Source organism: Natrarchaeobius oligotrophus (assembly GCF_003841465.1).
Taxonomy (GTDB): domain Archaea; phylum Halobacteriota; class Halobacteria; order Halobacteriales; family Natrialbaceae; genus Natrarchaeobius; species Natrarchaeobius oligotrophus.
The window spans coordinates 1-56,657 of record NZ_REFZ01000018.1 but is presented as its reverse complement, the minus strand read 5'-3'; the positions used below and the strand labels follow the sequence as shown (position 1 = coordinate 56,657).

Annotated in this window: 55 protein-coding genes and 1 pseudogene (1 of these 56 running past the window's edge); 31 read left to right on the top strand and 25 right to left on the bottom strand. The window is 64.8% G+C overall.

The genetic code is table 11. The annotated features are described in order from the left end of the window. Together EA472_RS18505 and EA472_RS18500 are read left to right on the top strand one after the other, a co-directional pair. Nucleotides 1–1,472 carry the 3' portion of a transposase gene (locus EA472_RS18505; RefSeq protein WP_124192993.1) on the top strand. 139 nt of this gene lie to the left of the window's left edge, so 1,472 of the gene's 1,611 nt are visible here — the last part of the coding sequence; its start codon lies off the left edge, out of view; its stop codon occupies nt 1,470–1,472. A gap of 338 nt (nt 1,473–1,810) precedes the next feature. Further along, nucleotides 1,811–2,713, top strand: coding sequence for a DnaJ domain-containing protein (locus EA472_RS18500; RefSeq protein WP_124192992.1), 903 nt, complete (start codon nt 1,811–1,813; stop codon nt 2,711–2,713). Here EA472_RS18500 and menD read toward each other — a convergent pair whose 3' ends face one another. Genes menD through EA472_RS18485 form a run of 3 tightly spaced genes read right to left on the bottom strand, consistent with a single transcriptional unit; the run spans nt 2,714 to nt 6,500 of the window. Next, a complete protein-coding gene (gene menD, locus EA472_RS18495) occupies nt 2,714–4,516 on the bottom strand; it encodes a 2-succinyl-5-enolpyruvyl-6-hydroxy-3-cyclohexene-1-carboxylic-acid synthase (RefSeq protein WP_124192991.1) in 1,803 nt (600 codons plus the stop codon). It abuts the gene before it with no gap. Continuing rightward, nucleotides 4,513–5,871: an isochorismate synthase gene (locus EA472_RS18490; RefSeq protein ID WP_124192990.1), complete on the bottom strand. Its 1,359-nt coding sequence runs from the start codon at nt 5,869–5,871 to the stop codon at nt 4,513–4,515. The genes menD and EA472_RS18490 overlap by 4 nt, the downstream gene beginning before the upstream one ends. A gap of 32 nt (nt 5,872–5,903) precedes the next feature. Beyond that, entirely contained in the window at nt 5,904–6,500 is a 597-nt protein-coding gene (locus EA472_RS18485; protein ID WP_124192989.1) for a sulfite oxidase-like oxidoreductase, read from the bottom strand. Nucleotides 6,501–6,837: 337 nt separating this feature from the next. Between EA472_RS18485 and EA472_RS18480 the strand changes: the two genes are divergently transcribed. Both EA472_RS18480 and EA472_RS18475 read left to right on the top strand, forming a co-directional pair. After that, nucleotides 6,838–7,137: a hypothetical protein gene (locus EA472_RS18480; RefSeq protein WP_124192988.1), complete on the top strand. Its 300-nt coding sequence runs from the start codon at nt 6,838–6,840 to the stop codon at nt 7,135–7,137. A gap of 505 nt (nt 7,138–7,642) precedes the next feature. Continuing rightward, the gene (locus EA472_RS18475; protein WP_124192987.1) at nt 7,643–7,870 is read left to right on the top strand and encodes a ribbon-helix-helix domain-containing protein; all 228 of its coding nucleotides are present in this window, start codon (nt 7,643–7,645) and stop codon (nt 7,868–7,870) included. Nucleotides 7,871–7,905: 35 nt separating this feature from the next. Here EA472_RS18475 and EA472_RS18470 read toward each other — a convergent pair whose 3' ends face one another. Continuing rightward, entirely contained in the window at nt 7,906–8,094 is a 189-nt protein-coding gene (locus EA472_RS18470; protein ID WP_124192986.1) for a DUF7550 family protein, read from the bottom strand. A 211-nt stretch (nt 8,095–8,305) separates the two neighbouring features. On the opposite strand from EA472_RS18470, the gene EA472_RS18465 reads away from it, so the two are divergent. The 5 genes from EA472_RS18465 (at nt 8,306) to EA472_RS18445 (ending at nt 12,891) form a co-directional block, all read left to right on the top strand. Then, entirely contained in the window at nt 8,306–9,010 is a 705-nt protein-coding gene (locus EA472_RS18465; RefSeq protein ID WP_124192985.1) for a hypothetical protein, read from the top strand. Beyond that, on the top strand, nt 9,007–10,356 hold the full coding sequence (locus tag EA472_RS18460; protein WP_124192984.1) for a hypothetical protein: 1,350 nt from the start codon (nt 9,007–9,009) through the stop codon (nt 10,354–10,356). Before EA472_RS18465 ends, EA472_RS18460 begins: the two co-directional genes overlap by 4 nt. 203 nt (nt 10,357–10,559) lie before the next feature. Then, nucleotides 10,560–11,378, top strand: coding sequence for an imidazole glycerol phosphate synthase subunit HisF (gene hisF, locus EA472_RS18455; RefSeq protein WP_124192983.1), 819 nt, complete (start codon nt 10,560–10,562; stop codon nt 11,376–11,378). Between the two features lie 93 nt (nt 11,379–11,471). Further along, entirely contained in the window at nt 11,472–12,308 is an 837-nt protein-coding gene (locus EA472_RS18450; RefSeq protein WP_124192982.1) for a hypothetical protein, read from the top strand. A 109-nt stretch (nt 12,309–12,417) separates the two neighbouring features. Next, entirely contained in the window at nt 12,418–12,891 is a 474-nt protein-coding gene (locus EA472_RS18445) for a cupin domain-containing protein (RefSeq protein WP_124192981.1), read from the top strand. Here the strand turns inward: EA472_RS18445 and EA472_RS18440 are convergent. Continuing rightward, entirely contained in the window at nt 12,888–13,172 is a 285-nt protein-coding gene (locus EA472_RS18440; protein ID WP_124192980.1) for a DNA-directed RNA polymerase subunit L, read from the bottom strand. The genes EA472_RS18445 and EA472_RS18440 overlap by 4 nt on opposite strands. 234 nt (nt 13,173–13,406) lie before the next feature. On the opposite strand from EA472_RS18440, the gene EA472_RS18435 reads away from it, so the two are divergent. The 4 genes from EA472_RS18435 to EA472_RS18420 all read left to right on the top strand — a co-directional run bounded on the left by EA472_RS18435 (nt 13,407) and on the right by EA472_RS18420 (nt 18,882). Next, on the top strand, nt 13,407–15,203 hold the full coding sequence (locus tag EA472_RS18435; RefSeq protein WP_124192994.1) for a rhomboid family intramembrane serine protease: 1,797 nt from the start codon (nt 13,407–13,409) through the stop codon (nt 15,201–15,203). Between the two features lie 436 nt (nt 15,204–15,639). Continuing rightward, a complete protein-coding gene (locus EA472_RS18430) occupies nt 15,640–16,404 on the top strand; it encodes an ABC transporter ATP-binding protein (RefSeq protein ID WP_124192979.1) in 765 nt (254 codons plus the stop codon). After that, nucleotides 16,394–17,656: an ABC transporter permease gene (locus EA472_RS18425; protein ID WP_124192978.1), complete on the top strand. Its 1,263-nt coding sequence runs from the start codon at nt 16,394–16,396 to the stop codon at nt 17,654–17,656. Before EA472_RS18430 ends, EA472_RS18425 begins: the two co-directional genes overlap by 11 nt. Further along, nucleotides 17,653–18,882: an ABC transporter permease gene (locus EA472_RS18420; protein WP_124192977.1), complete on the top strand. Its 1,230-nt coding sequence runs from the start codon at nt 17,653–17,655 to the stop codon at nt 18,880–18,882. The genes EA472_RS18425 and EA472_RS18420 overlap by 4 nt, the downstream gene beginning before the upstream one ends. Before the next feature lie 196 nt (nt 18,883–19,078). Here the strand turns inward: EA472_RS18420 and EA472_RS18415 are convergent, their stop codons facing one another. Further along, nucleotides 19,079–19,717, bottom strand: coding sequence for an METTL5 family protein (locus EA472_RS18415; RefSeq protein WP_124192976.1), 639 nt, complete (start codon nt 19,715–19,717; stop codon nt 19,079–19,081). A gap of 8 nt (nt 19,718–19,725) precedes the next feature. Then, nucleotides 19,726–20,127: a hypothetical protein gene (locus tag EA472_RS18410; protein WP_124192975.1), complete on the bottom strand. Its 402-nt coding sequence runs from the start codon at nt 20,125–20,127 to the stop codon at nt 19,726–19,728. A gap of 162 nt (nt 20,128–20,289) precedes the next feature. Here EA472_RS18410 and EA472_RS18405 point away from each other — a divergent pair, with 162 nt between their 5' ends. Continuing rightward, nucleotides 20,290–20,460: a zf-TFIIB domain-containing protein gene (locus tag EA472_RS18405; RefSeq protein WP_124192974.1), complete on the top strand. Its 171-nt coding sequence runs from the start codon at nt 20,290–20,292 to the stop codon at nt 20,458–20,460. Between the two features lie 318 nt (nt 20,461–20,778). Here the strand turns inward: EA472_RS18405 and EA472_RS18400 are convergent, their stop codons facing one another. Both EA472_RS18400 and EA472_RS18395 read right to left on the bottom strand, forming a co-directional pair. Continuing rightward, nucleotides 20,779–21,807, bottom strand: a complete 1,029-nt coding sequence (locus EA472_RS18400; protein WP_124192973.1) for a hypothetical protein — start codon at nt 21,805–21,807, stop codon at nt 20,779–20,781. A gap of 97 nt (nt 21,808–21,904) precedes the next feature. Then, entirely contained in the window at nt 21,905–22,807 is a 903-nt protein-coding gene (locus EA472_RS18395) for a DUF7139 domain-containing protein (RefSeq protein ID WP_124192972.1), read from the bottom strand. Nucleotides 22,808–23,015: 208 nt separating this feature from the next. Between EA472_RS18395 and dph2 the strand changes: the two genes are divergently transcribed. The 5 genes from dph2 to EA472_RS18370 all read left to right on the top strand — a co-directional run bounded on the left by dph2 (nt 23,016) and on the right by EA472_RS18370 (nt 29,105). Continuing rightward, the gene (dph2, locus tag EA472_RS18390) at nt 23,016–24,065 is read left to right on the top strand and encodes a diphthamide biosynthesis enzyme Dph2 (protein WP_124192971.1); all 1,050 of its coding nucleotides are present in this window, start codon (nt 23,016–23,018) and stop codon (nt 24,063–24,065) included. A gap of 345 nt (nt 24,066–24,410) precedes the next feature. Next, on the top strand, nt 24,411–25,124 hold the full coding sequence (locus EA472_RS18385; RefSeq protein WP_124192970.1) for a DUF7344 domain-containing protein: 714 nt from the start codon (nt 24,411–24,413) through the stop codon (nt 25,122–25,124). 206 nt (nt 25,125–25,330) lie between these two features. After that, entirely contained in the window at nt 25,331–26,173 is an 843-nt protein-coding gene (locus EA472_RS18380; protein WP_124192969.1) for an MBL fold metallo-hydrolase, read from the top strand. A gap of 79 nt (nt 26,174–26,252) precedes the next feature. Further along, on the top strand, nt 26,253–28,124 hold the full coding sequence (locus EA472_RS18375; protein WP_124192968.1) for an AAA family ATPase: 1,872 nt from the start codon (nt 26,253–26,255) through the stop codon (nt 28,122–28,124). Between the two features lie 54 nt (nt 28,125–28,178). Beyond that, complete coding sequence (locus tag EA472_RS18370; protein WP_124192967.1) at nt 28,179–29,105, top strand: hypothetical protein; 927 nt, start codon at nt 28,179–28,181, stop codon at nt 29,103–29,105. A 267-nt stretch (nt 29,106–29,372) separates the two neighbouring features. Here the strand turns inward: EA472_RS18370 and EA472_RS18365 are convergent, their stop codons facing one another. From EA472_RS18365 to EA472_RS18330, 8 genes are all read right to left on the bottom strand, one after another. Beyond that, nucleotides 29,373–30,410, bottom strand: coding sequence for a tyrosine-type recombinase/integrase (locus EA472_RS18365; protein ID WP_124192966.1), 1,038 nt, complete (start codon nt 30,408–30,410; stop codon nt 29,373–29,375). Continuing rightward, complete coding sequence (locus EA472_RS18360) at nt 30,400–30,810, bottom strand: DUF5805 domain-containing protein (RefSeq protein ID WP_124192965.1); 411 nt, start codon at nt 30,808–30,810, stop codon at nt 30,400–30,402. The genes EA472_RS18365 and EA472_RS18360 overlap by 11 nt, the downstream gene beginning before the upstream one ends. Nucleotides 30,811–31,497: 687 nt before the next feature. Continuing rightward, nucleotides 31,498–31,974: a DUF4395 domain-containing protein gene (locus EA472_RS18355; RefSeq protein WP_124192964.1), complete on the bottom strand. Its 477-nt coding sequence runs from the start codon at nt 31,972–31,974 to the stop codon at nt 31,498–31,500. A 98-nt stretch (nt 31,975–32,072) separates the two neighbouring features. Next, on the bottom strand, nt 32,073–32,306 hold the full coding sequence (locus tag EA472_RS18350; protein ID WP_124192963.1) for a transcriptional regulator: 234 nt from the start codon (nt 32,304–32,306) through the stop codon (nt 32,073–32,075). Between the two features lie 165 nt (nt 32,307–32,471). After that, nucleotides 32,472–33,887: a class II fumarate hydratase gene (locus EA472_RS18345; protein ID WP_124192962.1), complete on the bottom strand. Its 1,416-nt coding sequence runs from the start codon at nt 33,885–33,887 to the stop codon at nt 32,472–32,474. An 83-nt stretch (nt 33,888–33,970) separates the two neighbouring features. Continuing rightward, complete coding sequence (locus EA472_RS18340) at nt 33,971–35,641, bottom strand: PH domain-containing protein (RefSeq protein WP_124192961.1); 1,671 nt, start codon at nt 35,639–35,641, stop codon at nt 33,971–33,973. 1 nt (nt 35,642) lies between these two features. After that, nucleotides 35,643–36,104: a PH domain-containing protein gene (locus EA472_RS18335; protein ID WP_124192960.1), complete on the bottom strand. Its 462-nt coding sequence runs from the start codon at nt 36,102–36,104 to the stop codon at nt 35,643–35,645. A gap of 200 nt (nt 36,105–36,304) precedes the next feature. Continuing rightward, the gene (locus EA472_RS18330; protein ID WP_124192959.1) at nt 36,305–36,553 is read right to left on the bottom strand and encodes a BolA family protein; all 249 of its coding nucleotides are present in this window, start codon (nt 36,551–36,553) and stop codon (nt 36,305–36,307) included. 119 nt (nt 36,554–36,672) lie between these two features. Between EA472_RS18330 and EA472_RS18325 the strand changes: the two genes are divergently transcribed. The 4 genes from EA472_RS18325 (at nt 36,673) to EA472_RS18310 (ending at nt 40,743) form a co-directional block, all read left to right on the top strand. Then, the gene (locus EA472_RS18325) at nt 36,673–37,179 is read left to right on the top strand and encodes a DUF7523 family protein (RefSeq protein ID WP_207891186.1); all 507 of its coding nucleotides are present in this window, start codon (nt 36,673–36,675) and stop codon (nt 37,177–37,179) included. Between the two features lie 68 nt (nt 37,180–37,247). Beyond that, entirely contained in the window at nt 37,248–38,765 is a 1,518-nt protein-coding gene (gene cysS, locus EA472_RS18320) for a cysteine--tRNA ligase (RefSeq protein ID WP_124192957.1), read from the top strand. 106 nt (nt 38,766–38,871) lie between these two features. After that, the gene (locus tag EA472_RS18315) at nt 38,872–39,978 is read left to right on the top strand and encodes an ATP-binding protein (RefSeq protein WP_124192956.1); all 1,107 of its coding nucleotides are present in this window, start codon (nt 38,872–38,874) and stop codon (nt 39,976–39,978) included. A gap of 279 nt (nt 39,979–40,257) precedes the next feature. After that, the gene (locus tag EA472_RS18310) at nt 40,258–40,743 is read left to right on the top strand and encodes a pyridoxamine 5'-phosphate oxidase family protein (protein ID WP_124192955.1); all 486 of its coding nucleotides are present in this window, start codon (nt 40,258–40,260) and stop codon (nt 40,741–40,743) included. A gap of 97 nt (nt 40,744–40,840) precedes the next feature. Here the strand turns inward: EA472_RS18310 and EA472_RS18305 are convergent, their stop codons facing one another. The 4 genes from EA472_RS18305 to EA472_RS18290 all read right to left on the bottom strand — a co-directional run bounded on the left by EA472_RS18305 (nt 40,841) and on the right by EA472_RS18290 (nt 43,834). After that, nucleotides 40,841–41,995 (bottom strand): presenilin family intramembrane aspartyl protease PSH, encoded by a 1,155-nt coding sequence (locus EA472_RS18305; protein WP_124192954.1) that lies wholly within the window; start codon nt 41,993–41,995, stop codon nt 40,841–40,843. 87 nt (nt 41,996–42,082) lie between these two features. Next, nucleotides 42,083–42,337, bottom strand: coding sequence for an H/ACA ribonucleoprotein complex subunit GAR1 (locus EA472_RS18300; RefSeq protein ID WP_124192953.1), 255 nt, complete (start codon nt 42,335–42,337; stop codon nt 42,083–42,085). Further along, complete coding sequence (srp19, locus tag EA472_RS18295) at nt 42,337–42,618, bottom strand: signal recognition particle subunit SRP19 (protein WP_124192952.1); 282 nt, start codon at nt 42,616–42,618, stop codon at nt 42,337–42,339. The genes EA472_RS18300 and srp19 overlap by 1 nt, the downstream gene beginning before the upstream one ends. A 52-nt stretch (nt 42,619–42,670) precedes the next feature. Beyond that, nucleotides 42,671–43,834, bottom strand: a complete 1,164-nt coding sequence (locus tag EA472_RS18290; protein ID WP_124192951.1) for a PGF-CTERM-anchored ABC transporter substrate-binding protein — start codon at nt 43,832–43,834, stop codon at nt 42,671–42,673. 59 nt (nt 43,835–43,893) lie between these two features. Between EA472_RS18290 and btuC the strand changes: the two genes are divergently transcribed. The 5 genes from btuC to EA472_RS18265 all read left to right on the top strand — a co-directional run bounded on the left by btuC (nt 43,894) and on the right by EA472_RS18265 (nt 50,707). Further along, nucleotides 43,894–44,994 carry a vitamin B12 ABC transporter permease BtuC gene (btuC, locus tag EA472_RS18285; RefSeq protein ID WP_124192950.1) on the top strand — a complete coding sequence of 367 codons (1,101 nt, stop codon included), beginning with the start codon at nt 43,894–43,896 and terminating at the stop codon, nt 44,992–44,994. Further along, nucleotides 44,991–46,334, top strand: a complete 1,344-nt coding sequence (locus EA472_RS18280) for a heme ABC transporter ATP-binding protein (RefSeq protein WP_124192949.1) — start codon at nt 44,991–44,993, stop codon at nt 46,332–46,334. The genes btuC and EA472_RS18280 overlap by 4 nt, the downstream gene beginning before the upstream one ends. A 204-nt stretch (nt 46,335–46,538) precedes the next feature. Continuing rightward, nucleotides 46,539–48,413, top strand: coding sequence for a Glu-tRNA(Gln) amidotransferase subunit GatE (gene gatE, locus EA472_RS18275; protein ID WP_124192948.1), 1,875 nt, complete (start codon nt 46,539–46,541; stop codon nt 48,411–48,413). A 172-nt stretch (nt 48,414–48,585) separates the two neighbouring features. Further along, on the top strand, nt 48,586–49,233 hold the full coding sequence (locus EA472_RS18270) for an HTH domain-containing protein (protein WP_124192947.1): 648 nt from the start codon (nt 48,586–48,588) through the stop codon (nt 49,231–49,233). Between the two features lie 202 nt (nt 49,234–49,435). Continuing rightward, nucleotides 49,436–50,707, top strand: coding sequence for a HEAT repeat domain-containing protein (locus EA472_RS18265; protein ID WP_124192946.1), 1,272 nt, complete (start codon nt 49,436–49,438; stop codon nt 50,705–50,707). Between the two features lie 222 nt (nt 50,708–50,929). On the opposite strand, the gene EA472_RS23080 is transcribed toward EA472_RS18265, so the two are convergent. After that, entirely contained in the window at nt 50,930–51,301 is a 372-nt protein-coding gene (locus tag EA472_RS23080) for a hypothetical protein (protein WP_243637898.1), read from the bottom strand. On the opposite strand from EA472_RS23080, the gene EA472_RS23075 reads away from it, so the two are divergent. After that, nucleotides 51,242–51,781: a DUF7504 family protein gene (locus EA472_RS23075; protein WP_449289234.1), complete on the top strand. Its 540-nt coding sequence runs from the start codon at nt 51,242–51,244 to the stop codon at nt 51,779–51,781. The two genes, EA472_RS23080 and EA472_RS23075, sit on opposite strands and share 60 nt — an antisense overlap. Before the next feature lie 20 nt (nt 51,782–51,801). Here EA472_RS23075 and EA472_RS22635 read toward each other — a convergent pair whose 3' ends face one another. Beyond that, entirely contained in the window at nt 51,802–51,957 is a 156-nt protein-coding gene (locus EA472_RS22635) for a hypothetical protein (protein ID WP_165874940.1), read from the bottom strand. Then, the gene (locus tag EA472_RS18255) at nt 51,932–52,780 is read right to left on the bottom strand and encodes an RNA methyltransferase (RefSeq protein WP_124192944.1); all 849 of its coding nucleotides are present in this window, start codon (nt 52,778–52,780) and stop codon (nt 51,932–51,934) included. The genes EA472_RS22635 and EA472_RS18255 overlap by 26 nt, the downstream gene beginning before the upstream one ends. Before the next feature lie 983 nt (nt 52,781–53,763). Here EA472_RS18255 and EA472_RS18250 point away from each other — a divergent pair. Together EA472_RS18250 and folP are read left to right on the top strand one after the other, a co-directional pair. Beyond that, nucleotides 53,764–55,005: a Cdc6/Cdc18 family protein gene (locus EA472_RS18250; protein ID WP_124192943.1), complete on the top strand. Its 1,242-nt coding sequence runs from the start codon at nt 53,764–53,766 to the stop codon at nt 55,003–55,005. A gap of 199 nt (nt 55,006–55,204) precedes the next feature. Continuing rightward, nucleotides 55,205–56,398 carry a dihydropteroate synthase gene (gene folP / locus EA472_RS18245; RefSeq protein WP_124192942.1) on the top strand — a complete coding sequence of 398 codons (1,194 nt, stop codon included), beginning with the start codon at nt 55,205–55,207 and terminating at the stop codon, nt 56,396–56,398. Between the two features lie 146 nt (nt 56,399–56,544). Here folP and EA472_RS18240 read toward each other — a convergent pair. Continuing rightward, nucleotides 56,545–56,657, bottom strand: a pseudogene (locus EA472_RS18240) (IS5/IS1182 family transposase); the annotation flags it as partial.

Here is a 56,657-nt window from a genome sequence, read left to right as displayed (position 1 = left end):
AGTACCTCGACGATGGGTATCCAGAATGGCACCCCGCTCCGCATTCGTTTCTCGGGATGCTACGACTCCTCGTCTATCGGGAAATTACAGGCGACAGCTATCGAGCGCTCACCCGGCATCAAGAACTGGCCGAGCCGTTCGGACTGAATCACGTTCCTGACCAATCCGTGCTCTCGCGTACGTGGCGTAACCGGTTCGATGACGACGTCCGTGAGTTCATTCGTGTTGCAGCACACTTCGTCGTCAAGCAGGTCCACGACCGCGAGTTCGCAGCTGTTACTGTCCGGCCCAAAGCGGAGGTTGTCGACGAAGAGAAACGTTCTAACGAGGGCGACGAAGTGACAGGTCAAGAGTTCACTGACGAGCAAATCTACCGGACAACCAGACTCGCTCGGGATCACGGCTTTGACGGGTTCGATTCCGGTCGTGCCGGGAACGCCACCTACGATGATACGCAGTTCTTTGAGTTGCAGACGTTCATGGGGATGGTCGGCTGTGGGACACCACAGGGTGCAACCCGGTTCCGGTATCGACACGGGACGGACGGCAGTCCACATGGGGATACGCATCTCAGAGCAGTCAAACAATTCGAGCCAGACTCTCTGATAGATGGATTTGACGTGGCAACCGACCGGCTGCTCTCGATTATCGAATCAAAGGCGACGTTCCGTCGACCGGTGACAGCCGCGATCGATATCACGACTGTCCCGTACTACGGCGATGTCGAGGGGATGCCTATGGTCAGCGGACTCAGTCAAGACGACCGAGCGTTCAAATTCGCCACGCTCTCGATTGTTGGGCTGAACATTCCACTCATTCTAGCTGTGGAACCTGTCCGGGAGAGCTCAGCATGGGACGAGAATCCATCGAACCAGATTCACCGCGTCGTCCGCCGGCTCGTGACACGAGCGAAAGAACACGTCCCAATTGAGACGGTACTCTGTGATCGAGAATTCGATGCCAAGCGAGTCTACCAGACACTCTCAAATCTCGGAGTGAATTACCTCGTCCCGAAACGAATCAACAGCACTGAGCAGGAGATTATTGAGACGATAGAGGCTGACAGACAGGCTGTCGCGGTGGAATCGGCGTCTGTTCACGTTGAGGCAGGAAGCCACTCGATGCAGTTCCTGTACGTACCATCAACGAAAGGTGATGGGACAACCGTCTTCGCGACGAATCTCAGAGTTGGCCCGAACGAAGCTGAGACGTTCTGTCGGCGCTACAGCAGCCGCTGGCAGATCGAAAACGAGTACAAGAGCATCAAGGGCGACTTCTTGGCGAAGACCTCCTCAAAGGACTACCGTGTACGGCTGTTCTATTTCGTATTTGCCGTGCTATTGTACAATATCTGGCGGCTCACCGATTTCCTTCTGAAAGCCGGTGTCGACGATGAGATGGAATACGCGCCGGTTTTGACGGCTGGCGAATGTATCGAGTTGGTTTGTTCAGCACTGATTCCGCCAGACTAACGCTCTTCACCGATTTGGACTGCCCGTGATGAGTGGCGACGCTCTGTGAGATCTCGAATAGTGAGCTGCTTTGGTGTATCTGACGAGCTTGAACCGAGAGATACGACTGATTCCTTCGCACAGAGCCCATTTGGGCTACAGCTATCACGAAAGCTACGCAGAAAATGGCCCATCCTCCGAAACTGTGGCTGCGTCAGACACCACGTTCGATATATCGAAATAGCGTGTACGAGTCGGAAAGCCGCCACCAGAAACCAGTCAATCGAACAACGACGCCGGACGAACGACGGCACTGCCGGAGGGATTTTCACGACCGACGTCATATCGACGCGCAGTCGATGGGCGAGACCTACTACGACGTCCTCGAGGTCGACCCGGACGCCACGCAGGCCGAGATCCGGGACGCCTACCGCGAGCGTGTCCTCGAGACGCACCCGGATCACAACGACGATCCGGACGCGACCGACCAGTTCCAGCGGGTCTCGACCGCGCAAGCGGTGCTCACCGACGGCGACGAGCGTGCGCGATACGACCGACTCGGTCACGACGCCTACGTCGGACTCGCTGACGGTTCGTTCGGTTCGGTCCACCGGAGCGACGAGGAGACGCCCCCTCGAGGCGGAGTCGACGCGTCCGGTTCGACGACGACGGAGAACCGGTCCGGGTTCGGAACCGACGCCGGAACGGGTCGCCGCCGAAGCCACCACGCCCGCCAGCGCACGCGGCGTCAACGCGAGACCGCCGAGCGAACGGCGAGAAACGGCTGGTCGTTCGGCGGCGGCGAGCGGACCGGAACGGCCTCCAGGGGGGAAAACGGACGCGAAACGAACGCGTCCGCCTCGAGCGGGGACGCCGAATTTCGATACAGAGTACGCGACTGGGACGACGACGACGACGTTACCCTTCGGCGAGAGGAACGATCGATCGATCACTCGACGGCGGTGACGGTCGCCTGCCTCTGGGTGCTCTACCCGGCGTTCGTCTACGCCAGCCTGACGCCGGCGTTCTCGCCGGTCGTCAACGGAATCCTGGTCGCGTGCACGCTCGGCGTCGTCGCCTACCTGCTGACGATCCCTCGCCTCGCGCCGCTGTTTTTCGGCGGCTGGAGCCTCATCGTTCCACTCGCCGTCGTCCGACTGTCGTCGGTGGAGGTGCTGTCGATACGCGGCTCGCTCGTGCTCGCGTTCGTCTGGATCCCGTTCGGGTACGCGCTCGCGGTCTGGTGGGCCGTCCGGCGCTGACTATCTATCGGGATTCGTCTCCGCCCGGCCCCGTCGCTCGAGCTCCTCGCGTCTTCGATGACTCGTTTCGGCGTCGAACGAAACCGAAACGACCTGGGTCCCCTCGCGCTCGAGCGACCGCCGGTAGCTCGCGTCGAACTCCCGGGGCTCGACGCGCTCGAACTCGAGGTCGTAGAGGTCGGCGAGGTGTTCGAACTCGAGACCGTGGGGCGTCTCAAACTGCTCCGTGAAGGGCGGGTCGAACTCCTCGATCGGGAGCATGTGGAAGATGCCCCCGCCGTCGTTGTCGAGCAGGACGATCGTCGCGTCGACGTCGCAGCGATCGACCGCGAGCAGGCCGTTCGCGTCGTGGTAGAACGCCAGGTCGCCGGTGACGAGGACGACGGGATCGTCCGTCGCGCTTGCGGCACCGAGTGCCGTGCTGGTAATGCCGTCGATACCGCTCGCTCCCCGGTTTGCGAGGACGGTCAGTTCGGCCCCTCGCGGTCGAGCGAATCGATCCGCGTCCCTGATCGGCATGCTGTTGGAGACGAAGATCGTCGCCGGATCGGGGGCGTGCTCGAAGACCGACGCGACGATCGCACCCTCGAACGGCTCGGCCTCGAGTTCGGCCGGCGAACGCGCCTCGTCGCGGATCGTCCAGTGGCGACTCTCCCGCTCGTCGAACGCGGCGAGCCAGTCGCCGTCCGTCGATCCGGCTCGCGTTTCGGGAAGCGTCTCGAGGAGCCGTTCGAACGCCTCGCCGGGAGAGGATTCGACGAGGTCCGTCGCCGTAAACGTCGCCTCGCGCCACCCCCCGGCAGGGTCGACCAGGAACTGCCGCGCGTCGGCGTCTCGCACGGCGTGACGCACCGTTTTCGAGGTCGGGGACGCGCCGAATCGAACGACGACGTCGGGGGCAGGAAGGTCGTTCGCGTACGCGTCGTAGCCGCCGTACACCCGGCGGCGCCGGTCTCGATTGGCGTCGTCCTCGACGTGCGGTCCGAACCGGACGCTCGAGAGCGGATCCGCGAGGATCGGCGCATCGACCCGGTCTGCAACCTCGACGACGGTCGCCGGATCGAGCCCCCGCAGGTCCGTCGGATCCCCCGGGCCGGCGACGAGTAACGGTCGCGTCGCCGACGCGAGCGCGCCGGCGAGGGTTTCGATCGCGGCGGAACTCGGCGTCTGCGTGGCGGAACTCGTCTCCACGAACGGGCCATCTCGACCCGTTCCCGCGAGCGACTCGCCGAACTCGTCCGGAACGTCGTCCGGGACGGGCGTCGGCTCGAGGGGCTTGCGAAACGGACAGTTGAGGTGGACCGGTCCGGGCGGAACTGCGACCGTCTTCGCCAGCGCGCGGGCGGCCGTCGTCCGGAGGCTTCGCACCTTCCTCTCGTCGGGTTCGGGCTCGGGGAGGTCGACGTACCAGCGGACGGCGTCACCGTACAGTTTCACCTGATCGACCGTCTGGTTCGCGCCGCTGTCGCGCAACTCGGGCGGCCGATCGGCCGTGAGCACGAGCAGCGGTACCCTGGCCCGATCTGCCTCGATCACCGCCGGGTGGAAGTTCGCCGCCGCCGTTCCCGACGTACACACGAGCGCCGTCGGCTCGCCGGTCCGTCTCGCGCGTCCGAGAGCGAAAAACGCCGCCGACCGCTCGTCGAGATGTGAGTGGACGGCGATCTCCGGGTGGGCGGCGAACGCGACGGTCAGCGGCGTGGATCGACTGCCGGGTGCGATACACACCGCCTCGAGTCCGCCAGCCGCGAGTTCATCGACGAGCGTTCGTCCCCACAGCGTCGCTCTGTTCGGCGCGGTCATCGCTCCCGGAGCTCGTCGAGGATCGGTCGGAACTTCAGCTGGACCTCCTCCCACTCGTCGTCCGGATCGCTGTCGGCGACGATGCCGTTGCCGGCGAACAGCGTCGCGGATTCGCCGGCCGTGATCGCGGATCGCAACGCGACCGCGAACTCGCCGTCGCCGCTCCCGTCGAACCAACCGACCGGCGCGGCGTACCAGCCGCGGTCGAACGTCTCCGTCTCGTGAATCGTCTCCCAGGCCGACTCCGGCGGGACGCCGCCGACCGCGGGCGTCGGGTGCAACGCTTCGACGAGCTCGAGGACGTGTCGGTCCGTCTCGAGCGTGGCCGAAATCGGCGTCCTGAGGTGCTGTATCGTCGCGAGTTTGCGAAGCGTTCGATCGGAGACGGTCAGCTCGCTGGCGAGCGGCCCGAGTTGTTCGCGAATGGCGTCGACGACGAGTTCGTGTTCCCGGCGGAGTTTCTCGTCGGCGAGCATCCGTTCGGCGTACTCCTCGTCCGCTTCCGGCGTCCGACCGCGCGGTGCCGACCCGGCAAGCGCCTCCGTCCCGACGCGCTCGCCGCGTTTCGACACCAGCTGTTCGGGCGGCGCGCCGAAGAAGGTCCCCCCGACGCCGTGGCCCACCAGAAACCGGTAACAGCTCGGGTACTGTCGGCGGAGCCGCTCGAGCGTCGCCGGAACGTCGACGGGCACCGTCAGGTCGACCGAAAGCGCCTGTGCGAGGACGACTTTCGTGAGGCGGCCGTCGTCGATCCGATCGAGCGCTCGCGAGATTTGCTCGGCCCATCGCTCCGGAGACGTCGACCGCTCGGTCGATTCGACGCCGGGTGCCGATCCGCTCGCGCACATCGTCGGGCCGTCGGTCAATCGATCGCGCCACCGCTCGAGGCGGGCGTCGACAGCCTCACGGTCGTCCGCGACGGCCGTCAGCCAGATTCCGTCGGTCTCGTCGCGGGTGACGAACACCTGCGGAACGACGAACGACGCGGGATCGAAACCGGTCCACGGCGGGTCCGCATCGGATCCGTCGTGAAACGAGAACCCGCCGAACGCTCGGGGTCGGGCGACTGTCGGACCGCCGTGTTCGAGCCGATCGAAGACGCGATCGGCCTGCCGTCGGATCGCGTCGTACCGATCCGGGCCGGCGGCGGAGAATCCGGCTGCGACGCCGCGGCCGGCGATCTCGAGCCCCTCGGGCGTCGCCCACAGGATCCGTGACTCGTCCGCGGCGTCGACGACTGCGGCGAACGAAACGTCGTCGACCTCGCAGCTTCGACTCACCAGTTCGATCGGTTCGCCGTCCGCGAGCGAGCGCGATTCGGCCGCAAGTCGTCTCCCACCCGGCGTTCGATCCATCGATCGAGAATCGGAACCGACGCGCCTTCAGCCTAACTATATCGCTCCTCTCGCCACGGGTTCGCCGTCTGCGAGTACCCCCTGCGCTCCCAGTAGCCCGGCCGTGATTCGGTGAGAAACTCGACGCCGTCGACCCACTTTGCCCCCTTGTAGGCGTACTTGTGGGGTGTCACGACTCGGAGGGGACCGCCGTGATCCGTCGGTAGGTCCGCGTCGTCGTACCCCCACGCGAACAGCACTTCCTCGCGCATGCAATCTTCGAGCGGGAGGTCCGTCGTGTAGCCGTCGAGCGCGGAGAACATGACGTGGACCGCCTCGTCAGAGACGCCGGCGCGCGCCGCGATCTCGGGGAACGGTACGCCGGTGAACTCGCAGTCGAGGGCGCTCCAGCCGGTGACGCAGTGAAAGTCCTGGCGTTGCGTTTCGCTCGGTAGATCGCGAAACTCCTCCCACGAGAGTGCGAGTTCCTCCTCGACGGCACCGGTGACCGTGAACGTCCAGCTCTCGAGGTCGACGTCGGGCGTACCGCTCTTCGAGAGGACCGGAAACGCCGTCGTCTCGCGTTGGCCCGGCGGAACCCGCTCGTCGCCGAACTCCCGGTACAGGTCCGTGACGTCGTTCGTGGTCATACTCGAAGGACGGAATCGATCGACGTAGTACTGACGTTCGAGAACGGGGCCGGTCGTCCCACGTACGATCGGTCGCGTCGGTCCGCACGAGTGACGCCACCCGACCGTCCGCCGGTGGGGACCGACCGATCGCGGTTCGGAGCCGTTCGGGTCCCGTTCCACCTCGTCCTCGAGACGCGCCCACGAGTGCGCGCCGACCGGCACGTACAAGCCGATATTTGCCGGACTGCGGCCGGGTCGAAACGACTCGAAACGGTCGAATCTCGCGAACAAGTCGGCCCCTTCTCTCCGAAACCCTCGCCACCCCTTAGTAGTATCTCCCCGACTCGAGTCGTGTATGGCGAGTAAACAGCAGATCGCAGAACGAGACGTCTCCACACAGTCAGCCGAAGAGGTCGGAGAACAGGCAATGGGTCCGGCGTTTCTCGCGTCGGCCGCGTCGGTCGGACTCTCCTGGTACTACTTCTTCGTGCGCGGGGACCGCGAGCGGGGACTGTTCGTCGGGCTCTGGCCCCCGACCATCCTCGCGTTCGCGAGCTACTTCAACCAGCGGAAGATGCGCCAGCAACTCGATACGATCACGAAACCGGGTACGTCGCTCAAGAACGCGATCGACTCGATGATGGGCAACCGGTAACGTCGGACCCACAGCGCAGTATCCGATTCCGAACCGGCGGGACGTCCTGACCACGCTTTTTCGAGGTTGCCGTTCCGGAAAGCGGTAAGACTCCCGGTTCGACGAAGAGGATACCCGTTTCAGAGACACGATCGGAGGAGTCCATAGCTTTCCCGTGATGAACCGAGACACGGCCTCGAAAGACGGACGTCGAAACCGCCGGTTGGCTACGATACTCCCTCTCATACGGATTACTGTACCGATGTACCGGTGCACCCGCCGCCCGTGTCGCGGGTGCGCCGGAACTGACGGACAGGAAACCGTATCAGGGAGTGGACGACCGCCACCCCGAGCTGGGGCCCGTTCGATTCCGGTCGGTGCCGGCGAACGATAGCGACCGATTGCTGACCGGTAGGCCTCGACGAGCGACGCTGCGCTCGGTTCCGAACTGACGGGTTTGTGAGACGATCCGCGTCCGGAAAATCCCCGTCAAACCTAAATACCCCCTTGCCGAAAGCCGAATCAGATGCCGAAAGTAGAGATCACTATCCCGGAACACCTCGAGATGCAGATCGCCCAGATGGTCGAGCGTGGGGAGTTCGTCAACCGCGAGGAAGCCGTCGAAGATCTGCTCTCGACGGGGATCAAAGCCTACAAGACCAGCGGACCGATGGACGAAGAGGAGGGCGGAGCCGGCGGTCCCGGACTCGAAGACGACGGAATGATGGGCCACGACGACGAGTACGTCTTCTAACGATCTTCGATTCGCTATCCGTCTCGTTCTGATTTCTACGCCGCCAGCGCCACCAGCGGAATTCCGAACGCGACTGCGACGCCGACGACGAACACGACGAGGCCGACCGCGACGTCGCGCGACGCGTACTCGCTCATCGGTGCAGTCGTCCGCTCGGCCTCGAGGTCGTGGCCCACGTCGGCGGCCGAGTCGTGATCGACGGCGGGTTCCGTATCGTCTGCCATGTGCGGCTCTTGTCGGTTCACCGCCTTAAAGACACCTACAGCGGTTCGAACCCGCGACGGGGACCGCGAACGATCGCTCGGTGGACGAGGCCAGCGGCTGACCGAGGCCGTTCGAGAGCGGATCGGCTCACAGGATCGCGCGACGAAGAGCCGGTCGACGCCGAACAGTCGTCCAGAGAGTATTTACCGATCGGCGAACAACTCGGCGTGAATGCCCTCCAGCGACGTCCCCCGCAGGCGACTGCTAGCCGCCGGTACGGGCTGTCTGTCGGCCCTGATCGCCGGCTGCACCGGAACGGACGCCACCGAATCCCAAGCACACGACCACGCGGTAGACGAAGGAGTCGCCTTCGAATCCGACGAGTACGATCACCTCGCGATCCGCACCGACGACGACGAACGCTTCGTCTTTCCGCGCGACGACCCGCCGGACGACCCGAGCGACGACGACCGTCCGAGGCGACGGTCTATCGAGTTCGTCCTCGACGAAGACGACGCCGAGGCCCTCGAGATCGACGCGGACGACGAGGCTGCGGCACGGTCCTTCCTCGACGAGACGGACTTCGACGACCAGTCCGTCGTCGTCGAGCAGCGATCGATCGAAGACTGCTACCGGCGTCACGTGCTGGCCGTTCGGGCCGATCCGGACCGGTTTCGAACGCGGTACTGCCGCACGCTCAAACCGCCGACGGCGGCGTGCGAGGCCGACGTCGAGGTGATGGAAGCGCAGTTCTTCCGGATCCGATACGTCTACGAGGAGCCTCCGTCCGGTCGATCGAGCGGCGAACGCGCGTCGTGTTCGGAGGAGGCCGTCATCGACGAGAAACGAGACGACGGCGCGGAAAACGCGACCGACGCGAAGCCGGACCGGCGTGACGACGCAGACGAATCGGCCGACGACGGAGGCGAGCCATGACCGTTCCATCGAACGCGACCCGTCGTCAGCTGCTGGCGGGACTGGCGACGGCTGGCGGGGTTTCCCTCGCCGGCTGTTCCGAAATTTCGCTCTCCGAGGACGACTCGGGCCGGTTCGAGCGGTCGGAGCTCGAGGCGATCCTGACCGTACCGACACCCGACGTCGATCCGCCCGTCCCGATCGGACCCGCGGACGCCGCCCTCGAGAACGAACTCGAGCGCGTTTCGAAGCTGCTGGACGCCGTTCCGCCGTCCGTGGAACGGGACGACGTTCCGAACGGGGTCGTCCGCGAGACGATCGAGGAGCGGCGAGTCGACGCGACGGAGTACCGCGAAAGCGCACGAGAAACGGCGGGGAGCGCGCGGTACCACGCCCTCCGGAACGACGTTCCGGACGCTCGCGAGGCGGCGCGCGAGTCCGCGACGACGCTGGCCGCCGTCGAGGACGGACCGGCCGTCGACGAACTGGACGACGAGCGCGGCGAACGACGGTCCCGGCTCGACGACCGGCTCGAGACGACGGCGTACGCGGGGGACGACTCGCGGGACGGACGACTTCGAGCCGCGCTCGTCGCCGCCGACCGAGAGGACGACCTCGTCCGGGCCGGGTGGCGCGTCCGTCGGTGGCGGCTCCACGCCGGATCGAACGTCGTCGAACTCGGCGAGCACGCCGGCGACCTCGAGTTCGTCGCGGCGACGACCGACGCCTGGGATCACCTCTCGGAACGGTACGCCGACGACCTCCGGAGCTCGGTCGACCTCGAGGCCGCCTTTTCGGCGGCGCTGGAGCGGTCGATCGACGCCGCAACGGAGTTCTCCCTCCCGGATCAGGACGAAGACGACTGGCTTTCCGAACTCGTCGAGGGCGACCTCGAGACGGGGTTTCAACAGACGCTCGTCTGGGACGCGGTGAGGCCGGTCTACGACGCGAGAGACCGAATGGACGACGCCGCGTCGGAGGGACGACTCGGGCGGGGGCTCGCGGCGGCCGTTCGGTTCGAACAGGAGCGGCGAGCGTTCGAGACGGTTCGCGATCGGTTCGAGGGCCGCGACGTCGAACCGTCGGCGTCGATCGACGAGATCCGTTCGGAGCGCGAGGCCGCGATCGAGGCCGTCGAATCCGCGCTCGAGTCGTTCGCCGAGCCGACCCTCGCCGCGGCGCGACTCGCGGACGGAGTGCGGGCGCTCGGCTGGACCGACGACCGGATCCGTCGGTGGCACGAGTCCGATTCGGACGCCCTCGTCTCGCTGAGCGACGAGTACAGCGGTTACGTCTGTCTCCGTGCGCGGTTCGACGCCCTTCCGGACGCCGCCGAGGCGACTCGAACGCGGTTGTTCGAAGAGTGAGACGGATTGCTGTCATCGGTCACCGGTACGACCACAGCCGTTCGCGGACGCACCGGCAACGACTGACAGCAGCCCGGACGAACGAATCTGGATCTCGCAGCCCGGCTTTTTCGCGAGTCAACCGGTCACGACCGCCGACCGGGGTCGTCACACCCGCCATTCGGACCCCTTTACTACCCTCGGATCGAACGGGCGCGTACGAAATGGTGCTGACCAAGCGAATCATCCCGTGTATCGACGTCGACCTGGACGACGACGGGAATCCGGCCGTCTACACCGGCGTCCACTTCGAGGACCTCGAGTACACCGGCGACCCCGTGGAGATGGCGAAGGCGTACAACGAGGCGGGGGCCGACGAGTTCGTCTTTCTCGACATCACCGCCTCGGCCGAGGGGCGCGAGACGATGCTCGACGTCGTCGAGCGCGTCGCCGACGAGGTGTTCATTCCGCTGACCGTCGGCGGCGGAATCCGGACGACCGACGACATCCGGGAGACGCTTCGAGCGGGCGCGGACAAGGTGTCGATCACGACCGGCGCTCTCGAGCGCCCGACGCTCGTCAACGAGGGGGCGCGCGCCTTCGGCAGCCAGTGCATCGTCATCAGCGTCGACGCCAGACGGCGCTTCGACGAGGGCGGCGAACACTACGTCGAGGACGACGGCGAATCCTGCTGGTTCGAGTGCACCAAAAAGGGGGGCCGGGAGGGGACCGGCATCGACGTCCTCGAGTGGGCCGCCGAGGCCGAAGCCCGCGGCGCGGGCGAACTGTTCGTCAACTCGATCGACAAAGACGGCACCAAAGACGGCTACGACCTGGCGCTGACGCGCGGGGTCTGTGACGTCGTCGACACGCCCGTCATCGCTTCCTCGGGCTGTGGCGGTCCCGAGGACATGTACGACGTGTTCACCGAGGCCGGTGCGGACGCCGGGCTGGCGGCGTCGATCTTTCACTTCGACGAGTACTCGATCGAGGAGACGAAAGCCCACCTCGACGAGCGCGGCGTTCCCGTCAGGCTGTCGTAGTCGGACGACCGGTCCTCGATCGACTCGAGCGGTCGGAGCGTGCGAGCGCACCTTCCAATACCCTTATATTCTCGCGGTCGTCCCGTTCAAACAGTGAAGTGGCGGTGCACGTGGTGTGGGAAACCCCACGCCGAGAACGACCCACCCTGCGACGAGTGCGGACACAACGCCTTCGAGGAGGCGATCGTCCGCGCCGACGAGGATCGGGGCCCCCGGACCGTCGACACCGGAACGACCTACGTCTGGCGGTGTACGGAGTGCGGGCGAGATCACGTGCGGAACAATCCGCCCTGTTCGCGCTGTCACAACCACGACCTCGAGAAGGTCGAGCAAACGTACGCCGACGTCGACAGCGAGCTGGAGACGCCGAGCTGGCTCGAGGTGGCGAAACCGTACGCGCCGGTTTTCGCCGTCGTCGGGGTAGTCGCGATGCTGTTTGCGACCGGAATCCTGTCGCCGACGATCCTGCCCGGAATCGGCGCACCGTCCCCGCCTGACGCTCCGGGCGAGGGCTCACAGGCCGCCGGAATCGATCTCGACGCCACCGCGGAGGGCGTTCACGAACGGCTCGAGGCCGAACGCGACGGCGGAGGCGGCGAGCCTCGCGCTCTCGACGGGGGACTCGTCGCGTACGCCGAGTATCAGAACCGGGCGTTCCTGGCCGTCGAGTACGAGGACGCGAGACCGAACTCGGCGGGGCCGGGCGACTTCGGAGCCGACTGCGTCGGGGAGCCAGTCGGCGGTCAGCTACCGCTGGCCGGCGCATCGATCGAGGAGTACGACGACGAGGAAGCGCTCGCGGACGCGATCGCCGATCGACTGCTCGCCTCGAGCATCGAATCCGACGTGCGCACCGGCCACGACGGCGAGGGAATCGACGTCCACGTCGGCCCCGAAGGTGACGTCTACGTCTTTTACGTCGCGTGTTAGGTGGTCCGTTACCGGTTTCGTCCCCGCCGGTAACTGCGGGAGCCGCTCGTCGCGAACGGGTTGGTTCTAGATCGCGGGGAATTATCAACGCGAGCGCCAAGTGTCGCGTATGGAACCGATCAACGAGTCGGACCTCGAGTGGTCGACGCTCGAGCGCGACGACGTCGGGTTCAGGCGCAAACAGCTCGGAGCGGCGGTCGAGGGCGACCAGCTGGGCTGTAGCCTCTACGAGCTACCGGCCGGCCGTCGATCCTGGCCGTACCACTACCACACGGCGAACGAGGAGGCGATGTTCGTGCTGTCGGGAACCGGAACGCTCCGGCTGGACGGCGAGAGCTACCCGATTGGCGAAGGGGACTACGCTGCGTTTCCGGCCGACGAATCGGGCGGCCACCGCGTGGTCAACGACGGCGACGAGCCGCTTCGCTACCTCGCGATCTCGACGATGGTCGAACCGGACGTGACCGTCTATCCCGAAACGGAGAAACTGGGCGTGTTCGTGGGTTCACCGCCAGGCGGAGACGAGCGATCGCTTCACGGGTTTTATCGGATCGACGACGACGTCGACTACTGGGAGGACTAGGCCGCCGCCTCGAACGCCTCGCGGAACGAGACCGCCTTTTCGCGAACGTCGACCGCGGCGTCCTCGAGCGCATCGAGGGGGTCGACGCCGCCTTCGGTCTTGATCGTCAACACGGGATCGGTCTGTCCGCCGGACTGTTCGGGATTCATGTCGTAGGTCGCTGCACTCACGTCGTCGTGTTCGAGCAGCGTCCCCTTGAGGACGTTCATGAACGTGTGATCTTCGCCGGTGATCTCGATCGAGAGTTCGTCCTCGCTGCTCTCGGTGACCCGTAGTTCCATATCCACTGGTCCGTCCGTCGGCCGCTTGTACTTTTCGAAGCCGTCTGCGGTCGATTCGTACGGGCTGCTGTCGTTGTGTACGGGATATCCGCTGGCCGGTCGCGGCTGTGGGGGGACTGACGGACAGCAGACCGTATCCGCGGATGCCGATCGCCGACGACACGGATGAACGTGGTCTCGCACGCCGAACGAGACAGCGTGCAGTATATAGTCGTTCGGTCGAACCACAGGGACATGCTCTCGGTCGCGCTCGCAGCGGTGATCGTCCTCGCGCTCGTCGCGTCCGTCGCGGTCGTGAATCGGCTCGATCGATCGGATCGACGGTGGCGGGACGTCGCCCGAGCCCGCTTCGTGCTGGGCGTCCCGTGGGGGACGCTGGTCGTGATCGGGTTCGTCCTCTGTGTCTACCTGTTCGTCCAGGGCGGTCGCTCGAACCTCTACGATCCGGTGACGATTCCCTACCGCGCGTGGTCGTACTTCTACCCGCTCGGCATGCTCACGTCGTCGTTCTCGCACGCCAGCTTCGGTCACCTCGTCGGAAACCTGATCGCGACGGTGGCGATCGCCCCCCTCGCGGAGTACGTCTGGGGGCATTACCCCGACGACGGCAGCGACCTGCCGTGGTGGCGGGCGAATCCGTGGATGCGCGCGTTAGTGCTCTTTCCGGCCGCCGTACTCGGGATCGGCGTAACGACGAGCCTGTTCAGCTTGGGTCCCGTCATCGGCTTTTCGGGCCTCGTCTACGCGTTCGCCGGCTTCGCGATCGTCAGGTATCCGATCGCGACGCTAATCGCGACGATCGGACTGCAGCCGGCGCTGTCGACGCTGTACCGGTCGCTTCGCACGCCGGTCTTCGTCTACGTTGCGGAGGCGAGACCGCCGTCGTCGCCGTCGTGGGCAGAAATCGCGATTCAGGGTCACGCACTCGGTTTTTTCATCGGTCTCGTTCTCGGACTCGCGCTCCTCGAGCGCCGCGGCGCTCGTCCGAGCGCGATCCGAATCTGGCTCGCCGTTCTCCTCTTTGCGTTCTCGAAGGGGCTCTGGCAGATCTACTGGTTCGGCGAGGGGAACGCGTACCTCCTCTTTCAGGGGCCAGGCGTCGTGATCGTCGCGACGCTCGCGATCGTGATCGCGCTCGCGGTCTCCGGCCCGGACGGACCCGCGATCCCCCGTCGGCTGCTCGAGCGAATCGGCGGCTCTTCGATCGGGGTCGATCCGCCGGCGATTCGACCGCTCGAACTCGCGGGCGGCGGACGAGGCGACGACGGAACGGCGGACCGCCTCGAGCGAATCCGCGACATCGTCGCGGGCGGCGGACGCGGGCGCTCTTCGCGACTGTCGACGATCTCGGCGCGGGGTTCGGCGTTCGCCGTCGTGCTGGTCGTTCTGGCGGTGCTCGCCGGCGTCGCCGTACCGGTCAATCTCCTCGTCCTCGACGGGGAAGGCGAGGCCGACCGGCCGTCGATTCAGGTCGAAGACTACACGATCGAGTACGCCGAGGGCGTCGAGCACCAGCTCGTCTCCGGCATCGGCGTCGAAGCGATCGAGGACGACGGGGGACTCGTTGCCGACGGCGTCATCGTCTCGAGCGAGCGGCGCAACCTCTGGATCGAGGCGGTGACGGCCCGTCAGCTCGAGTTTTCGGGATCGGAGACGGTTACGGTCGGCGGACCGGGGTGGCGCGAGACCGTCCACGTCGAGCGTGCCGGCTGGACGCCGACCGACAACGCGACGGTCTATCAGGTCTGGCTGTGGCAAGACGGTGACGACCGTCGACTGGCCTTCGAATCGAACGAGTCGACGGCCGAGTTGGTGATCGACAACCACACCGTGAGCGTCGTCCCCGACGAGGGCTCGTTCGCACTCGAGGTGACGTCGCTGGAAACGGGTGCGGACGCGAGCGCTTCGATTCCCGGCGAAAACGAGACGACCGAAGCGGGCGGACTCGCGTTCGAGCGCTACGACCGCACCGTCTACGCGAGTTCGAACGGGACTGCGGTCCCGGTCGCGACCGAGGAGACGTACAACTAGCCCGCCCGGCGACCCGAACGTAGATCGTACGATCCCCTTCCCTTCGGCGACGACTCGAACGCGAAACGGACGGTCGCCGGCCAGCCGGCGGAGACGCCGAATCGTACCGACCGGTAGGACGGACGAACTGTTCCGTGTACGTGGACGTTTCGCGACGTTCGGCCGTCTTTTCGGCGGCGCGAAACCGACGAGCCGCGAAGACGAGCCGCGTTCGCCCCTCCGTACGGCGCCCAAATCGCCCGAAACGCCCACGTACAACCGAATTCTCGCTCGAGTGGGACCGATAGTGTGCGTGATTCGACTCGTTTTGGATCGGCGATGGACGGGTAGCGACGGCGGACTATCCCCGCTCGGTTAACGATCGCGTGGTTCGGGGAAGCCGGTCAGAAACAATGACCCGGTGGCGCGACGACACGAGTGGGTTGAGACTGGACGGATGATCCAACGTGTACTACGGCAGTCACCCGCGAGAGCCGAGTCCTCGAGCGGACGAGCCGAGTCGGCGGTGCCCGTCCGCCTCGAGAACGTTTCCCACGAGTACGGGACGGGCGGCGGGCGGTTCGGCTCCGGACCGGACCGGACGGTGACGGCGCTTCGGGACGTCACGATCTCGTGTGCTCGAGGCGAAATCGTCGGCCTGGAGGGACCGAGCGGGAGCGGAAAGTCGACGATCCTGCACGCGATCGCCGGGTTGCTCGTTCCGACCGACGGCTCCGTCGAGGTGCTCGGGACGAATCTCGCGACGCGCTCGAGTCGCGAGCGAACTCGGCTGCGACGACGACACGTCGGGATCGTCTTTCAGCGGTTTCACCTCCTGCCGTCGCTGTCCGCACGGGCGAACGTCGCGCTCCCGCTCGTGCAACTGGGCGTTGCGCGATCGAAGCGACGGAGCCGGGCAACGGCGCTGCTCGAACAGGTCGGGCTCGCGGATCGGGTGACGCACCTGCCGCGGGAGTTGAGCGGCGGGGAGCGCCAGCGCGTCGCGATCGCCAGGTCGCTGGCGGCGGATCCGGACGTCATCGTCGCGGACGAGCCGACCGGCGAACTCGACACGGCGACGGGGACCGACGTGCTCGAGCTGTTGACCGACGTCGGTCACGATCGGGCGGTCGTGATCGCGTCTCACGACGACGACACGCTGGCGGCCGCCGATCGGGTGGTAACGCTACGCGACGGCGTGGTGGTCTCAGATGGCGGATGAGTCGGACGGGAGCAGACTGACTCGCTGGCGCAGTCTGGTCGGCTTTTCGCTCGCCAGACTGTGGACGCTGGCGAGACGAACCCGATCGGGGCGGATCGCGGCGACGATCGTCGCGGTCGCGCTGACGATCGCGCTGCTGGTGATCGTCACCGGCATCGCGCTCGGGCTGGCGGACGGCAGCGTCACGAGCGAGACGGACGCGGAGGTCAGAATCGGCCCGGAAGACAGCGGAACGCTGTCGGCGGTCGACGGCGTCGAGGGACCGCGAATCGGCGGGGCGAACGAACGAGCCGAGGCGGTTCGATCCCACGAGGGGGTCGACCACGCTTCGCCCGTCCTCGTCGAGACGGGCCGCCTCCAGGCCGCAGAGAGCGACGAGCCGCGAACGATCTTGCTCGTCGGCGTCGTCGCCGACGACGAGTCTCGAACGGTCGCGGGCCTGCCGACCGATTCGATCGAGCCGGGCGACCCACACTACGCGGACGGAGGCTACGACGGACCGCCGACGGGCGAAATCGTGCTATCCCGAGCGGCGGCCGAACGGCTCGAGGTCCAGGCGGGAGACGAACTCGAAGTGCCCGGGCCGGACGGGGACGAGGCCCCGGAGCGCTCGCTGACCGTCGCGGCCGTCGAGGAGACCGACCGCGACTCCGAATCCGCCGCTCCGGTTGCGCTCGTGCAACTGAGCGAACTCCAGACGTTCGCCGGCGCCGACGACGCCGAACTCGCGAGCGACGTCCTGGTGTGGGGAGACCCGGCCGCGGCTGAATCGAGCGCGGCCGACGCCTTCCCCGAGGCGACGGCGGAGGCGAGCGGCGACGCCGATCCGTCGTCGCTGTTCGACGACGGCCTGGCGTTCGCGACGAGCGTGCTCGCGCTCGTCGTCGGAATCGCGATCTGCACGTCGTTCGTCGCGACGACCGCGGGAATGACGGTCAACGAGGATCGGCGGACGCTCGCCGTCCTCGAGTCGATCGGCGTTCCGACGTTCGGCCGGCTCTCGGTCGTCGCGATCTCGACGCTCACGACGACGCTGTGCGGAGCGCTCGTCGGCGCCGGCCTCGGGATCGTCGGGATCTACGCCGTGAACGCGATCGCCGCAGCCACCGTCGCGTCGGGATCGGTCGCGCTTGTCCATCCGGCGTTCGTTCCCTACGCCGTCGTCGTGGCGTTCGTCTCCGCCGTGATCGCCGTTCCGTACCCGCTGGCCGTCGCCGCGCGAACGTCCGTGCTCGAGGAGGTCGGCCGATGAGCGCGGGGAGGCGCTCGGTCAAGATTCGGGCAGTCGGCGGGATCGCGTTCGCACAGTTGCGCCGGTCGCCGAGTCGGACGGCGCTCGCCGTCCTCGCGGTCGCGCTCGCGGTGCTTTCCGTCACCCTCCTCGCGAGCCTCGGTGCAGGCGTCGTCGCGATGGGGGAAGACGGCCTCGACACGGCCGACCGCGACCTCTGGCTCTCGAGCGAACCGGTCGACCCGGCCGCCAGCGGAACCGAAAATCCGGTCGTTGGCTCCCACGGAATCGCAGCCGAACTCACCCAGCGCGACGATATCAGCGGCGCGTCACCGATCGCGATGCACGACGTATACGTCGGAACTGACCCGGACGACTTAGAGCGCAGGCCGGCCGTCGGCGTCCAACGAACCCACGACGGCTTCGACTTCGAGGAGGGTGGTGGCTTCGAAACGCCGGACTCGGCCTACGACGGAGCGCGATCGACGACCCCCCAGCAGTCGGAGATCGTCCTCGATCCCGCGGTCGCCGACGCTCTCGACGTCTCCGTCGGCGAGACGGTGTACGTCGGGACGAGCCGGGAGTCGGCACCACAGTACGAGTTCACCGTCGTCGGGATTTCGTCGTACTACTCGCAGTTTCTCGGACAGGACGCCGTGACGCTCCCGCTGGTCGATCTGCAGGCCGTCGCCGGAACGACGGGAACGGATCGATCGACGTTCATCACGGCGAACGTGACCGACGACGCCGACCGCGACGCCGTCAGAGACGAACTCGACGAGGAGTACCCCGACTACGACGTTCGAACCAGCGAGGAACAGGTCGGGGCGATGCTCGAGGAACGACCGATCGTCGTCGCGAGCGGCCTCACGCTGATCGGGCTCTCGGTGGTCGGCGGCGTCGTCCTCACCGTCAACCTGTTCGCGCTCGTCACGTACCACCAGCGGACCGAGCTTGCGGCCCTGCGAGCGATCGGGCTCTCCCGTGGCGTGTTGGCAGGAACGGTCGGTGCACAGGGGCTCGGAATCGGCGTCCTCGGAGGGCTCGTCGGGCTCGCGGCCACGGTCCCGATCGTGCGGGGACTGAATCACATCGCAGTCTCCGTCGTCGGATTCGAAGAGGTCCTACAGACGCCGCTCGAGGTGTACGCCGTCGGGTTCGCGGTCGCCGTCGGCCTCGGGACGATCGTCGCGGTCGTCGTCGGCTGGCGGGCCGGTCGGTACGCCCGGATCGAGCACCTCGAGTGAGGCGCGCTCGCGTGACGTGGGATACGCCGACTACCCGTTCCGAAATTTACGCCGACCACTCGATCCTGAACCTACGCCGACCACTCGATCCTGAACCTACGCCGACCACTCGATCCTGAACCTACGCCGACCACTCGATCCTGAACCTACGCCGACCACTCGATCCTGAACCTACGCCGACCACTCGATCCGGAACCTACGCCGACCACTCGATCCTGAACACCTCGGCCGCGAGCGTCTCCGTCCGATCCGTGTGGAAGTCGAACCGGCGATCGATCGGAAGCTCCGCTCGAAAGGCGTGAGTGACGTCGCCGCCCTCGTCGCCGGCGAACGATTCGACGAACGAGGCGCTCCCTTCGTTGTGAACCGTGTAGGAGACGGTCGAGATCTCGCGTGCGGTCTCGAGAAACGCCCGATCCGCGTGACGGTTCCCCCGCTGTGCGCCGAAGGGAGGGTTGGAGACGACCGTCGCCTCGATGCCGGAGAACGGGTGTCGAGTGACGTCGCCGCGTATCCAGTCGATCGACCGATCCAGGCGGCGGTCCGAACCCAGCGTCGCCGCGTTGGCCCGTGCCAGTTCGAGCGCATCGCGATCGACGTCGATCCCGACCACGGAGTCGGCTCCGGAAAGCGCCGCCGCGATCGCGAGCATGCCCGTCCCGGTACCGAGATCGACGACGAGCCGCTCGAGGTCGCCCTGCAACCCCGCTAGGTGACAGACGTGGGCCGCGAGGTCGGCCGGTGTGAGGTACTGTTCGAGCTCCGCGGACGGATCGGCGAAGTCGTCGAGCGACTCGAGCGCCCGGGCGAGGCTACGACGCGACGGTGCCTCCATCGCTGTCGTCAGCGCTCGAATTCGACGGCTCCAGCCAGGTCGAAGACGAGGCCCTCACGTTCCGCGCGCTCGGCACACGCCGCGAGCGCCGGGCGGACCTTCTCTGCGTTTTCGACGCGGTCGATCGAGACCGTAACGGAGCCGACGCCGAGAAACGAGCCGGCGCGAACGTACCCTCTGATTCGGTCGACCTCGTCCTGGGTCGCGAGCGAACAGTCCTCGTCGAAACACGCCTCGACGCGCAAGCGCGCGGGCACCAGCTCCGAATCGGCGAGTTCGCGTTTGAGATCTCGCAGGTACTCGGGCGCGGTCGACTCGAGATCTGCGGCCTCGAGGATCACCGGGGTGACGTCCGCGGGTCGACAGCGTTCGATCGTCGGTTCGGGATCTGGAGACGGCGTCGTACTCATTGTAACCACATACATGAGTTGCATACAAAAACCTTTGTAAATGTTCAGTAGTAATACTCGGGGGGAGCGAGGGACCGTTCGCGGGCATTCTCGCGCGCACGAACGGTATGTTTTCACGACAGGATCGAATAGAGTTAAGGAGGATCCGTGAGAAGCGACGGTATGGACCAGTGTCCTCGGTGTCAGGGCTCGCTCGAGCAACTGTCGCTCGGGGAGGTGTCGACCGTCACCTGTCCGCACTGTGACTACGCGGACATCCCCGTCGAGCACGAAAGCAGGGGAGAAGAACCCGAATCCTGGCAGGACGCGTTCAACCGCTTCTATCGGTTATGACGTCCTCCCCTCCGTGAACGGCGAGGATTCCTCGCGTTCGGGGAGTCGGTTATCGACCCACGGAGGTGTCGAGTGTGACGATGGCGAACAGTACGACCTGATGAAAGAACTGAACGAGCACCGTGGGCCGACGCGGAAGGGGTGAGTCCGCGAATGCGAGAGGAAAGTCAGAGCGGAGGCCCCGGACCGAGCGTCGAACACGGATTGTCGTATCCGTTGTCGGATTCACACCCGTCGCGGACGGCGGGACGCTCGTTACGGATCAGGGAGCGATCCCCGACGGATATCCGTCCCGAAAACGGCCCGAGTGCGGCCGGATTACTCGCTCGCAGCGGCCGCCTCTGCCTCGTCGTCGTCCTCGTGTTCGACGTCCTCGTCCGACCGCGCGGCGACGAGTCCGCCGCGTGCGACGCTGTACAGCGGCTCGTTCGCGTGTGAGACGCCGCTGATCGAGAACGGAATGTTCGCGTCCTCGAGGTGATCCCGGAACAGCGCCTCGAAGCCCTTCGGGCTCGAGGTACCGCCCGTGACGACGACGGGAACGTCGAGACCCTCCTCGACGTCCTCTTCGTCGACCTCGTCGACGATGTTCTCGATGACGTAGTCCAGCAGATTCTCGTAGTAGATCGACAGCGCCCCTTCGACGCCGCCGACGTCGGTGGTGAAGTCGAGTTCGAAGTCATCCTCTTTGATCGAGGTAACCTTGTCGACCGGGGTACCGGTCGCGCGGGCGGCCTGCTCGTCGACCCAGTCGCCACCGCGGGCGACGGAAAACTTCATGACGGGAACGGCGTAGTACGCCAGACAGACGTTCGTCATCCCGGCGCCGAAACTGATGCCGAGGCCGGTGAAGTTGTTGTCCGCGAGTTCGGAGTAGATGACCGACATCCCCTCGTTGATCGGTTCGGCGTCGTAGCCCATGTCGTCGAGGAAGGACTCGATCGTCTTCTGGTGGTACAGCGTCGACAGATCCGAGTCGATCGGATCCGCCGGCGTCGAGAAGTAGAGTTTCTCGTCGGGGTAGGCCGGTTCGCCGACGACCTGCTCGATGATGAGTTTCATCATCGGGATCGCGCTCTTCTCGTCGTTCGAGAGGATCCCGTGTTTCATCGGCCGGCGGGTTTCCTTGTTGAAGATGTTCGCAAAGTTGAGCGCGTCGTCGCCGACGACGTACACCTTGTCGTCTTTGCGAATGTGAAGCACTTCGCTTCGCGAGAGCATCTGCTCGGCCATATCCGAGTACTCGATCTCCACGAAGGAGTTACGCTGTTGCACGAAAACCGTGTCGTTCCCATCCTGTTGTGCGGACAGGATGTTCATCGTTCCGACGTCTAGGCCTTTGGCCATAGTTGGCCAAGGATGCCGATGGATTATAAATCTATGTACCGAAATTCTATTTGAAAAGACGTGGGAACAATATTATATTTTTTTCAGTAATGAAGAATTACCGGCGACCGAGTATCGACCGCAACCGCTCGCGGATCGACGCCAGCGGCGACTCGGATCGAGCGCCGGCCGATTTCGCCTCCTCGGCTCGCTTTTGTTCCCGGAGTTCCCGGAGTTTCGCCGTCTGGTCGTCGACGGTCGAACTCGAGGTCGTCGTCTTCGTTTCGCCACCCCTCAATCCCTTCAGGCCGGCGACCTGTGCGTCGACTCCCGACGACCGGGTCGTCTTTGCCTGGACGTCGACGTCGACGTCGTCGAACTCGTCGCCGGAGAACTGCAGTCGGCTGTGGTCGGACTTCTCGACGCCGCCCCACGACAGTTCGACGCCGTCCATCGCGTCGTCGATATCCCGGCGAATCTCCTCGTCGGAGTACGACTCCGTCTCCTCGTCGTCATCCGCGTCGCCGTCGATTCGATCGGCCGCGCGAGCCATGTCGAGGTAGTGTCCGATGAGCGCTGCGCCAGTCGAGGCGGTGATCGCCGCGAGCCCGACGGCGTACACCCCGACGACCTGGGCGGTGTAGTCGTTTCCGTAGCCGTTCCAGTCGTACGGATAGGCGTAGAGAAAGCCGACGACCGCGACGAGCGTGACGGCCGTCCCGGCGACCGAAGCGTACAGGACGCGCCGTTCCGACGGCAGTAAGACGACGATACCGAGCATCATTGCGGGCAGTGCCACCAGGACCAGTGCGTACGCCGGTTGCGCCCACGCGATGTGGGCCGACGAGCGCGGCTCGAAGGTGCCGCTCCAGAGAAACAGCACCAGCGCGACCGCCGCGAGCCCGATTCCGCCGAGGAACAGCCCGAAGCCGAGGTAGACGTCGGTTCGGTCCTCCGGTTCTCCGATGTACCGGCGATAGAGGTCGAAGAGGTATCCGTTTTCGAACGATTCCGCTGCCATTAGCTTCCCGTTTAGACTCCAGTACTATGACTGTTGGGTTGAAATTATCCGTCCCCGAACGATCTGAAACGTTCCTTTTCGCGGACAGCTGTCGACCAATGTCGAGATGGAGCGGACGCGTCCGCGATGGCGGCCGGCTCGAGAGATCGGCGGCTTCTCGGTTCGAGACAGCGTGCAGTATATACGTCCGTGGTCGTTAGGACGGCCAATGAGTCAGGAGTCGGAGTACACGCAGGGGGACCTCCGCAACACGGGAATGCGACTGAAACACGACCGCGAGTGGGACTACGAACTCGAGCGGATCGTCGAGGCCGTCGAGGAGACGAACGCGACGAAAGTCGGATTGCAGTTTCCCGAGGGACTCAAGCGCCGCGGACCCTCCGTCGCCGACGATCTGCGTGAGCTCGTCGACGACGACGTGACGTTCATGCTCTCGGGTCAACCCTGCTACGGCGCGTGCGACCTCGACACCTACCTGATGAAACGCACCGACGTCTTCGTACACTTCGGCCACTCGCCGATGAAAGACACCGACAAGGTGATTTACGTCCCACTGTTTTCGAACGTCGACGTTCTCCCCATCATGGAGGAGGCCCTCGAGACGCTCGAGCCACCGGGCGAAACGGACGGCGTTGGCCTCGTCACGACCGCCCAGCACATGAACCGGTACGACGAGATGCGCACGTACCTGGAGGACGAGGGGTACGAGGTTCACAGCCGCCGCGGCGACGAACGACTCACTCACGAGGGACAGGTTCTCGGCTGTAACTACGCGAGCGCGGACGTGCCCGCCGACCAGGTGCTCTACGTCGGCGGCGGGAAGTTCCACCCGCTCGGCCTGGCGATGGAACACCCCGACAAACACGTCGTCATCGCCGATCCGGTCAACAACGTCGTCACCGTCGCCGACACCGAAAAGTTCCTGAAACAGCGCTACGGCGCCGTCCACCGCGCGATGGACGCCGAGAAGTGGGGCGTCATCTTCTGCACCAAGATCGGTCAGGGTCGGTGGGAGCAGGCCCAGGAAATTCTCGCGGACAACGACGACGCCTACCTCATCACGATGGACGAAGTGACGCCCGATCGATTGCGCAACTTCGACATGGACGCGTTCGTCAACACGGGCTGTCCCCGGATCACGACCGACGACGGCCCGCGGTTCCACAAGCCGATGCTCACGCCCGGCGAGTACGAAATCGCCGTCGGCAACGAACCGCTCGAGAACCTCTCGTTCGACACCTTCCACGGGACCTGGTGACGTCTCGGGCCGATCGGCGTGGACTCACCGCCTTCAGCGGCGACTCGTTCCCTGCACCGGTGAATCGATCACGTTCCCTCTGAAACGGTGAACCGATCACATGTTTCATCGCGCACACGCGCAAGCAACGACGTATTGGCCGCTGGACCGGTACCGACGGACACCGAGTAACGGCTGATACTCCTCGAGTAATAGATGCTAAAGATTGGATAACTATAATCTAACCGCGCCAGTAACCTTCCAGTACAATCCATCAGGACCCACATTCACGTTTTATGTAATATTGTCTGTTTCCAAATACGTTTGGAGTAGCCCTTTTGCCCAGTAAGGACCGACTAGCGATCGATGACGAACACAGATATCGACTCCGTCCCGTCGCATCCGCTGGAGGTCACCGGCAGTTCCGGCTCGCTCGGTTCGGTTCTCTCGTGTCCTCGCCGTCGAGCGCTGCTCCGAATCGTGGGCGAGCACTCCCCCGCCGGGATCGAACTCGACGAATTGGCCCACAAGCTTCGCCGCACACGCGAAGAGTCGACGGAGACGGATCCCGAAATGGACCGTCACGACACGCTCGTCGCGCTCCACCACCGCGACGTCCCGGCGCTCGCCGACGCTGGATTGCTCTCGCGGACCGACGACGACTCGATCGTTGCCGCCGACCACCGGCTGTTCGACGAGGGCAACGCGCTCCTCTCGGCTGATCTATCAGACGACGTCGAAGCGTTGCTGGACGCACTCGATCACCCCCGTCGACGCGCGGTCCTGTCGGTTCTCAATCGACGACACCGCCCCCTCTCGACGAGAGCGGTCGCTCGAGAGAGCGATTCGGACGTCCACCCGGCTCCGAGCGGTCGCGTCGACGACGTGCTGATCTCGCTCGTGCACGTGCACCTTCCTGCGCTGGTCGACGCCGGACTCCTCGCGTACGACCACGAATCGAGCCGGGTCGGCTACGAGGGCTACCCCGCACCCTGTGACGACTCGGACGACGAGTTCGAACTGGAACGGACGCCGGTCTGCGATGCGGCCGAGGTCGAACTCCTCACCCATCACTCCTGATGCTGCTGAAGTGAACCGCTCGCACATCGGCCGCACTCGAACGGCCGACACTCACACGAGTTGGCCGCGGGACCCACCCCGGCGTTCACCGACTGCCGTCCGGTACGTGAGCCCGTTCAGCTTCGTCCGGCGCGACACGCATCGGATTCCACGTCCGGTCAGCCGAGAGGACAACACTTACGCCCTCGGTCCGCACACCCACCAGTATGACACAAATCCGAAGCGATTGGGGAGACTGGCTCGTCCGCGACGTCGAAGCGGCGACGCCCGACGGCGTCGCGATCTGGTATCTCGGCTGCAACGGATTCGTGGTTAAAGGTCGAGACGGGACGACGGTGTTCATCGACCCGTACGTTGGCCTCGGCGATCCGCCGCGAACCGTTCGCATGATTCCGGTGCCGTTCGACCCCGAGGACGTCTCCGATGCGGACGCGATCCTCGCGACTCACGAACACACCGATCACGTCCACGGACCGAGTCAGGCGCCGATTCTCGAACGGACCGACGCAACGTTGTACGGACCCGACGAGAGCCTCGCGGTCGCGCGCGAAGACGAAGAATGGACCGACGCGTGGGACGTCGCGGACGAGCAGTTCATCGAGATCAACGAAGGCGACAGCCTCGAGATCGGCGAGTTCACCCTCCACGTCGAGGACGCGAACGATCCGGACGCGGCACATCCGGTGAGTTACGTGCTCGAACACGACGCCGGGACGTTCTTCCACGCCGGCGACTCGAAGCCGAGCGACGAGTTCGAACGGATCGGCCGGGAGTACGACATCGATCTCGGCGTGCTCGCGTTCGGGACGGTCGGGATGGTCCCGGACAGAGAGACGCGCGAACCGAAGCGAACCCGCTGGTACAACGACGAGAACCAGATCGTCGAGGCGGCGGCCGCACTCGAGGTCGATCGACTCCTCCCCAGTCACTGGGACATGTGGCGGGGACTCACGTCGGATCCCACGGTGCTCCATCACCACGCACGAAGCTTCGAGTACCCGCGCCGCCTCGAGATCGTCGAAATCGGCGATCGGGTCGACGTCGCGTAATTCGTTCCGTCGGGGCGTAATGATTCATATTTGATACTGTCCGTACCATTTATAGTAATGGTGAAGCAACGTTGTCGGCATGAGTACTACCGCCGACACGGACGACGTGATCGAGGTCAGCGACGACGGCTTGACCGTCCAGAAATCGTTCACGGCGGACGAGTTTCCGGTACCGGCGATCCGATTCGAGATCGAATCCGACCGCGACGAACAGGTTGAATTTCGACTCTCCGAGGACATTCCGGAGTCGTTCCCGATGGACAAAGTCGGATTCCACCCGGACTACCACAGCGACGACTGGACGGCGTTTCAGGACAACCACGTCGAGTTCACCGGAACGCTCGATCCCGGCGATCGACTCGTTACCGTGTACGGAATCCGCATCGACGATCAAGAGGCCGCGACGAAGTTTCTCACCGAACCGGCGATCGTCGAGGTGAGTTCCGAGGACGATGCCGGTTCGGATCGAAAAGAGGTCGAAGACGGCGTCATCGACAGCATCGTCTCCGAGGATCGCAACCAGCCGGTCAAAGACATGCTCAGCGGCGATTCGGAATCCGTTCCCGGCCTCGAGGGCGAGGGCAACGAGGCCGAAGCCGACGGCGACTCGATCGACGAAGGCGCTGAGGATCTCGACCTCGATCTTGGCGACGTCGACACCGAGCCGGTCGACGTGACCGACGAGGACGACGCGGACGACGACGCCCCGGACATCGACCTGGATTTCGGCGAGGAAGAGATTCCGGAGCCGGAGTTGGACGACGAATCCGAAGACGAGCCGGAGATCTCCCTCGACCTGGACGTCGACGAAGACGAGGCGAGCGAGACCGACGAGGCGGAGCCCGCTATTGACCTCGATCTCGACGAGAGCGCCGACCAAGACGCCGAATCGGAGGAAAAGAGCGGCGACGTCGACGACGACGCCGCACAGACCGACGAAGGCGACGTCCAGACCGACGAGAGCGGTGCCGAATCGGACGAGCGGGCCGTCGCGTTCGACGAGGACGAGGAAGAAGCTGACGACGTGGACGACACCCTCGAGAACGAAGCCGAAGTCGTCGAAACCGAGAGCGAAGCGACCGAAGACGCCGTCGACGCGGACGCCGAGCCGGAAGCGGTCGGCGTCGACCCCGACGAATCCGACGCGCCGGTTTCGGACCCGGTCTCGACCGAGACGCTCGGTGCGCGACTCGCGTCGGAGATTCGCACCGGCGAAATCGACGACGACGACCTCGAGACGCTGCGATCGGAACTCGAGATCGGTCCGTCGAATCTCGATCAAGTGAAGCTCAACCACCTCCAGTCCCGCGTGGAGGAAGTCGCCGCCTACACCAGTTCGCTCGAGGAGTTCATCGGCGAACACGGAACCGGCAAACAGGTCATCGAAACGCTGAAACGAGACGTCGCGGAGTTCGACGACGAACTCGGGACGATGGCGGAACGACTCGACGAGTTCGAGTCAGACGTCGATACGCTGACCGAGTGGACGACGGATCTCGAAAACGACGTCTCCGACCTAACGGACCTCGCCGAGGACGTAGACGAACTGACCGACCGAACCGATTCGATCGAAGCCGGACTCGAGGAAGTTGACGGCGACGTCTCCACGGTCGAAAGCGACGTGGACGCCCTCGAGGGCGGTCTCGAGTCCGTCGAAGAGTCCGTCGGCGGTCTCGAGGACGATCTCGGATCGGTCGAAGGCGACGTCTCCGCAGTCGAAGACGACGTATCGAACGTCGAGCGGGATCTCGGCGAACTCTCCGAATCGGTCGAGACGCTCGACGACGACGTCGACGATCTCGAAGACGACCTCTCGAGCGTCGAGTCTGAGGTCGACGAAATCGGCGGCGACCTGTCGACACTCGAGAGCGACCTCGACGACGTCCGCGAAGAGGTAACGGACATTCAGGACTGGCGCGAGCAGCTCGGGTCGATGTTCTCCGATAGCTGATCGTCACCGAGGAAAACGCAACTCGTTTATCCGTCCCCGGTCGAGCGTACAGCGATGGGCGAGACGATACCGATCGCCGTTCCTCGAAAGGGTCGCCCGCTCGAGTCCGTACTCGATCGACTCGCACGCCGAGTCGGTATCTCGGAACTCGCGGACGACATTACGTCGACGCTGCGTCACGAAAAGGCGCTCACGAAAGGCACTCTGGAGTCGACCGAGGGAAACGTCTACCATCGTCTCGCAGACTACAGCACCGTTTCCGACGCGACCGAACCCGAGTTCACGCTGGTTCGCGACGACCGGAAGGGCAAACCGCGCCGGATCGTCTTCGACAGCGTCACGATACCGCTCGAGGGCGTCGACGGCGTTCCCGACGGAACGCGGATTCAGCTCGTCGGTCGCGAGGAACCCTTCCGGGCGCTTCGGACCCACGAGTTCGCGCTCGGGTTCGACAGCGCGGATCTGGTCCTCGAGGAGGTCGTCGAACTCCGCCCGGAGCCGCTGGATCGCATCGAGGACGTCAACGCGCGGATCGATCCGGCGGACACCGACGTCCGGGTCGTAACCGGCCTCGGTGATACCGTCTACCACACGCTGATGGCGACCCCCGAGGTCGCGCCGTCTGCGGCCTCGATCGATCGGGAGTTTCTCGAGGGCTACGAGGGACCGCTGTGTATCGAACCACGCTACGAGCGGCTGGTGCGCGCCGTGCTGGGAACGCGGACCCTCGACGGAGTCGAGTTCGCCTACCCCGACGACGGCCGCGAGGAAGAGGCGGCGATCGCCGACGCGGGACTTGGCGTCTACCTGACGGTGACCGGATCGACCGCACGCGAACACGGCCTCCTGCTGGGCGAACAGCTCTTTCCCAGCGAGACCGTGTTGCTCGAGACGAGTCCGGAGCTCACCGACGCGATCCGCGCCGTTCGGTCCCTGCTGAACGGTCCCGACCTCGAGACGGAACTCGCCGTCAGTTCTTGATACGGATTGCTGTACCGATTTACCGGCGCACCCGCCGTCCGGGTCGCAGGTGCGCCGGTACTGACTTACAGTAAACCGTATGAGTCCGCAAAAGTCGTTCCTGACGGGCGTTCGAGAGGAGCGCTTCCCACCCCGAGTGGCCGTTCAGCGGTGGGATCTTCCAACCGATCGGATCCGGACAGTCCGTATAGCCACATACGATTTATTCGTCTCGTCTACACCTGCTAACGCAAGATGGGTTCGATTACCGATACTGGCTACGAACCGTCACGCCGTCACAGAGTAGATGTGCTCGAGGTACGTCTCCCGGACGCGGTCGCCCCAGTCGTGCGTGTACGTGTCGATCACGTCGCTCGCGACGTCGCCCCGGAGGTACTGGACGATTCCGCGGTCGCCGGTCCGATCCCGCAGGTGCGTCGTGAAGAAGTGTCGAAAGTAGTGGGGCGTGACGTTTTCGGTCGTTCCGCCACCGGTTCGATACCAGCCGCGCTCTCGAGCGTGCTTTTCGACGACGTACCTGACGTCCGACGGGGCCAGCCGTCGCCCCCAGTCCTGTCCGGTGTCCAGAAAGAGCGGATCCGCAGGCGAGATCGGATCGGGACGGATCGCGAGCCACTCGGATAGCGCCGTCCGGAGCTCCTCGTCGACGGGGACGACCGTATTTCGCTTTCGCTTGTTCGAGGCGGTTCGTTCTTCGCCGTTGACCCGCGTCCCCCGAGCAGGCTCCGCGGAGACGAACAGCGACGACGGCCGTCGATCCAGTTCGACCCGTGGCGTCCACTCGAGATCCAGTCCGTCGCCTGCGACGCGCAGGTCGCGCAGGTCCAGGTTACAGAGCTCGCCGACGCGCATCCCCGTCTTCAACAGCGTGACGACGAGCCCGCGCTCGAGCGGGTGGCCGATCGAATCGACGAACGACCGCATCTCGGCGATCGAAACGTCCCGCCGGGTCGGATTCGAGTCGATCGACTCCGACAGTTCCTCCATTACGAGCGCCATCGGATTCTCGTCGAACGTCCCGATTCGGTTCATGTAGTCGTAGAATCGGTTGAGATACGACGCGTACGTCGCGATCGTACTCGACTCGTATCCGCCACGCAGCGAGTGTATCCAGGCCATACACTCACGTCTGGTGGCCTCGCCCATCGCCTCGACGCCGAACTCCTCGCGAACGAACCGTTCGAACTCCCGGAGCACCCGACGGTACGCCTCGAGCGTCCGATCGCTCTTGCCGTGATAGCGCTGATCGTCGAGGAAGTACCCGATCGGATCCTCGAGCGCTTCCGGCGTCGATTCAGTCGCCATCGTCACCACTTGCTGTTTCGGCGTCGTCCACGACCACGTATCCTCCGTGGCGGCCGCTGTATCGAATTCGATCCGTCGCCTGGAGTTCCTCGAGGGTCTCGTCGAGTCGCGACTCGATGTCGTCGCTGACCGCGTCGAGCAGTTCGTCCCAGGAGTACGTGTCATCGGACAGTAACTCGAGGACACGCGTTTCGAGGGCGTTACCCCCAGGGGTAGCGTCCGGAGAGTCGGGTTCCTCGCGGTCGGGATCGAACCCCTTTCGTCCGGCCTGTACCATCGTCCGGACGAACTCGCTCTGACTCATCTCGAGTTCCTTCGCGTGTGCTTGCCACTCGTCTTTCTGGTAGGCGGGCACGTAGGTTTTGACGGATTTTCGAGACGTATCCGCACCGGGTTTCATATCACACCCATCAAACTCGGAGACCTTTAACCTACCCCATCAGTGAGTCTAAGTGACCTTATCAAAACTTTTAGGCCTGATATAGCAGGAAAACTGGTCCTAAATATTGATATTATAGATATAAACGTGCTACAAGTTGAGATACTACTCTACAGGCGTATGGTCACACGATTCAATATATAGTTGGTCGACTCAGGTCCGGGCCGGCAACGCTCGAGGACGTGTCAGTCGTTCGAATCGGGTGGATGACCGCCCGTTCCGTCTCCGCAATCGCTTCGGGTTGCTACCCACAGCCCAGCCCACGGCCGTTCGACCCCCGCCGACGTCATAGCGAATCGGGCTCGATCGCGCGGCAAGTTTCGACGCGTCGTCGCGTCTGTCGACTGCACGAATTGCAACGGCGGATCGACAGATCGGAGCGACGCGGACAGCGACCGCACGCGCTCTCGCACCGCACACCGCCGATCGGACGAATCGGCTCGAAATCGCACCGATCGACTCGACTGTCACGCGGTCGCCAGCCGTCTCGAACTCGAGTAGTCCTCGAGGACTCAGCGTGTGAACTGCGTGCCTGACGTCGATCCGGCCGCCTAAACCGTGGGCCGAACAGTTCGTGGACCGAACCGAAATACGCAGTATAAACCACAGATTGCTATATTCAACGGTCGTGGTCGAATCGGACCAAACTTACCCCAGAACACCTCGAGATCGCAAGAACGAAACCTGGCGATACATCCGACAGCCCAGACAGAATCCGGTCGTCGCCGCGAGTGCCGCGAGTACTCCGACGAGCGCGGCGATCGCGTATCCGACGGACGTCACTCCGGCGAGTAACAGCAGCGACGAGGCGACGGCACCCACGGCCCCGAGCAACTTCGCAAAGCGGTGCGGAGCAGCGGGCTCCGTCTCGTTCGGTCGGCCGACGATCCGTCTCAGTACCGATCGCCAGAGCAGTTGGTACGGATCGAGTCGCGACCGCGAGAGGACCGCGACACCGAGGATGACCGCGACCGCGTATATGAGCAGCGGCTCTCGTAACGCCGCGCCGGCCAGCAAGAGCGCGCCGGTGATCGACTGGCCGAATCGCGGCGCTCGGGGATCGACGGCGGAGTCGCTCGAGGAACGGTTAGCGCTCGGCGGCTGTCGATCGCGGTCGGTCGACACGGCCGGATCTAACGCTCGGAGTCAGTTGAGTCCACCGCTGGTTAGAATCGGTGACGGTACCGAAAGCCGATGAAAGAGACGAGATGTTGGTTATGCGGTCAGTGCGTCGTCGTCCGGACGTCTTCGACTCGATACAGATCCTCCTGTAACCCGTCGCCGGTGCAGTCGTCGCTCGGACACTCGTAGTGCCACCCGTCCTGGGTCGCGTCACGCTCGCGGAATCGGTCTCCACAGACCTGGCAGAATAACTGTCCTTTCGTGCACGTATCCCGGTGAAGTTCCAGCGCTAGCTCGGTCTGGAACGACTGGTTGCAGTTGCGACAAGTGTGCATATTTCGTCAGACGCGAGCGTTCCCCAAAACTGCTTGGGTTCTTTTATTACGCCCAATTCGACCGTGATTCGGCCTCAATACGCCGATTTGTATCGAACCGACAGGGAAAAAAGACCGATCAATCGAACCGTATACTCGGAATCGAGTACACTGTTTTCCGTCAGATCAGGTATCCTGTCCGAGTATTCCTCGTTCAGTCATCTTCGCGGGATCGAGCACCTCGTCGGCTTCGTCCTCGTCGAGATATCCTTTCTCGAGGGCGACCTCACGGATCGTCTTTCCCTCCTCTGTGGCGATTTTCGCCACTTCGCTCGCTTTGTCGTAGCCGATGTGAACGTTGAGCGGGGTCGCAAGCGCCATCGACTGTTCGACCGCGTCCGCACAGTGTTCACGGTTAGCCTCGAGCGGTCGAACGAACCGATCAGCGAAGACGGTACTCGCGTTCGCGACGATTTCGGCCGACTGCAGGAAGTTGTGCGCGAGCAGCGGTTTGTAGAGGTTCAGGTCGATCTGTCCCTCGGCGGCGCCGGCGGAGACGGCGGCGTCGTTGCCGACGACCTGCTTGTGGACCTGGTTGACGGCCTCCGCGACGACCGGGTTGATCTTGCCGGGCATGATCGACGAACCGGGCTGGTTCTGGGGCTGTTCGATCTCACCGAGCCCGTTTCGCGGACCCGACGCGAGCAGTCGGAGGTCGCTTGCGATCTTGTTGAGCGAGCCGGCGACGACCCGAAGCGCGCCGTGGGCTTCCGACATCGCGTCGTGGGCGGCCTGGGCCTCGAAGTGGTCGTCGGCCTCGCGGAACTGGACGCCAGTCTCTTTGGTGATGTACTCGGCGGCCCGTCCCGGGAACTCGGGGTGGGTGTTCAGTCCGGTTCCGGTCGCGGTCCCGCCGAGTGCGAGTTCGGCGAGGTGTTCCCGGACGTTGTCGACCCGCCCGAGCCCCTTCTCGATCTGGGTTCGGTAGCCGCCGAACTCCTGGCCGAGCGTCACCGGCGTCGCGTCCTGGAGGTGTGTGCGTCCGGTCTTGACGACGTCGTCGAACTCCGCTTCCTTCTCCTCGAGCGTTTCGCGAAGGGTGTCGAGGGCGGGAATGACGTCCTTCTCGACGGCTTCGAGCGAAGCGACGTGCATCGCCGTCGGGATGACGTCGTTGCTCGACTGGCCGTAGTTGACGTGGTCGTTGGGATGGACGACGCGGTCGCCGACCTCCGCTCCCGTAATCTCGGCGGCGCGGTTGGCGATGACCTCGTTCGCGTTCATGTTCGAAGACGTTCCGGAGCCGGTCTGGAAGACGTCGACCGGGAACTGGGCGTCGTGCTCGCCTGCGATGACCTCGTCGGCGGCCTCGATGATCGCCTCCGCGACCTCCTCGTCGATCAACTCGAGATCACGGTTGGCCTGCGCGGCGGCCTTCTTGACGACGCCCAGCGCGCGGACGAACCGCCGGCCGAACGTCACGCCGGAGATGGGGAAGTTCTCGATGGCGCGCTGGGTCTGGGCCCCCCAGTAGGCGTCCGCCGGAACTCGCATCTCCCCGAGACTGTCCTCCTCGATTCGGTGCTCGTCTTCTGCTCCCATATCCGGGCTCTCACGTCGGGCGGGGTAAAATCCACCGAATCGAACGAGCGCACGGTGAACGCCGGGAAATCGTCCGGGTGGCGTCAGGTGAAATCGACCGAGAATCCGGGGTCGTCCGACCGAGCCCGTTCGCGAAGGGCCGACTGGAGTCGTTTTCGGCCGGTCTCGTGGACGTCGCGTGCGTCCTCGAGGTCGACGTCGTAAATCGTCGGCGTCGCCTGGGAGAACGTTCGGGAGCTCGCAGTGTCGACCAGCAGCGACGCGAGCCCGAGGCGGCGCTGAAAGATCGAACGGCGCGTTGAGACGGTCTGGATCCGGTAGTAGGGAACAACCGTCGTTCGTCGTCGCCAGAAGCCGCGTCTGATCACGAGGTGATCCTCGCCGACGAAGTAACCGAGATTGACGTAGCGCAGGTGGGCCGCCGGCGGAACGGCGGTGAAAACCGCGACGGCCAGGTACCACCGCTCGAGGACGGTGACGCGCGTCACGGCGAACGCAACGGCGACGATCGCGAGAGCGATCAGGGAGTACCGAACCAGGTACCGACGCCGCGCGATCGTCGGCGGTCGGTGGAACCTGGGACGTTCGACGTCGGTCAGGTTCTCCGTGAAGGTGTAGACGCGCCGGCGTTTGGCGAGCGGAACGGCCGACTGGCTTCCGGCGCTACTGTCCGGACCGTACCCGGCCGTCTCGACCCACAGGCCGGCGTAGCCGATGAGCCGCTGTGCCGGATTGTCGGTGACGGTCACCGATTGAACTTTTTCGGCGGGAATCGATCCGCTGTATCGCTGGAGCAACCCGCGCTCGTAGACGAAGTCCTCGTCGGCACGGCTAAGCCGGAATCCGAAGTACGTCGCGAACGTATACGCGACGCTCAGCAGGTAGGTGATGACGAGGCCGTTGACGAACGACACCAGGGTCAAGACGCCGTAACTTCCAGTCGTTCCGGTTTCGAGGTCCTCCGGACCGCCGACGGGCTGTGCGATCGCGACGAAGTACTCGAGGATCGTATCGGTCGCGAGAAAGAACAGGAACAACACCGCGGCGACCGCCGCGGGTCGAAACGAGGTGAACGCATAGAGCAACAGCTCCCGCGATCTGAGGTCGAACAGGCGTTGCTCGCGGCGGCGGTCGACCTCGTATCCGGACGCTTCACTCGACTCCGCCGGTCCGATCTCGTCGGCCACTTCACGCCCCCGATCGGCGCCTCGAGGCGACGTCGGCTTGTCGGGACGCGGTTCCACCGGCTCCTCGTCGGTCGTCGTCGATTCGTCGGCCGCACTCGGTCTGGGCTCGCGCTGTCGGCCTTTCACCTCGGCAGTTCGCTTGCGAATCTGGCGCTGGAGGCGGTTCGCCTCCCCCTCGCTGACGAATCGCAGCGCTGCTTCGGTGCTTCCGCCGCCGGCGGTTTCGATCGAGACGACGGCGAGGCCGAGCAGGCGCTGGACGACCCCGCGAGCGATGTCGACGTTCTGAATGCGCCCGTACGGGATCTCGCGCGATCGTCGGGAAAACACGCCCGACTGAACGTCGAACGTGTCCGACGTCATTCCGTACTCGAACCGATAGTAGTACGCGAGCGCGTACGCGACGCCGAGGACGAGGCCGGCCGGAGCCAGCACAAACGCCCAGGTGGTGGTGACGACGTCGGTGACGCTCGAGAGGAAGATCACCAGGAAAAACGGGAGGGTAAAGCCGGTGATCGCCTGCTGAATCGCCATCGTCACCGCGCTGAATGGGTGGAGACGGTTCATGTTAGACGGCGTCGTCCGCCTCGCTCTCGACGGCGAGGTCCCGAAGCGTGTCCTGTAACTCGCGGGCGCGATCCGGCGTCAGACCAGGGATCCGAACGTCGGCGTTTCGAGAGCCGGCCGTGTAGACGACGACGCTCGAGAGCCCGAGCGCACGTTCGATCGGTCCGAACTGCGTGTCGACGTGCTGGACGCGAACGAACGGAACGGCCGTCTCGACGAAGGTGACGACGCCGCGTTCGAGATACAGCGCGTCGGACTGTAGCTCGAACCTCCAGATCTGGTAGAGACGAAGCGCGTAGACGGTCCCGAGTACGAAACCGACCACGACGATCCCCCCCTGCAGAGCCGTTGGCACGTCGACGAACAACCGATCGGCGACGAGCGCAATCGTACCCAGCACGATCGCCGTGATCGCCCACTGACCGATCCAGAGCACTCTGATTCGAGGGTGAAGCGATTCCATACCAGTATCGTATCAGCAGTGAAGGATAAACCTGCGGTTCCGATCATCGTGTGATAGGGGCCGCTGAAACTGTGTGGCGCTGTAACCGTGAACGCTGTGCGGTCGTACCGATACCGACGGACGGCGGCACGAACGAGGACGACGGGCTAGCGGTGCGCCCTCGAGAGTCCGTCGGATCGGACCGATTCCCGAATCGGCCGCTAAGCGTCCTCGTACTCCGCCGGCGTGTACGTCGACAGCTCGAGGGCGTGGATGTCGGTCGTCATGTGCTCGTCGAGGGCGTCGTACACCAGCTGGTGTTGCTGGACCAGCGAGAGCCCGTCGAACGACGGGGAGACGACCGTCGCCGCCAGGTGATCGTCGTCGTGTTCGTCGCGCGCGTGCGTGACGGTCGCCTCGGCGTCCTCGAGCTTCGATTCGATGAGTTCCTCGACGTCCTCGGGTTTCATACTCGCGAGATGGGGCGCTCGCGGCAAAAACGCCGCGGTCCTCGCGCAACGTTCGATCGACCGGGGAGGCGGGACGAACGGGCGTCGCGCTTATGCTCTCTCGGTTCGCGTTCGTGAACATGTCACTGGCAGGTGAAACGCGCCGCGCCGTCGAGGAACATCCGTTTCTCGTGACGGCGCTGCGTGCGGACGTCGTCAACTACACGGCCGCGGCCCGATTTCTCGAGGTGGACGGGGAGACGGACGCGATCGCGACGGCGCTTCGACGCTACGCGGCCGAGCTACCGGCGTACGAGACGGAGTCGCTCGACGTCCGGGTACGCATGGAAAGCGGGATCGGCCCCGTCGATCCGAACGACGGATCGGCGTTCGTCACGGTCGCCGGCACCGGGCTGGGTCCCGGGGGCGGAGAGCAAACCGCGATCGTCGCGACCGGAGACGTCGACGCGGGGGCGCTCACCGCGGTGCTGGCGCGACTCGCTCTCGAGGGGATCGATCCCGATGCGGCCGCAGTTGGCGACGACAGTCTCGTGGTCGTCGTCGATCGTCTCGAGGGGGCGAACGCGCTGCGTGCGGTCGAGAGCGCCCTCGAGCGAGTGTCGATCGTCGACACCACGTCGGTGTGACGGGTTCTCGCCCGCATCCGTCCGCGTTCATCACACGGTTTAACTTTCGTCCCCGGTAACTCAGGATAATGACCCTGTACGTGACGAACACGTTGACGGGCGAGACGGAGCCGTTCGAGCCGCAGGACCCCGAAAGCGTTCTCCTCTACTACTGCGGCCTGACGGTGTCGGATCCGCCCCACCTGGGCCATGCCCGATCGTGGGTCCACGTCGACGTCATGCATCGCTGGCTCGAGCACCTCGGCTACGAGGTTCGTCACGTCGAGAACTTCACCGACGTGAACGAGAAGATCGTCGCCCGCGTTGGCGAAGACGACCTCGGCAGCGACGAGGCGTCGGTCGCCGAGAGCTACATCGAGCGAACGCTCGCGGACATGCGTTCGCTCAACCTCCTCCGGGCGGAGGTGTACCCACGCGTCTCCGAGCACGTTCCGGAGATCGTCGACCTCGTCGAGACGCTGGTCGAGAAAGGCTACGCCTACGAATCCAACGGATCGGTCTACTTCGACGTGACGAGCTTCGAGGAGTACGGCAAGCTCTCGAACCAGGAACTCGAGGAGATCGAGTCACAGGGCGACCCGGACGAGCGGAGCGAAAAGCGAAATCCGGCCGACTTCGCGCTGTGGAAAGCCGGTCCCGTCGACGAGAGCGCGGTTCACGAGCACCGACACGAGGGCGTCGATCACGGCGACGACCCGCCCGCCGGCCAGACCTGGGAATCGCCGTGGGGGGAGGGTCGTCCGGGCTGGCACATCGAGTGTTCGGCGATGAGCATGACCCACCTGGGTGAGACGATCGACGTCCACGTCGGCGGCCGCGACCTCGTCTTTCCCCACCACGAAAACGAGATCGCCCAGTCCGAAGCCGCGACCGGACGCGAGTTCGCGAGGTACTGGCTCCACTGCGAGCTGTTCCAGATGGACGACGAGAAGATGTCCTCGAGTCTGGGGAACTTCGTCACCGTCGAGGAAGCCGTCGAACGGTACGGGACGAACGCGCTCCGGACGTTCCTGACGGCGGGTTCGTACAACAGCACGCAGCTGTACTCCGACGAGACGATCGCGGAGGCCGAAGAGCGCTGGGATCGACTCGAGCGAGCCCACGAGTCGGCGGTCGAGGCGCTCGACTCGCCGGCCGCGCGAACCAAGGTCGAAGACGACGAGCTTCGATCCGCGGTCGCGACGGCGCGCGAGGAGTTCACGGCAGCAATGAACGACGACTTCAACACGCGCGAAGCGCAATCGGCGCTGCTGTCGATCGCGACCGCGGTGAATAAACACCTCGAGAGCGGCCGATCGGCCGACGCCGATTCGACGGACGAATTCGACTACCGCGGGCTCAACCGGGCGGTCGAGGCTCTCGAGGAACTCGGTGGCGTGCTAGGACTCTCGTTCGTCGGCGAGACCGATGGAACGGCGGGTCTCGCGGGCGACGTCGTCGAGCTCGTCCTCGACGTGCGCGAGCGCGAACGGGCCGACGGGAACTACGACCGCGCCGACGAGTTGCGCGACGAACTCGAGGCGCTCGGCGTCGAGATCCAGGACACGGACGAGGGACCGACGTACCGGCTTCCGTCGGGCGAGTAAGCACCGGCGTGTCTGCAGCGATCGTGCACTCGAGCGGTGGCGGCCGGTCGACCGGACCGTTCTGCGGACGCGACAGTTCAAGTAGCTCGAATTCTTACGACCGTCAATGGGTTCGTCGGGAGCAATCGCGATCGCCGGGTTCGACGCCCTCCCCGCCCACGTCGCCATCCTCGACCGATCCGGGACGATCGTCCACACGAACCGATCGTGGGAGGAGTTCGGGGACGATCAGGGTCTCGCTGAGGGTGCGGGAAACGTGGGCGCCAACTATCTCGACGTTTGCGACGGGAGCGACGGCGACGACGCCGCCAACGCAGCCAGCGGGATCCGAGACGTCGCCGCCGGCGACCGGGAGACCTACTCCTTCGAATACCCCTGTCACACCCCCGAGCGCGACCGGTGGTTCAGCATGAACGCGACGGCGTACGATCACGACCGGGAACGGTACGTGCTCGTGATGCACGTCGACATCACCGACCGGCGTCGACTCGAGCAGCGCGCCCGCGAACAGGCCGAGCGGATGGAAGCGTTCGCGACGCTGCTGTCACACGACCTGCGCAATCCGCTCTCGGTCGCGCTGGCCGAGGCGCAATCCCTCGAGCGGAGCGACCTCTCCGACGCGGTCAACGATCGGAGTGAGTCGATCGTCTCCTCGCTCCAGCGCATGGAGACGATGCTCGAGGAGGCGCTCGTCCTCGTCGGAACTGACGACGTCGAACGGACGGAACCGGTCCTGCTGGCGGACGCCGTCGACGAGGCGTGGTCACACGTCAGGACCGAGTCGGCGTCGGTCTCGGCGACCGAACGAGTCGGCGTCCGCGCCGATCCGTCGCTTCTGAGTCACCTCTTCGAAAACCTGTTTCGAAACAGCGTCGAACACGGCGGTTCGACTCCCAGCGTGGACGTCGGTCCGCTCGAGACGGCCGGCGACGCGACGGCCGAATCCGCTCGCGACTCGGCCACAGCTGTCTCGGAAATCGGTTTCGAGGGCGAGTTCGACGGGTTCTACGTCGAAGACGACGGCCCCGGTTTCGACGCGGCCGATCGCGACAGACTCTTCGAGTCGGGGTACACCACGGAATCGGACGGGTCGGGATTCGGACTCGCCATCGTACGGCGGGTCGTCGACGCCCACGACTGGTCCATCGACGCGACGACGACCGACGACGGAGCCCGGTTCGAGATCAGGGACGTCGACGTCTTCGCAGTCTGAACGTGACGCCGGTCCGGCGTGTTCGGCTCTCGAGCGTTCGCGATCTCGAAGCGAACGAAACGAGGGTCCGACTCGATGCGCCGTCCTCGAGACCGTAGACGGCTCGGCGACCATCCTCGTCGCGACGACGGTTGGCTGAACGATATAGTTGCTGAATTATCATAACGTGCGACGTCTCGACCCCGTATCCGGATTATTGGATACAATATTTTGACAAGTAATTCTCGAAACGCTGGATTTCGTGTTCGGTTTATTTTTAGTCGACGGTGAACGTCCGCCATGGCTACCGATCCGACGACCGCACCCGTAGCGAGCATGTCGACTCGTGCGATCGACTCGTTTCTCGAAGAGAGGGGGTTCGGAACGATCGCGTTCGGGAGCGAGGAGGGCGGGTACGCGGTTCCGATGTCGTTCGGGTACGATCGATCGAATCAGCGCTGTCTCTTCCAGTTCATCAGTCACGACGACAGCAGAAAGCAGGCGTATCTCGAGCGGTCGAACCGGGTCTCGCTGTCGGTTTACGAGTGGAACGGAATCGACGACTGGCGCTCGGTGGTTCTGCACGGTTCGCTGTCCGAACTCCCCGAAGACGAACACCACGCGGCGGCCGTAACGTTCGCCGCAAACGCGACGCCCATCTCCCTGGGAATCTTTCCCGGGCCGGCGAACGAACTCTCGTTCAGCTGGCACGAGCTACGAATCAGCGAGAAGACCGGCCGCCGCGCGAATCCGGTCGCGAACACGCTCGAGGAGTCGCCGGAGTGAGAGTGGCCGCTCACAACACGTGTAAACGGGACGGGCGAATTCGCTCTTGCGTTCGCGAACAGGGTGTCCGAACAGTTCTACGACGCCCGCGGAGTAGCTACAATCCGATCGCGGTGGCGACCGAGACGCCGCTCGCGACCGCTCCGATCAGATAACCGCCGATCGCCCCGCCGTTGAGCAGCGGGAGGCCCGCGTGTGGCCGCCCCTTGAGGACCATGTACATGAGAACGAGTAGCCCCGCGTTCGTTCCCACGAGCGCCCCCAGCGCGGGAAGGTTGAGCAGGAGTCCGGGAACGTCGACCGCGCCGGCCTCGAGGAAGAACGCAGCGCTCACGACCAGAATGGTCGGGATGACGGCATCACCCAGTCCGATGAACAGCGCGTCGCGCTCGAGTCCTCCGTCAGCTCCCCCGGGTTCTCGCTCGGCGTCCGTCGGTTCGACTCGGTCGTCAGTCGTCGAATCCGTCTCGAGGCCGCCGTTCGTGGGTTCCTCGAGTGTGCTCGCGTCCGGGCGCGCCTCCGATTCGCCGGTGTCGGTCGAAACCTCGTCCGCAGATCCAGCACTGGCCTCGTCCGCACTGTCTTCCCCACCCACGTCGCTACGTCCGTCCGTCCCGTCGCTTTCGAGAACGTCGTCGGTGCTTCCCGACGCGAGGTAGGAGTACGACAGCGACGTCGGGACGATCAGGATGACGGGGATCTTGAGGTCCATCACGCCCTCCGCGAGATCGAGCATGTGTTCGGTGCCGTAGACGCTGATCGCGTCGTAGATCGCGAGCACCGACAGCAGGAGGATCGCTGGCAGCAGACCGAAGCTGATTCCGAACAGCGCGGCGGCACCGGCACCCATCAACACGCCCGCGGCGTCGATGACGTACCACTCCGGATACCACAGCAGGGCCGCGCCGACACCGAGCGCCGCGAGGACGGCGAGAACGTTGACCGGGCCAGCAGTGATCGCGGACGGGACGAACTCGGTGAACACGAACCACGCGAGCATCACGCTGACGCCGACGATGAGCGCGCGTATGAGCCACTGGAGGTCGTACTTGAACGCCGCGAGCATGAAGCCCGTCGCGACGAGGATGATACCGAAGTAGAGGACGCTGTTCGTCGGATCCTCCGGATTCTCGACGGCCTGGCGGTCGGAGTCGTGGAACGGCTCGATCAGCGCGAGCGCGCCGATCTGGACCGCGAGAAAGAGCCCAACCGTCACGGCGACGGCGACGAGAATCCGCGTCCGGTCGTTCATGGCCCGGGGTTTGCCCCCCGCTCCTATGGGTGTTTTCTTCTCGGTCGAAGCCCTCCGCTGTCGGGAACCGAGACGATCCGCCGGTCGCTATCTCGCGTACAGGGTCGAGCCGACCAGCGACGCCAGGTGAACGTCGTCGTCCGGCGTCACGGCCAGATAGGGGCGTTCGATCGGGCCGAACACGTCGACGACGCGTCCGACTTCCTCGAGCGAGTCGTCGAGGACGATCGTTCCGATCTCGTCCCGGTGGCGGTCGCCGTCGTCGGCATCGTCGTCAGGATCGTCCACCCGGAGGATCGCCAGGCCCTGGGCCGTGCGGACGACCGAGCCGATCCGACGCATCAGTCCCGCATCGCGACGACGTACGCCGCGACGGCTTGCACGAGGTCGTTCTTCGAGGAGTCGTCCGCACCGCGGACGACCACCCGACCGCGGTCGGCCCACGGCTCCCTCGAGTACGCCTTGTCCCGTTCGATCGTGGCGTCGTAACCGATCTGCTGGACCGCTTTGGCGATCTCGTCGACCGTCGGCTCCTCGACCGCGAGATCCTCCGATACGCGTCGTCCATCGGCCCGCGAGAGGTCGGCGTCGAGATAGGCGGGCCAGATGACGTTCTCGACCATGCGCTCACCTCGGCGGGCCGGCGAGTAAACCCTTTGCAAAACGAACTGTCGGTCAGGCGGATCGGTACCGGGCGAGGAGGGTGACCGATAGCACCGCGACGACGGCTGCGACCGCACCGAAGCCGGGGATCGAAAGCGTGTCGTCGTCCGCGGCTGCGGTTTCGTCGTCAGTATCGTCGGTCGCATCGCCGGCGTCGAGGATACCGCCCTCGCCGACGCCGTACTCCTCGTCGACCGACTCGAGGTCGGCCTCGATCTCCGCGTACGCGTCGGGGTGAACCGTCTCGACGAGGTGGGTAATCACGTGCACGATGCCGGGCGCGGGCTGGCTCATCGCGTTGTCGTCGACCGCGACGACGTTGTTCTCCTGGAACGCGGTCGTCGCTTCGGCGCTCTCCGCGATAGGTGGTTCGTCCGTCCAGTCGGGGTAGACGATCCACTCGGGATCTTCGTCGACGACGACCTCGGCGCTGATCTCCTGCCAGCCCTCGATGCCGGCGCGTTCGGCGACGTTCTCCAGTCCGGCGGTCGTCAACACCTCGTGCTGGAAGGTGTCGGTGCCCGGCGTCGTTCCCTCCTCGTCCATGGCGTAGTAAGCGAGGGGACGATCCTCGTCCTCGAGTGCGTCCTCGAGCAGGGCGAGACGGTCGTCCATCCACTCGACGGTCTCGACGGCACCCTCGCACTCGCCGGTCAGTTCGCCCGTCGTCTCGACGTTCGCCCGGACGTCGTCGATCGACGTCGCGGTGTCGAGGACGTAAACCGTTATTCCGGTGTCCTCGAGCTGATCGAGGAGGTCCTCGTCCGCGAGCGCGACGTTCGCCGCGAGCACCACGTCGGGCTCGAGCGCGACGATCTCCTCGGCGACCGGCGTCACGCCGTCGTCTTCGGTGATGTCGGTTCGGTCGCCGGCCTCGAGCGCGTCGGTGTACGGCCCGACCGGCATCCCGACGACGCGGTCCTCGGCGCCGATCTGGAACGCGAGCTGTGCGTCGCCCGGATAGAGCGTCACCACTTCCCCAGGCTCCTCCTCGAGCGCGATCGTCTCCCCGCGCGCGTCGGTTCGCTCGATCGGGTACTCGCAGTCGGCGTCGATCGGTTGCGTCGTGGCGGCGGACGCGCCGGGGCCGCTCGCTGCCGCGACGCCGCCCGCGAACGGAGCGACGACCGCGACGAGAAGTATCGCCGCTACCAGCGTCGGGCGTGGATCTCTCATCGCGGAATACGACCACGCACTTCAACAAATATTTGTCTACTGCAACCGAGATTGTGCGTATGATGCGGCCGGTCCGAACGCTGTCGTGGACCGCCGGCCTGCTGGTCGTCCTGATCGCGGTGACGATCGTCAGCGCCGCCCTCGGACCGGTCAGGATCGATCCCACGGTGGTCGCGAAGGCGACGTTGAACGCCGTGATCGTTCCGTCCGGAATTGTCACCGAAAGCGCGACGACGATTCCGGGACTCGGGTGGACCGTCCCGGTTCCCGCCCTCGAGTACGTCCCCGTATTCGGGTTCGACGTTCCCGACACTCACCAGACGATCGTGGCGGACATCCGGCTTCCGCGGATCGTGCTCGCGAGCGTCGTCGGATTCGCGCTCGCAGCCGCGGGAGCGGTGATGCAGGGTTTTTTCAGGAATCCGCTCGCTGATCCGTCGATCATCGGCGTCTCCTCCGGGGCGGCCGCGGGTGCGGTCGCGGCCATCGCGTTTCCGGCGCTCGTTCCGTTCGGAAGCCTCCACCTCTCGGCGTTCATCGGCGCGCTCGCCACCGCGTTTCTCGTCTACGCGATCGCGACGGAAGGGGGGAAAACGCCGGTCGCGACCCTGTTGCTCGCCGGCGTCGCGATACAGGCCTTCCTCGGCGCGATGATCTCGTACATGCTCGTCCACAGCGGTGACGACCTGCGCCAGGCGGTGATCTGGATGATGGGACACCTCCACAACAGCACCTGGAGCGATGTCGGCTTCGCGCTCCCGTTCGCGTTCGTCGGCGTGATCGTCCTCTGTGCGTACGCCCGCGAACTGAACGTCCTCCTGCTCGGCGAGGAGGACGCACACCACCTCGGCGTCGACGTCGAGCGCACCAAACTCCTCCTGCTGGCGCTGTCCAGTCTCGTCACCGCAGCGGGCGTCGCCGTCGCGGGCGTCATCGGCTTCGTCGGGCTGGTCGTCCCCCACATCATGCGGCTGATCGTCGGCCCCGATCATCGAATTCTGCTGCCGACGAGCGCGCTCGCTGGCGCGTCGTTTCTGGTCGCGACCGACACCATCGCGCGGGCGGGGCCAGCCGAGGTCCCGGTCGGAATCGTCACGGCCGCACTCGGCGCGCCGTTTTTCCTGTTTTTGCTCGTCCGAAGGGAGGTGCACTCGGTGTGACTGATACACCGCGACCCGACGCGAACGGAGGGGCGGGACCTGAACCGGCGACGGTCTCGGTCGAGGACGTCTCGCTCTCGTTCGGCGATCTCTCCGTCCTCGAGGCCGTCTCGCTTTCCGTCGAACCCGGCGAGTTCGTGGGCTTCGTCGGACCGAACGGGGCCGGCAAGACCTCACTCCTCCGGTCGATCAGCGGCGCGCTCGAGCCGTCGGCGGGAACCGTCGAGATCAGCGATACGAACGTCCACGACGTCTCTTCGCGGCGATCGAGCAGGCTCGTCGCGGTCGTCCCCCAGGACACGTCGCTGTCGTTTTCGTTTCCGGTCCGCGACGTCGTCGAGATGGGCCGGCACCCTCACCGATCGCGGTTTTCCCCGCCGAGCGACGACGATCGGGCCGCCGTCGAGCGCGCCCTCGAGCGGACCAGAACGGCGGAACTCGCCGACCGACCGATCGACGAGGTCAGCGGCGGCCAACGCCAGCGCGTCGTCCTCGCGCGAGCGATCGCTCAAGAGACGCCCGTTCTCTTGCTCGACGAGCCCACTGCGAGCCTCGACATCAACCACCAGATCGAGACGCTCGAAGTCGTGCGCGAACTCGTCGCGGACGGGCGAACGGTCGTCGCGGCGATCCACGACCTGGATCTGGCAGCCCGCTACTGCGACCGGCTGGTGCTGCTCGCAGACGGGACGGTTCACACCGTCGGCCCCCCGTCGGCGGTTCTCACGACCGAGACGCTGGCCGAGACGTTCGAGGCCAACGCCGCGGTGACGCCGAACCCCGTTACCGGGACGGCGACGGTGACCGCACTCCCGCACGGGACGTCGGACGGAGCCGAATCGGGCCGAGCAGAGCCAGGAGAGGCGACGGACGGCGGACGAACGCCCAGCGCACACGTCGTCGGCACCGGCTCGACCGCGGCCGGCGTCCTCACCCGCCTCGAGCGCGCTGGAGTCGACGTCTCGATCGGCCCGATTCCCGGTGGCGACGTCGCCGACGAGACCGCGCGACGACTCGAGGTCGATCGGATCGCGGTCGAGCCGTTCGCGAGACCGTCGGCGAGCGATCGGGCTGCCCTCGACGAGCGCGTCCGCGGCGCAGACGTAACCGTCGTCGCGGATCTCGCCGTCGGGGCGACCGAAGACGGGCGGCGGCTCCTCGAGTCGATCGAGACGGCCGAACGGCTCGTCTTCGTCGAGCGACGTCCGCCCGAGGAACGGATCGACGGAAACGACGTTAGACGACGGTACGAGGACTGTCGCGAGCGTGCGGTCGAGGCCACCCCGGAGAGCGTTCTCGAAGCGGTTCGTGCGACGCTTCGGCGGCGGTCCGAGACGTAGAGTTGCGAACCGGGCGGCGGACGGAGAGAGCGACGGGACGATATCCAGCCGAGACGTCGCTCGAGGCGAGGATCGAAACTCCGCCGGGAGGACCGGAACGCTATCGGAAGGACCGATCGGCTCGGATCGCCGTCGGGCTGGGAAGCGACTGGAGGAAATCGCAACTGAACGGTTTTTTACCCCTCCGCCCCCGAGTGGCCGCCAATGACCGATACCGAGTACGACTACGACGAACTCGGACTCGTCGCCGGCCTCGAGATCCACCAGCAACTCGACACGGCGACGAAGCTGTTCTGTCAGTGTCCGACCGAGCTTCGCGACCCCGAGGCGGCGACCCGGACGTTCGCGCGCTACCTCCACCCGACCCGGAGCGAACTCGGCGAGATCGACCAGGCCGCTCTCGAAGAGAGCAGGGTCGAACGCGAGTTCGAGTACCTCGCCTACGATACGACCTGTCTCGTCGAAGAGGACGACGAGCCGCCACACGAACTCGACGCCGAAGCGCTCGAGACGACGCTCGAGGTCGCACAACTCATGGAGATGGAGCCGGTCGATCAGGCCCACGTCATGCGCAAGATCGTCGTCGACGGCTCGAACACGACCGGCTTTCAGCGCTCGACGCTGATCGCCACCGACGGTGAGATCGAAACGAGCGCCGGTCCGGTCGGCATCGAAGACCTCCTGCTCGAAGAAGAGAGCGCCCAGCGCGTCGAGGAGACCGACGACGGCGTCAGATACAGCCTCGACCGGCTCGGCATCCCGCTGGTCGAGATCGGCACCAGTCCGGACATCTCGACGCCCGAGCAGGCTCTCGAGGCGGCCGAGCGAATCGGGATGCTGTTGCGCTCGACCGGGAAAGTCAAACGCGGGCTGGGAACGATCCGCCAGGACGTCAACGTCTCGATCGCCGACGGCGCGCGCGTCGAGATCAAAGGGGTCCAGAGCCTCGACGACATCGACGACATCGTCCGAAACGAGGTCGCCCGGCAGGCCGAGCTCGTCGAGATCGCTGCCGCACTCGGCGTGCGCGAGGCGTCGGTCGGCGAGCCTCGAGACGCGACGGCGGTGTTCGAAACCACCGACAGCGGCGTCATCGCGGGTGCGGTGGACGCCGGCGGCAGCGTGATGGCCGTCCCGCTGTACGGCTTCGACGGAGTGGTCGGACGCGAAATCGCACCCGACCGCCGTCTCGGCACCGAGTTCTCCGATCACGCCAAGCGCCACGGCGCGGGCGGCATCTTCCACACGGACGAGTTACCGGCCTACGGCGTCACGGAAGGAGAGGTGAACGATCTTCGCGACGCCGTCGGTGCCGGTCCCGACGACGCCGTCGCCATCGTCGCCGCCGAGACCGACGTCGCGCACGCGGCCATCGATGCCGTCGCCGACCGCGCGCGGAGCGCACTCGAGGGCGTTCCGGAGGAGACGCGTGGCGCGAACGACGACGGAACGACGCGCTATCTACGTCCGCTCCCCGGTGCGGCACGCATGTACCCCGAGACGGACGTGCCGCCCGTCGAACCGGATCCGAGCGAGGTTCCCGAACCCGAGCTGTTGACCGAGAAAGTCGAGCGATACCAGGCCGAGTACGGCCTCGATGCGGGGCTCGCCGGGCAGGTGGCCTACGGCCAGTACATGCCCCTGTTCGAGGAGGTGGTCGCCGACGGCACCGATGCGACCCTCGCCGCGACGACGCTCGAGTCGACGGTGACGGAGCTACGACGGGACGACGTCCCGGTCGAGAACCTGACGGAGACGCACTTCGCGGAGACGTTCGCGATGGCCGAAGGCGGAGACCTGGCACGAGAGGGGATTCCGGATCTCCTGTCGGCGCTCGCCGAAACCCCCGAACGATCCGCGAGCGAGGCCGCCGACGAGGCGGGACTCGGCTCAGCCGGCGAGGACGAAGTCCGGGAAGCGATCGTCGAGGTCGTCGAACGAAACGAAAGCCAGGTCGAGGAGGACGGCATGAACGCGTTCTCCGCGCTGATGGGCGAGTGCATGGGGGCGCTTCGCGGAAAGGCCGACGGCGACCTCGTGAGTCAGTTGCTCCGCGAGGAGATCCAGAAACGGGCCTGAGTCCGGGTACGCGAGATCGAGCGAAGAACGCCCGAAATCGGCGGACGACGAACGGATCGAAGTCGAGTGGAGTAGTCGCGGGCGCGAGAACGTGTCGCCGAACGACTCCATCTGTCCCGGCGTCGAAAATACTTATTGTGACGTGCGTTGGCCACACGTTCGAGGTGAAACGATGACCAACTGGAACCGAGAAACTGACGTGACCGTAGTCTGTCACGTCCGCGCGCCGCTGTTGCTCGAGCCGGTCGACCGACAGGTCGAAACCCTCCACGCCTGCGAGTCCGAAGGAGCGATCGACGAGCTGTTGCTTCGGAGCTGGCCGAAGGAGGTTAGCCGCTCGAACGACGGCCCCCACGGAAACGTCCTCCACGCGTTCGAGCGGTTCCAGCGGTGGGCCGGCCGCCGGGACGTCAGCATCAAACCCCCGTTTCGCGAGCGAACGAGCACGTCACAGATAACCGGCGAGATGCGGCGACTGCTCGTAACGCCGCTTCTGTGTCTCGAGGTGTACGTCGAGGACGAGCTGCTCGGCGTCTTTCCCCACTCCAGGGACGAGGAGACGCACACGACGGACGAGGCTATCGCAACGCTTCGAACGGGCGACCTTCCGACGCCGCTGGGTTCGGAGCCGTCCGAACGTTCGAGGGCGTCGGCGACGGAGTGTCCCGCCTGTGGCGACGAGTTGATCGACGGCCAGGGACTGTTCGCCTGCGGAAGCTGTGACTGGGTCGGTGCAGCTACCGAGTCGGGCGAGTGCGTCGACTTTTCGGACCGCTTCGACGAGTCGTCGACGCTCGAGACGGTATCCGATCGAGGGTAACGGCACCGTCCGAACTCGTATTGAGCACTATCGAAGGTGGAGAGGGTCTCGGGCGACGGACTTGTAGCGAGCCCAAATTGTTATGATACCGAAGGCGACAGTACTGTACGAAAGGCCGGACCCGAGGATTCGGGTCACCGAGAAGGGGGTGGAACGGCCTGCCCGAGCGGACACGAGCGGCCATCGGCCGATGATCCACAGTATGCCACAAGAGGATCCGACGTTTCTGTACGAGTTCGCACGCGACGCGAACGAAGTGAAGCTCATCGAGTACCTGACGGGATCGGAAAAGCCGATTATCCGATACCGCGCCGCGGAACTCCTGGGTGGGCTCGCGAGCGGTACCAGCGAAGAAGCACGCGAGCGCGTCGTCGAAGCGCTCGCCCGAACCGCACGACGCGACCGGAACGATTCCGTTCGGGCCGCCGCAATCGATGCGATTTACCTCCGCGACGAGGACGGCCTCGAGCAGTTGATACGGGAACTCGTCGACGGCGGCGTCGACGATCCGCCCGCCTGGACCGGGGCTGACCGACTCACGGACTGGCTCGAGTCGGACCACTCCGAGTTTCGGATGCTCGCAGCGGTCGCGCTCGGACGCATCGCCGCCGAGGAGACGGTTCCGGCCCTGCTCGACGTTTTCACCGACGCCGACGTTCGCGTCCGAACTCGCGCCGTCCGCTCGTGCGGGCAGATCGGCGATCCGCGGTGTGTCGACGCGCTCGCGAACCGACTGAACGATCGAAACGAACAGGTGCGACGCGCGGCCGCCGCCGCGCTCGCGGAGATCGGAACGAAAGACGCACTTCACGCGCTGTTGCCGGCTGCGCGGTCGGACAGCGTCTCGGTTCGCGTGATCGCGATCGGCGAGTTCGGCAGATTCGGCAATCTGGAACCGGTGCCGATGCTCATGGAAGCCCTCGAGGATCGATCCGACCTGGTCAGACGAACCGCGGCGCGATCGATCCTCGAGTTGCTGGCGAACGCTCCGTCCGAGCGAAGCCACGAACTTCGGGACGGGCTGGCTGACGAACTGGCCGACGCCGAATCCGAGGAACTCGCCGGTCAGCTCGTCACGATACTGAACGGAAACCCGCCCGACCACGTCAGGCGCAACGCCGCGTGGCTGTTCGGACAGCTGAACGGCGTCGAACGGCGAGACGACGTCCAGACGTGTCTGGTCGAACTGCTCGACGATCCGGACGAGTTGACCGCGCGGTTCGCGATGTCGACGCTCGTCCAGCTCGGCGAGCCGTCGTTCGCATCGCACCTTCGCGAGTTCGCGACGGCCGACGAGACGTCCGAGGACGGGACGGTGCGTGCGGAGTTCGTCCTCGAGAGGCTCACCACGGGTGTCCCCTCGCGCGAAGCCGTGAGCAACGCCGTCGAGTACACCTACGTGAGCGATCCCGCCGACTACACGGCCAAGAAGCGAGCCGACGAACGAGACGAAGCGGACGGTACCCGCCAGTAACCGGATTCAGATCGCGGTGAAATCTTCGACCCGGCCGCGGGTTCTCGAATCGAGACGCTGCGTTCTCGAGGGAGCCTTCCTCTGACTCGAGCGGATTGCGATTGCGCGCCAATTCGTTCGAATGCGCTACTGGCCCAACCCGTTCGGACGCACTTCTGAATACCTCGTTCGGATGCCCTTCTGTCGTGGAGCCGAACTGTTCGCCCACAATATATATCGTCGTCAGTCGACGACTACGAACAACGCCGCATGGTATACAATTGGCGATGCCAGCGCTGTGAGTTCGCCGTCTGGTCTGGGAACGGGGGGGAGATCCGAAACGCGGTGCAGGACCATCTCGTCGAACATCACCGACAGCGTCTCTCGAACGAAGGTTTTCAGGCCGCGTGGCGGTGTCCGTACTGTGACGAGCGAGGACAGGATCACGACGAGGGGACAGCCGTTCGCGATTTTAAACGCCACCTCTTTGACCACGCAAAGCGAAGTGTCCGATCGGGAGCGCACGTCGCGGACGAAGTCGCCGGCGTCGGAAACGTGCTCGTGCTCGCACCGTCCGAAAGCGACGGCGCGGATGCCGCACGCGGTCACTTCCATACGGGTACCGACGTCGCGATCATCGTAACGACGAACGTGGTCAGCCGCTTGCGCGTGCTGGAGACGAAACTCGAGTCGTGGCCGTCTCGAACGATCGTCCTCACCACGAAAGACGAGCCGCTCGCGAACCTCGACGGGCTCGACGTCTCGAGCGTTTCGCTGGAGATCGTCCAGCTGGACAGGGGACTTGGGCTGGCCGGCCTCGGCGAAACCATCTCCCGGGTCATCGCCGAGCACGAAGGTCCGGAGACGAAGATTTCCGTCGAGGTCGACGTTCTCTCTGATCTCATCGACAAGTTCGAACTCGAGCGCGTATTCCGGTTCCTCCACTTGCTTACGTCGCGGATCGAAAACGCCAACGCGCTCTCGCATTTCTACTGCAACCCGGAGACGAAGTCGGGGCCGACGATCAACCTGATCAGCGAACTGTTCGATCTCCGGATCAACGCGAGCAACGAGCGATTCGTCCTCGAAACCTGACGACGGCCGTCGGAGCGAAGTCAGAACACTGCGTACGGGAGACGGTCGGTACGGTCGTCGTCACCGTTTGTCGCGTCGTCACCGTTTGCCGCGTCGTCACCGTTTGCCGCGTCGTCACCGTTTGCCGCGTCGTCACCGTTTGCCGCGTCGTCACCGTCTGCCGCTGTCGACGTCACTGTTTGTCGTGTCGTCACCGTTTGTCGTGTCGTCACCGTCGGCCGCTATCGACTCCGCGAACCGATCCGGACGCTCCGTCGCCCGTCGCAACAGGCCGAGGAACGTGTTGACTTCGCGTTCGGTCGGATCGGCGCGCCCGTACACCCGCCGGAGCATCCGCATCGTCTTTGCACGTTTTTCCTCTGGATGATTGAGCTCCTCGAGCAGCGCTTCCCACTGATCGTAGAGGCGCTCGAGCGTCGGTTCTGGCGCGCGAACTCGATCGACGTCGGGAAGTTGCGTCTCGTCGGCGGCGAGTGCGAGCGGTCGCAGTTCGTAGAGGACGATCGTCGCGGCCTGTCCGAGGTTGAGGACCGGATACTCGGCGCTTGCGGGAATCGAACAGATCTCGTCGATCCGCGCCAGTTCGTCGTTCGTCAGACCGACTCGTTCTCTGCCGAAAACGATCGCAGTTTGCGACTCGACGGCGGACAGTCGATCGGCGAGCTCGCGCGGAGTCGAAAACGGAAATCGGACGTGGCTGCGGTCGTCCTCGTTGGTCACCGCAGTGCAGCCGATCGTGTGGTAGGTCTCGACGAGGTGGTCGAACGAAACCTCGACCGCGTTCGGGAGGACGTCCTCTCGAGCGTGGCCCGCAAATCCGTACGCGTCGCCGTCGGGCTCGAGTTCAGGCGGATCGACGAGCAGGAGTTCCTCGAAGCCGAAGTTCTTCATCGCTCGGGCGATGGTCCCGACGTTCCCCGGCGACTGTGCGTCGACGACGGCGACGGCCGGAAGGGATCGACCGCCGGGAGTGCGGGACTCAGACGAGCGATCGGTCATCGGTTCGAGTTCGACGCGAAGGCGTGTTACTGATTTCGGTTCCTTGCTCGAGAGTGACGTGGAACGATGTGGTCGAATATCGCTGATCCTTCAGTCCGGGACTATTCACGTCTGGAATAATCTCTCTCTGTAACTAGCTCTAGAACAACTAGTCTAGAGTGTCCACACTGACGAGTATCACTACAGACTGGAAAGGCTGTGACCGAAACGTGGACTCGAGAGGCTGTGACCGAAACGCGGTTGGGATGGGATTGACGAACAGCAACCCGAATCAGTGTCGAGAACAGCGTACGAGAACGGATTCAGCCGATACCGTCGACGTGGTAGCTGTCTCTCGATGCTCGTACCTGTCCGAAACAGCACGACGAGCGAGCGGTACGATCGGCGTACTCGAGGGATGGGACGGACACACCACCGTCGCGTTTGTAACGGCGAATATGCGTGGGTGTTCTGCTCGAGAACACACCACCGTCGCGGATGTAAAATAGCAGGTGTTGTGCCCTCAAACTGCCGAAAAGGCCGGACCGTTTCGAACCTCTCCCCTCCTTTGGCGTTACATCCGCGATGGGGGTGTGGGTCCCCCGACGAACTGTCCCGAACGTGCGTCTACTGCCGGTAGGCGACCTGCGTGTCGGATTCGTTCGGTAGCGGTGATCGCCGACGGTCTCCGATGTGAACACTACCCAACGATTTGCGTCCGTCTCCTCCCTTCGGTTATCAGTACGACCGATCGATGAAACCGATCGTTCGACGCCGCTCTCCCGCCGTTTTCTCGTTCGGTTACATCCGCGACGGGGGTGTCGGTGTCGATCCGTCACGAGCGAATACGCGAGACCGGTTCACATGCGCGATGCGGGCGATTTCACGCGAAATGACTGAGACCAACGAAAACCCGGAAGACGATTCCTGTTTCGGACGGTTTACATCCGCGAGCAAACCCCACATATTTATTTCAGTGCCGCTGAAAGAGCCCCGGTACTGCAATGTCCGCCAACGACGATCGTGATCCACTCTTTCGGTACGACGATCCGGTCTTTGCCGACGAGCGGTTGCTTGAGATCACGCACCTGCCCGGTCCGGACCGGATCGTCGGACGCGACGAGCAAATGCAACGAGTCGCGGACGCATTGAATCCGGCTATCTTCGGGAGCGAGCCGAACCACCTGTTCATCTTCGGCAAGACCGGAACCGGCAAATCGCTCATCTCGCGGTCGGTCACCAAGCGAGTGATCTCGGAAGCGCAACGCGACGACGTCACGGTAAAGTACGCCTTCATCGACTGCGGCGAACAGAACACGGAGGCGTCGATCATCAAGACGATCGCCCAGATCGTCAACGATCCCGCCGCCAGTGGCGTCTCGGTTCCCGACCGGGGGCTGGGAACTGGCGACTATTACAAACGGCTCTGGCAAGCCGTCGACCGCTGTACCGACGTCACCATCGTGATCCTGGACGAAATCGACATGCTCGAGGACGACGAAGTGCTCCGGAAGCTCTCACGGGCGGGCGAGAACCGGCGGATTTCGAGCGCGAGCATCGGTATCATCGGCATCTCGAACAAGATCGATTTCCCGGATCACCTCTCCGAACGGGTCAAGTCGAGCCTCTCGCGCGACGAACTCGTCTTCTCGCCCTACGACGCGAACCAGCTCGTCGAAATCCTCGAGAAGCGTCGGGACGCGTTCCACGACGGCGTTCTCTCGGACGACGTGATCCCGCTGACGGCCGCGCTGGCGGCCCAGGAACACGGCGACGCGCGAAAGGCGATCGATATCCTCAGAAACGCCGGCCGAATCGCGAAGAAACGGACGGACACGCGAGTCACCGCCGAACACGTCCGCGACGCCAAAGAGAAAACCGAAGCCGACCGGTTCAACGAACTGATCGAGGGATCGCCCCAGCAGGCGAAAGCGATCCTCTACGCGCTGACGCTGCTCACCGAAAACAGCTCCCAAAAGGAGTTTCCAACGAAGATCATCTACAACCAGTACAAGGAGATCGCTCGTCGGCTCGACTTCGACGTCCTCTCCGAGCGTCGTGTCCAGGAGATCCTCCAGGAACAGAACTTCCTCAACGTTATCCAGTCCGAACGCGAGGGGCGCGGACGCGGCCGCGGTGCTCACGCCAAACACCGCCTACTCGAGAACCCGTCGATCGTCAAGAAAGTGCTGCTCCGCGATTCGAGGCTCGCTCCCCTCGAGGAGGCGAACTCGAACGAGACGTAGCCGTAGATCACCGCCGTCGACGGTCGCTTGGTTGTATTCTCTTCTCGTTCCGTCGCCAAACAGTATTTTCCGTTCCGTCGCTAAACGGTATTCTCCCTCTCGGTCGACATCGTCGCCATACGATGTCCTTGCTCCCCATCGATATCGTCGCCTTCGCCGGAACCGGGGCTCATTTGAGTCTGCCCTCCACAGTCCAGATATGAACAGCGTCGATGCGGCCGGACTGGGGATCGGCGACGAGCATCCCCCGCGGATCATGGGGGTGTTGAACGTCAGCGAGGAATCCCCCTACGATCCGAGCGTTTACGACGATCCCGGCGACGCCGCCCGGTACGTCGACGAGGAGCTGATCGACGAGGGTGCGGACATCGTCGACGTCGGCCTCGAGTCGGCGAACAAGCGCTTCGACGTCCTCTCGGCCGAGGAGGAACTCGATCGGTTGCACGTCGCCCTCGAAACGATCGAGAGCGTCTCCGGCGATGCGATTTTCTCGATCGAGACTCGCTACGCCGCCGTCGCCGATCGCGCGCTCTCGGAGGGATTCGACGTGGTCAACGACATCTGCGGGTTCGCGGACCCGGAGATGCCCACCGTCTGTGAGGATCACGACGCGGCCGTCGTCAAGATGGCGAGCCCGCCGGATCTCGAGCGGCCGGGCGCAGTCGAGGAGACCGACTGGCGGGCCCGGAAATCCGCCGGATGGGCAGATCGTGCGGACTACGTCGACCAGGTGTACGAGGCGCTGAAACAGAACGGGCTCACGGACAAGACGATCGTCGATCCCGCTTTTGGCGGCTGGAGCGACGTACAGACGCTCGAGAACGATCGGGAGACGTTCCGTCGGCTGGGCGAGTTCCGGGCACTCGGCCGGCCGATACTCGTCTCGATCAACCGAAAGAACTTCCTGGGCGAGATCGCCGGCCGCGACACGGCGGATCGACTCCCCGTTAGCCTCGCGGCAACGTCGATGGCGGTCGAACGGGGTGCACACGTGATCAGAACGCACGACGTCGCGGAAACGCGAGACGCGGCGTTGATCGGCTCCGCCTTTACGGAACGGATGCGGGAGACACACGACGGACTGACGGTGACGGAACTCGACGTTCGATCCCCGCGGGAGTTGCGTACACACCTCGCCGAGCGGGGAATTGAACCGGCCGTAGCCGACGACTGGCGAGCCCTGGTGCTCGAAATCGACGGCCTCTCCAGCGATTCGTACGCACGACTCGCGGACGCGGCCGGGGGCGAGGACGTTCGAGTATACCGTCCGACCGATGGGTCCGTGTTATTGATAGGCACATCGGTGGCCATTTCCGAGGTTTCGGACCGTCTCGATGCCGAAAACGGTTCGATTGGACAACTGAGTGAAGTACTCGGAAACGTGCCACAGTAAGAGAAAGCTTATGGCGGAGGCTTCGAAATGAGGGAGTGGACGCCGGGCGGCCTCCCGGGTAGGGGTACTTTGGAGGCGATACCCGGCCCACAACATGGAATTATTGTGGTATTACGTTGCCTAGTGAGGGTGTCATACAATTCATCTCATGCCACGAGCTTGGTTCGACCCGGATTTTCACCCTGTTCGTAGTTCGTGATGGCAACGATCACTCGGAGACACAGTCCAAGATACACTTCTACCCGCGCATGGGCGCGGC

Bases quoted from the DNA above. Each gene is read 5' to 3' on its own strand.
- EA472_RS18500 (WP_124192992.1), top strand. From the start codon at position 1,811: ATGGGCGAGACCTACTACGACGTCCTCGAGGTCGACCCGGACGCCACG.
- menD (WP_124192991.1), bottom strand. From the start codon at position 4,516: ATGACCGCGCCGAACAGAGCGACGCTGTGGGGACGAACGCTCGTCGAT.
- EA472_RS18490 (WP_124192990.1), bottom strand. From the start codon at position 5,871: ATGGATCGAACGCCGGGTGGGAGACGACTTGCGGCCGAATCGCGCTCG.
- EA472_RS18485 (WP_124192989.1), bottom strand. From the start codon at position 6,500: ATGACCACGAACGACGTCACGGACCTGTACCGGGAGTTCGGCGACGAG.
- EA472_RS18480 (WP_124192988.1), top strand. From the start codon at position 6,838: ATGGCGAGTAAACAGCAGATCGCAGAACGAGACGTCTCCACACAGTCA.
- EA472_RS18475 (WP_124192987.1), top strand. From the start codon at position 7,643: ATGCCGAAAGTAGAGATCACTATCCCGGAACACCTCGAGATGCAGATC.
- EA472_RS18470 (WP_124192986.1), bottom strand. From the start codon at position 8,094: ATGGCAGACGATACGGAACCCGCCGTCGATCACGACTCGGCCGCCGAC.
- EA472_RS18465 (WP_124192985.1), top strand. From the start codon at position 8,306: ATGCCCTCCAGCGACGTCCCCCGCAGGCGACTGCTAGCCGCCGGTACG.
- EA472_RS18460 (WP_124192984.1), top strand. From the start codon at position 9,007: ATGACCGTTCCATCGAACGCGACCCGTCGTCAGCTGCTGGCGGGACTG.
- hisF (WP_124192983.1), top strand. From the start codon at position 10,560: ATGGTGCTGACCAAGCGAATCATCCCGTGTATCGACGTCGACCTGGAC.
- EA472_RS18445 (WP_124192981.1), top strand. From the start codon at position 12,418: ATGGAACCGATCAACGAGTCGGACCTCGAGTGGTCGACGCTCGAGCGC.
- EA472_RS18440 (WP_124192980.1), bottom strand. From the start codon at position 13,172: ATGGAACTACGGGTCACCGAGAGCAGCGAGGACGAACTCTCGATCGAG.
- EA472_RS18435 (WP_124192994.1), top strand. From the start codon at position 13,407: ATGCTCTCGGTCGCGCTCGCAGCGGTGATCGTCCTCGCGCTCGTCGCG.
- EA472_RS18430 (WP_124192979.1), top strand. From the start codon at position 15,640: ATGATCCAACGTGTACTACGGCAGTCACCCGCGAGAGCCGAGTCCTCG.
- EA472_RS18425 (WP_124192978.1), top strand. From the start codon at position 16,394: ATGGCGGATGAGTCGGACGGGAGCAGACTGACTCGCTGGCGCAGTCTG.
- EA472_RS18420 (WP_124192977.1), top strand. From the start codon at position 17,653: ATGAGCGCGGGGAGGCGCTCGGTCAAGATTCGGGCAGTCGGCGGGATC.
- EA472_RS18415 (WP_124192976.1), bottom strand. From the start codon at position 19,717: ATGGAGGCACCGTCGCGTCGTAGCCTCGCCCGGGCGCTCGAGTCGCTC.
- EA472_RS18410 (WP_124192975.1), bottom strand. From the start codon at position 20,127: ATGAGTACGACGCCGTCTCCAGATCCCGAACCGACGATCGAACGCTGT.
- EA472_RS18405 (WP_124192974.1), top strand. From the start codon at position 20,290: ATGGACCAGTGTCCTCGGTGTCAGGGCTCGCTCGAGCAACTGTCGCTC.
- EA472_RS18400 (WP_124192973.1), bottom strand. From the start codon at position 21,807: ATGGCCAAAGGCCTAGACGTCGGAACGATGAACATCCTGTCCGCACAA.
- EA472_RS18395 (WP_124192972.1), bottom strand. From the start codon at position 22,807: ATGGCAGCGGAATCGTTCGAAAACGGATACCTCTTCGACCTCTATCGC.
- dph2 (WP_124192971.1), top strand. From the start codon at position 23,016: ATGAGTCAGGAGTCGGAGTACACGCAGGGGGACCTCCGCAACACGGGA.
- EA472_RS18385 (WP_124192970.1), top strand. From the start codon at position 24,411: ATGACGAACACAGATATCGACTCCGTCCCGTCGCATCCGCTGGAGGTC.
- EA472_RS18380 (WP_124192969.1), top strand. From the start codon at position 25,331: ATGACACAAATCCGAAGCGATTGGGGAGACTGGCTCGTCCGCGACGTC.
- EA472_RS18375 (WP_124192968.1), top strand. From the start codon at position 26,253: ATGAGTACTACCGCCGACACGGACGACGTGATCGAGGTCAGCGACGAC.
- EA472_RS18370 (WP_124192967.1), top strand. From the start codon at position 28,179: ATGGGCGAGACGATACCGATCGCCGTTCCTCGAAAGGGTCGCCCGCTC.
- EA472_RS18365 (WP_124192966.1), bottom strand. From the start codon at position 30,410: ATGGCGACTGAATCGACGCCGGAAGCGCTCGAGGATCCGATCGGGTAC.
- EA472_RS18360 (WP_124192965.1), bottom strand. From the start codon at position 30,810: ATGAAACCCGGTGCGGATACGTCTCGAAAATCCGTCAAAACCTACGTG.
- EA472_RS18350 (WP_124192963.1), bottom strand. From the start codon at position 32,306: ATGCACACTTGTCGCAACTGCAACCAGTCGTTCCAGACCGAGCTAGCG.
- EA472_RS18345 (WP_124192962.1), bottom strand. From the start codon at position 33,887: ATGGGAGCAGAAGACGAGCACCGAATCGAGGAGGACAGTCTCGGGGAG.
- EA472_RS18340 (WP_124192961.1), bottom strand. From the start codon at position 35,641: ATGAACCGTCTCCACCCATTCAGCGCGGTGACGATGGCGATTCAGCAG.
- EA472_RS18335 (WP_124192960.1), bottom strand. From the start codon at position 36,104: ATGGAATCGCTTCACCCTCGAATCAGAGTGCTCTGGATCGGTCAGTGG.
- EA472_RS18330 (WP_124192959.1), bottom strand. From the start codon at position 36,553: ATGAAACCCGAGGACGTCGAGGAACTCATCGAATCGAAGCTCGAGGAC.
- EA472_RS18325 (WP_207891186.1), top strand. From the start codon at position 36,673: ATGTCACTGGCAGGTGAAACGCGCCGCGCCGTCGAGGAACATCCGTTT.
- cysS (WP_124192957.1), top strand. From the start codon at position 37,248: ATGACCCTGTACGTGACGAACACGTTGACGGGCGAGACGGAGCCGTTC.
- EA472_RS18315 (WP_124192956.1), top strand. From the start codon at position 38,872: ATGGGTTCGTCGGGAGCAATCGCGATCGCCGGGTTCGACGCCCTCCCC.
- EA472_RS18310 (WP_124192955.1), top strand. From the start codon at position 40,258: ATGGCTACCGATCCGACGACCGCACCCGTAGCGAGCATGTCGACTCGT.
- EA472_RS18305 (WP_124192954.1), bottom strand. From the start codon at position 41,995: ATGAACGACCGGACGCGGATTCTCGTCGCCGTCGCCGTGACGGTTGGG.
- EA472_RS18300 (WP_124192953.1), bottom strand. From the start codon at position 42,337: ATGCGTCGGATCGGCTCGGTCGTCCGCACGGCCCAGGGCCTGGCGATC.
- srp19 (WP_124192952.1), bottom strand. From the start codon at position 42,618: ATGGTCGAGAACGTCATCTGGCCCGCCTATCTCGACGCCGACCTCTCG.
- EA472_RS18290 (WP_124192951.1), bottom strand. From the start codon at position 43,834: ATGAGAGATCCACGCCCGACGCTGGTAGCGGCGATACTTCTCGTCGCG.
- btuC (WP_124192950.1), top strand. From the start codon at position 43,894: ATGATGCGGCCGGTCCGAACGCTGTCGTGGACCGCCGGCCTGCTGGTC.
- gatE (WP_124192948.1), top strand. From the start codon at position 46,539: ATGACCGATACCGAGTACGACTACGACGAACTCGGACTCGTCGCCGGC.
- EA472_RS18270 (WP_124192947.1), top strand. From the start codon at position 48,586: ATGACCAACTGGAACCGAGAAACTGACGTGACCGTAGTCTGTCACGTC.
- EA472_RS18265 (WP_124192946.1), top strand. From the start codon at position 49,436: ATGCCACAAGAGGATCCGACGTTTCTGTACGAGTTCGCACGCGACGCG.
- EA472_RS23080 (WP_243637898.1), bottom strand. From the start codon at position 51,301: ATGGAAGTGACCGCGTGCGGCATCCGCGCCGTCGCTTTCGGACGGTGC.
- EA472_RS18255 (WP_124192944.1), bottom strand. From the start codon at position 52,780: ATGACCGATCGCTCGTCTGAGTCCCGCACTCCCGGCGGTCGATCCCTT.
- EA472_RS18250 (WP_124192943.1), top strand. From the start codon at position 53,764: ATGTCCGCCAACGACGATCGTGATCCACTCTTTCGGTACGACGATCCG.
- folP (WP_124192942.1), top strand. From the start codon at position 55,205: ATGAACAGCGTCGATGCGGCCGGACTGGGGATCGGCGACGAGCATCCC.